Annotated in this window: 48 protein-coding genes and 3 pseudogenes; 28 read left to right on the plus strand and 23 right to left on the minus strand. The window is 72.6% G+C overall.

Annotation, left to right across the window (positions count from 1 at the left end; all coding sequences use genetic code 11):
• Positions 1 to 254: 254 nt before the first annotated feature.
• On the plus strand, positions 255 to 1,466 hold the full coding sequence (locus KBX39_RS00275; protein ID WP_104113564.1) for a hypothetical protein: 1,212 nt from the start codon (positions 255 to 257) through the stop codon (positions 1,464 to 1,466).
• A gap of 69 nt (positions 1,467 to 1,535) precedes the next feature.
• Here KBX39_RS00275 and KBX39_RS00280 read toward each other — a convergent pair whose 3' ends face one another.
• The gene (locus KBX39_RS00280) at positions 1,536 to 2,450 is read right to left on the minus strand and encodes a neutral zinc metallopeptidase (RefSeq protein ID WP_043331134.1); all 915 of its coding nucleotides are present in this window, start codon (positions 2,448 to 2,450) and stop codon (positions 1,536 to 1,538) included.
• A gap of 247 nt (positions 2,451 to 2,697) precedes the next feature.
• Here KBX39_RS00280 and KBX39_RS00285 point away from each other — a divergent pair, with 247 nt between their 5' ends.
• Entirely contained in the window at positions 2,698 to 4,305 is a 1,608-nt protein-coding gene (locus tag KBX39_RS00285; protein ID WP_064445312.1) for an ABC-F family ATP-binding cassette domain-containing protein, read from the plus strand.
• A gap of 46 nt (positions 4,306 to 4,351) precedes the next feature.
• Here the strand turns inward: KBX39_RS00285 and KBX39_RS00290 are convergent, their stop codons facing one another.
• Positions 4,352 to 4,963, minus strand: a complete 612-nt coding sequence (locus tag KBX39_RS00290; protein WP_210868640.1) for a cadmium resistance transporter — start codon at positions 4,961 to 4,963, stop codon at positions 4,352 to 4,354.
• A 293-nt stretch (positions 4,964 to 5,256) separates the two neighbouring features.
• Between KBX39_RS00290 and KBX39_RS00295 the strand changes: the two genes are divergently transcribed.
• From KBX39_RS00295 to KBX39_RS00305, 3 genes are all read left to right on the plus strand, one after another.
• Positions 5,257 to 5,484, plus strand: a complete 228-nt coding sequence (locus KBX39_RS00295; RefSeq protein WP_007072022.1) for a helix-turn-helix domain-containing protein — start codon at positions 5,257 to 5,259, stop codon at positions 5,482 to 5,484.
• 46 nt (positions 5,485 to 5,530) lie between these two features.
• A complete protein-coding gene (locus KBX39_RS00300) occupies positions 5,531 to 6,298 on the plus strand; it encodes an enoyl-CoA hydratase/isomerase family protein (RefSeq protein WP_043329652.1) in 768 nt (255 codons plus the stop codon).
• A 135-nt stretch (positions 6,299 to 6,433) separates the two neighbouring features.
• Positions 6,434 to 8,416, plus strand: coding sequence for an ABC transporter ATP-binding protein (locus KBX39_RS00305; RefSeq protein WP_064445314.1), 1,983 nt, complete (start codon positions 6,434 to 6,436; stop codon positions 8,414 to 8,416).
• 126 nt (positions 8,417 to 8,542) lie between these two features.
• Here the strand turns inward: KBX39_RS00305 and mug are convergent, their stop codons facing one another.
• From mug to KBX39_RS00330, 6 genes and pseudogenes are all read right to left on the minus strand, one after another.
• Positions 8,543 to 9,163 (minus strand): G/U mismatch-specific DNA glycosylase, encoded by a 621-nt coding sequence (gene mug / locus KBX39_RS00310; protein WP_064445315.1) that lies wholly within the window; start codon positions 9,161 to 9,163, stop codon positions 8,543 to 8,545.
• A gap of 43 nt (positions 9,164 to 9,206) precedes the next feature.
• Complete coding sequence (locus tag KBX39_RS00315; protein WP_069089101.1) at positions 9,207 to 9,968, minus strand: SDR family oxidoreductase; 762 nt, start codon at positions 9,966 to 9,968, stop codon at positions 9,207 to 9,209.
• A 32-nt stretch (positions 9,969 to 10,000) separates the two neighbouring features.
• Entirely contained in the window at positions 10,001 to 10,384 is a 384-nt protein-coding gene (locus KBX39_RS33040; RefSeq protein ID WP_247659740.1) for a hypothetical protein, read from the minus strand.
• Positions 10,382 to 11,173 (minus strand): annotated as a pseudogene (locus KBX39_RS00320) (DUF692 family multinuclear iron-containing protein); the annotation flags it as partial. The pseudogene KBX39_RS00320 and the gene KBX39_RS33040, both read right to left, overlap by 3 nt.
• A complete protein-coding gene (locus KBX39_RS00325) occupies positions 11,170 to 12,072 on the minus strand; it encodes a TIGR04222 domain-containing membrane protein (RefSeq protein ID WP_043329655.1) in 903 nt (300 codons plus the stop codon). The pseudogene KBX39_RS00320 and the gene KBX39_RS00325, both read right to left, overlap by 4 nt.
• A gap of 102 nt (positions 12,073 to 12,174) precedes the next feature.
• Positions 12,175 to 12,747, minus strand: coding sequence for a TetR/AcrR family transcriptional regulator (locus KBX39_RS00330; protein WP_030503274.1), 573 nt, complete (start codon positions 12,745 to 12,747; stop codon positions 12,175 to 12,177).
• A 104-nt stretch (positions 12,748 to 12,851) separates the two neighbouring features.
• Between KBX39_RS00330 and KBX39_RS00335 the strand changes: the two genes are divergently transcribed.
• The 3 genes from KBX39_RS00335 to KBX39_RS00345 all read left to right on the plus strand — a co-directional run bounded on the left by KBX39_RS00335 (position 12,852) and on the right by KBX39_RS00345 (position 15,522).
• Positions 12,852 to 13,697: a carbon-nitrogen hydrolase family protein gene (locus KBX39_RS00335; RefSeq protein ID WP_210868644.1), complete on the plus strand. Its 846-nt coding sequence runs from the start codon at positions 12,852 to 12,854 to the stop codon at positions 13,695 to 13,697.
• A gap of 56 nt (positions 13,698 to 13,753) precedes the next feature.
• Complete coding sequence (locus KBX39_RS00340; protein ID WP_210868645.1) at positions 13,754 to 14,398, plus strand: HAD family hydrolase; 645 nt, start codon at positions 13,754 to 13,756, stop codon at positions 14,396 to 14,398.
• A gap of 197 nt (positions 14,399 to 14,595) precedes the next feature.
• Positions 14,596 to 15,522 (plus strand): serine protein kinase RIO, encoded by a 927-nt coding sequence (locus KBX39_RS00345; protein WP_064445320.1) that lies wholly within the window; start codon positions 14,596 to 14,598, stop codon positions 15,520 to 15,522.
• Positions 15,523 to 15,573: 51 nt separating this feature from the next.
• Here KBX39_RS00345 and KBX39_RS00350 read toward each other — a convergent pair whose 3' ends face one another.
• Complete coding sequence (locus tag KBX39_RS00350; protein WP_030503278.1) at positions 15,574 to 15,822, minus strand: DUF2630 family protein; 249 nt, start codon at positions 15,820 to 15,822, stop codon at positions 15,574 to 15,576.
• Between the two features lie 311 nt (positions 15,823 to 16,133).
• Here KBX39_RS00350 and KBX39_RS00355 point away from each other — a divergent pair, with 311 nt between their 5' ends.
• The 8 genes from KBX39_RS00355 (at position 16,134) to KBX39_RS00390 (ending at position 24,408) form a co-directional block, all read left to right on the plus strand.
• Positions 16,134 to 17,471 (plus strand): cytochrome P450, encoded by a 1,338-nt coding sequence (locus tag KBX39_RS00355; protein ID WP_176722849.1) that lies wholly within the window; start codon positions 16,134 to 16,136, stop codon positions 17,469 to 17,471.
• Complete coding sequence (locus tag KBX39_RS00360) at positions 17,468 to 18,343, plus strand: terpene synthase family protein (protein WP_210868648.1); 876 nt, start codon at positions 17,468 to 17,470, stop codon at positions 18,341 to 18,343. Before KBX39_RS00355 ends, KBX39_RS00360 begins: the two co-directional genes overlap by 4 nt.
• Positions 18,340 to 19,887, plus strand: a complete 1,548-nt coding sequence (locus KBX39_RS00365; RefSeq protein WP_113972472.1) for a prenyltransferase/squalene oxidase repeat-containing protein — start codon at positions 18,340 to 18,342, stop codon at positions 19,885 to 19,887. Before KBX39_RS00360 ends, KBX39_RS00365 begins: the two co-directional genes overlap by 4 nt.
• 80 nt (positions 19,888 to 19,967) lie before the next feature.
• The gene (locus tag KBX39_RS00370) at positions 19,968 to 22,448 is read left to right on the plus strand and encodes a nitrate- and nitrite sensing domain-containing protein (protein ID WP_064445323.1); all 2,481 of its coding nucleotides are present in this window, start codon (positions 19,968 to 19,970) and stop codon (positions 22,446 to 22,448) included.
• A 65-nt stretch (positions 22,449 to 22,513) separates the two neighbouring features.
• Positions 22,514 to 22,939, plus strand: a complete 426-nt coding sequence (locus KBX39_RS00375) for a roadblock/LC7 domain-containing protein (protein ID WP_030503283.1) — start codon at positions 22,514 to 22,516, stop codon at positions 22,937 to 22,939.
• The gene (locus KBX39_RS00380; protein ID WP_030503284.1) at positions 22,936 to 23,325 is read left to right on the plus strand and encodes a DUF742 domain-containing protein; all 390 of its coding nucleotides are present in this window, start codon (positions 22,936 to 22,938) and stop codon (positions 23,323 to 23,325) included. The genes KBX39_RS00375 and KBX39_RS00380 overlap by 4 nt, the downstream gene beginning before the upstream one ends.
• Positions 23,306 to 23,914, plus strand: coding sequence for an ATP/GTP-binding protein (locus tag KBX39_RS00385; protein ID WP_043329666.1), 609 nt, complete (start codon positions 23,306 to 23,308; stop codon positions 23,912 to 23,914). Before KBX39_RS00380 ends, KBX39_RS00385 begins: the two co-directional genes overlap by 20 nt.
• Before the next feature lie 11 nt (positions 23,915 to 23,925).
• The gene (locus KBX39_RS00390; protein WP_064445324.1) at positions 23,926 to 24,408 is read left to right on the plus strand and encodes a GNAT family N-acetyltransferase; all 483 of its coding nucleotides are present in this window, start codon (positions 23,926 to 23,928) and stop codon (positions 24,406 to 24,408) included.
• A 9-nt stretch (positions 24,409 to 24,417) separates the two neighbouring features.
• Here the strand turns inward: KBX39_RS00390 and KBX39_RS00395 are convergent, their stop codons facing one another.
• Positions 24,418 to 25,266 (minus strand): LysR family transcriptional regulator, encoded by an 849-nt coding sequence (locus KBX39_RS00395; RefSeq protein ID WP_210868650.1) that lies wholly within the window; start codon positions 25,264 to 25,266, stop codon positions 24,418 to 24,420.
• A gap of 95 nt (positions 25,267 to 25,361) precedes the next feature.
• Here KBX39_RS00395 and KBX39_RS00400 point away from each other — a divergent pair, with 95 nt between their 5' ends.
• Positions 25,362 to 26,093 carry an SDR family oxidoreductase gene (locus KBX39_RS00400; protein WP_064445325.1) on the plus strand — a complete coding sequence of 244 codons (732 nt, stop codon included), beginning with the start codon at positions 25,362 to 25,364 and terminating at the stop codon, positions 26,091 to 26,093.
• Between the two features lie 146 nt (positions 26,094 to 26,239).
• Here KBX39_RS00400 and KBX39_RS00405 read toward each other — a convergent pair whose 3' ends face one another.
• Entirely contained in the window at positions 26,240 to 27,016 is a 777-nt protein-coding gene (locus KBX39_RS00405) for a hypothetical protein (protein WP_210868652.1), read from the minus strand.
• A 79-nt stretch (positions 27,017 to 27,095) separates the two neighbouring features.
• Positions 27,096 to 27,566: a YfbM family protein gene (locus KBX39_RS00410; RefSeq protein WP_205797677.1), complete on the minus strand. Its 471-nt coding sequence runs from the start codon at positions 27,564 to 27,566 to the stop codon at positions 27,096 to 27,098.
• Positions 27,567 to 27,650: 84 nt separating this feature from the next.
• Between KBX39_RS00410 and KBX39_RS00415 the strand changes: the two genes are divergently transcribed.
• Together KBX39_RS00415 and KBX39_RS00420 are read left to right on the plus strand one after the other, a co-directional pair.
• Positions 27,651 to 28,055 carry an SRPBCC family protein gene (locus KBX39_RS00415; protein ID WP_113972468.1) on the plus strand — a complete coding sequence of 135 codons (405 nt, stop codon included), beginning with the start codon at positions 27,651 to 27,653 and terminating at the stop codon, positions 28,053 to 28,055.
• Positions 28,056 to 28,111: 56 nt separating this feature from the next.
• Positions 28,112 to 28,342, plus strand: coding sequence for a hypothetical protein (locus tag KBX39_RS00420; protein ID WP_043329678.1), 231 nt, complete (start codon positions 28,112 to 28,114; stop codon positions 28,340 to 28,342).
• 109 nt (positions 28,343 to 28,451) lie between these two features.
• Here KBX39_RS00420 and KBX39_RS00425 read toward each other — a convergent pair whose 3' ends face one another.
• Positions 28,452 to 28,658 (minus strand): hypothetical protein, encoded by a 207-nt coding sequence (locus KBX39_RS00425; RefSeq protein ID WP_064445329.1) that lies wholly within the window; start codon positions 28,656 to 28,658, stop codon positions 28,452 to 28,454.
• 58 nt (positions 28,659 to 28,716) lie between these two features.
• Positions 28,717 to 29,685 carry a serine protease gene (locus tag KBX39_RS00430; protein WP_210868654.1) on the minus strand — a complete coding sequence of 323 codons (969 nt, stop codon included), beginning with the start codon at positions 29,683 to 29,685 and terminating at the stop codon, positions 28,717 to 28,719.
• A 237-nt stretch (positions 29,686 to 29,922) separates the two neighbouring features.
• Between KBX39_RS00430 and KBX39_RS34200 the strand changes: the two are divergent.
• A pseudogene (locus KBX39_RS34200) lies at positions 29,923 to 30,436 on the plus strand (GNAT family N-acetyltransferase).
• Positions 30,437 to 30,441: 5 nt separating this feature from the next.
• Here KBX39_RS34200 and KBX39_RS00440 read toward each other — a convergent pair.
• Together KBX39_RS00440 and KBX39_RS00445 are read right to left on the minus strand one after the other, a co-directional pair.
• On the minus strand, positions 30,442 to 30,627 hold the full coding sequence (locus tag KBX39_RS00440; RefSeq protein ID WP_064445331.1) for a DUF397 domain-containing protein: 186 nt from the start codon (positions 30,625 to 30,627) through the stop codon (positions 30,442 to 30,444).
• The gene (locus tag KBX39_RS00445) at positions 30,618 to 31,385 is read right to left on the minus strand and encodes a DUF5753 domain-containing protein (RefSeq protein ID WP_064445332.1); all 768 of its coding nucleotides are present in this window, start codon (positions 31,383 to 31,385) and stop codon (positions 30,618 to 30,620) included. Before KBX39_RS00445 ends, KBX39_RS00440 begins: the two co-directional genes overlap by 10 nt.
• 88 nt (positions 31,386 to 31,473) lie before the next feature.
• Here KBX39_RS00445 and KBX39_RS00450 point away from each other — a divergent pair, with 88 nt between their 5' ends.
• Positions 31,474 to 31,788: a hypothetical protein gene (locus KBX39_RS00450; RefSeq protein ID WP_210868656.1), complete on the plus strand. Its 315-nt coding sequence runs from the start codon at positions 31,474 to 31,476 to the stop codon at positions 31,786 to 31,788.
• A 65-nt stretch (positions 31,789 to 31,853) separates the two neighbouring features.
• On the opposite strand, the gene KBX39_RS00455 is transcribed toward KBX39_RS00450, so the two are convergent.
• On the minus strand, positions 31,854 to 34,709 hold the full coding sequence (locus KBX39_RS00455) for an aconitate hydratase (RefSeq protein WP_210868658.1): 2,856 nt from the start codon (positions 34,707 to 34,709) through the stop codon (positions 31,854 to 31,856).
• Between the two features lie 156 nt (positions 34,710 to 34,865).
• Here KBX39_RS00455 and KBX39_RS00460 point away from each other — a divergent pair, with 156 nt between their 5' ends.
• A complete protein-coding gene (locus KBX39_RS00460; RefSeq protein WP_069089107.1) occupies positions 34,866 to 35,222 on the plus strand; it encodes a glyoxalase in 357 nt (118 codons plus the stop codon).
• Between the two features lie 24 nt (positions 35,223 to 35,246).
• Entirely contained in the window at positions 35,247 to 35,900 is a 654-nt protein-coding gene (locus KBX39_RS00465; protein ID WP_043329697.1) for a DedA family protein, read from the plus strand.
• Between the two features lie 392 nt (positions 35,901 to 36,292).
• Here the strand turns inward: KBX39_RS00465 and KBX39_RS00470 are convergent, their stop codons facing one another.
• Both KBX39_RS00470 and KBX39_RS00475 read right to left on the minus strand, forming a co-directional pair.
• A complete protein-coding gene (locus tag KBX39_RS00470; protein ID WP_247659739.1) occupies positions 36,293 to 37,129 on the minus strand; it encodes a hypothetical protein in 837 nt (278 codons plus the stop codon).
• Positions 37,130 to 37,181: 52 nt separating this feature from the next.
• On the minus strand, positions 37,182 to 37,373 hold the full coding sequence (locus tag KBX39_RS00475) for a hypothetical protein (RefSeq protein ID WP_036343738.1): 192 nt from the start codon (positions 37,371 to 37,373) through the stop codon (positions 37,182 to 37,184).
• Between KBX39_RS00475 and KBX39_RS00480 the strand changes: the two genes are divergently transcribed.
• Together KBX39_RS00480 and KBX39_RS00485 are read left to right on the plus strand one after the other, a co-directional pair.
• A complete protein-coding gene (locus KBX39_RS00480) occupies positions 37,372 to 38,079 on the plus strand; it encodes a hypothetical protein (protein ID WP_064445335.1) in 708 nt (235 codons plus the stop codon). The genes KBX39_RS00475 and KBX39_RS00480 overlap by 2 nt on opposite strands.
• 41 nt (positions 38,080 to 38,120) lie before the next feature.
• Positions 38,121 to 38,510: a hypothetical protein gene (locus KBX39_RS00485; RefSeq protein ID WP_064445336.1), complete on the plus strand. Its 390-nt coding sequence runs from the start codon at positions 38,121 to 38,123 to the stop codon at positions 38,508 to 38,510.
• A gap of 52 nt (positions 38,511 to 38,562) precedes the next feature.
• Here KBX39_RS00485 and KBX39_RS00490 read toward each other — a convergent pair whose 3' ends face one another.
• Complete coding sequence (locus KBX39_RS00490) at positions 38,563 to 40,074, minus strand: APC family permease (RefSeq protein ID WP_043329703.1); 1,512 nt, start codon at positions 40,072 to 40,074, stop codon at positions 38,563 to 38,565.
• A 200-nt stretch (positions 40,075 to 40,274) separates the two neighbouring features.
• Between KBX39_RS00490 and KBX39_RS00495 the strand changes: the two genes are divergently transcribed.
• Positions 40,275 to 40,928, plus strand: coding sequence for a GPP34 family phosphoprotein (locus tag KBX39_RS00495; RefSeq protein WP_030503305.1), 654 nt, complete (start codon positions 40,275 to 40,277; stop codon positions 40,926 to 40,928).
• Positions 40,929 to 40,967: 39 nt separating this feature from the next.
• Here KBX39_RS00495 and KBX39_RS33955 read toward each other — a convergent pair whose 3' ends face one another.
• A complete protein-coding gene (locus tag KBX39_RS33955; RefSeq protein WP_210868662.1) occupies positions 40,968 to 41,567 on the minus strand; it encodes a GNAT family N-acetyltransferase in 600 nt (199 codons plus the stop codon).
• Positions 41,568 to 41,720: 153 nt separating this feature from the next.
• Between KBX39_RS33955 and KBX39_RS00505 the strand changes: the two genes are divergently transcribed.
• On the plus strand, positions 41,721 to 42,413 hold the full coding sequence (locus KBX39_RS00505) for a cellulose binding domain-containing protein (protein WP_210868664.1): 693 nt from the start codon (positions 41,721 to 41,723) through the stop codon (positions 42,411 to 42,413).
• Positions 42,414 to 42,556: 143 nt separating this feature from the next.
• The gene (gene pulA, locus KBX39_RS00510; RefSeq protein WP_210868666.1) at positions 42,557 to 48,055 is read left to right on the plus strand and encodes a pullulanase-type alpha-1,6-glucosidase; all 5,499 of its coding nucleotides are present in this window, start codon (positions 42,557 to 42,559) and stop codon (positions 48,053 to 48,055) included.
• A gap of 71 nt (positions 48,056 to 48,126) precedes the next feature.
• On the opposite strand, the gene KBX39_RS00515 is transcribed toward pulA, so the two are convergent.
• Together KBX39_RS00515 and KBX39_RS00520 are read right to left on the minus strand one after the other, a co-directional pair.
• Complete coding sequence (locus KBX39_RS00515) at positions 48,127 to 49,977, minus strand: hypothetical protein (RefSeq protein WP_043329711.1); 1,851 nt, start codon at positions 49,975 to 49,977, stop codon at positions 48,127 to 48,129.
• 291 nt (positions 49,978 to 50,268) lie between these two features.
• Positions 50,269 to 50,510: pseudogene (locus tag KBX39_RS00520) on the minus strand (hypothetical protein); the annotation flags it as partial.

Consider the following 50,510-nt stretch of genomic DNA (forward strand, 5'->3'; position numbering starts at 1 on the left):
CGCGCCTGCTCGACGTGCCGGAGCCCCGGCACGCGGTGCTGGTGGCCGCCGTCGCGGCCGCCCGGGCGGTCCACATCCTGGTCCGCTGAACAGGAAAGATCACCTCAATACGGCGCAATCCCGCTCCTCGATGGTGCATCGAATCGACTCGATGCCTATCGTCGGTGTCACGAAGCGGCGGGTCTCCGGGCGACCCGCAGGGGCAGCTTCGCCTCCGCCATCACGCGCCGACATCGTTGGGAGACAACAACTTCATGAGCGGATATCAGGACGGCCGGCTGCGAGCCCGGTGGCGCCGTGCGACGAGACTCCTCGTCGCGGCGGCGGCAATGAGCGCCGGAAGCCTCGTGCTCACCGCCACCCTCACCGCCGGTACGGCGAACGCGGGCCCGGCGCAGCGCGCCGCGCTCGCCGCGCCCACCGTCAGCAGCGTCACCGCGGGCGGCGCGCACACGTGCGCGATCAGCACCGACGGGGGACTGTGGTGCTGGGGCTCGAACTACGGCGGTCAGCTCGGCGACGGGACCACCACGAACCGCAGCGCCCCGACGCGGGTCGGCACCGCCACCTGGACGAACGTCGACGCCGGCACCGGGCACACCTGCGCGGTCCGCACGGACGGGACGCTGTGGTGCTGGGGCTCGAACTTCCGGGGCCAGCTCGGCGACGGGAGCACCACCAGCCGCAGCGCCCCGGTGCAGGTCGGCACCGCGACCACCTGGGCCCGGGTCGACGCCGGCCCCCAGCACACCTGCGCGATACGCACCGACGGCACGCTCTGGTGCTGGGGCTTCAACCGGACCACCCAGCTGGGCGTCGGCGCCTCGCCGTACGTCGCGAACACCCCGCTGCAGGTCGGCACGGCCACCGACTGGGTGAGCGTCTCGACCGGCTACGGGCACACCTGCGGTATCCGGACCGGCGGCACGCTCTGGTGCTGGGGGGCCAGCTCGGACGGCCAGCTCGGGCTCGGCAACCTGACGCCGCAGACCGCGCCCGCGCAGGTCGGCACCGCGACCGGGTGGACCGGCGTCGCGGCCGGGTACGCGCACACCTGCGGGGTCCGCGCCGGCGGGCTGTGGTGCTGGGGTGAGAACGGATACGGCCAGCTCGGCGTGAGCGGCTCGTACCGGACCGCGCCGGTGCAGATCGGCACCGCCACCACGTGGAACCGGATCGCCGCGAGCAGCGACACGTCCTGCGCGTCGCGTACCGACGGCAGCCTGTGGTGCTGGGGCAAGAACTCGGCCGGCCAGGTGGGCGACGGCAGCACCACCCACCGGTCCGCGCCCGCGCAGGTCGGCACCGCCACCAGCTGGACCGGCGGGCTCGCGGTCACCGACCACGGCTGCGCGATCCGTACCGACGCCGGCCTGTGGTGCTGGGGCGACAACAGCGGAGGCCAGCTCGGTGACGGGACGACCGTCAACCGGTCCACTCCGGCTCAGGTGACACTGCCGGCCTGACCGGTCCCGGAAACGACATCGGCCCGCACCGCCGTCCGTGGCGGTGCGGGCCGATGCGCCGAGCGGGGATCAGGCCCCGGCGCCGAAGGTGTCGCAGGACTTCGGGTCACCGGTGGTGAAGCCCTTGGTGAACCACTGCTTGCGCTGCTCCGAGCTGCCGTGGGTGAACTCGTCCGGGTTCACCGGCCGACCGGAACGCTCCTGGATCGCGTCGTCGCCGATCTTCTCGGCGGCGTCGATGGCCTGGGAGATGTCCTCCTCGGTGATGCTCTTGAAGATTTTCTGCCCGCGCTCGTCGGCGGTGCCGGTGGCGTTCTTCGCCCACGCGCCGGCGTAGCAGTCGGCCTGCAGCTCCAGCTTCACCGACAGCGCGTTCGCGCTCTGCGGGTCACGCTCCTGCTGGCGGCGCATCTGCGCCTCGGTGCCGAGCAGGTCCTGCACGTGGTGGCCGTACTCGTGGGCCAGCACGTACGGCTGGGCGAACTCGCCCTTGGCGCCGAGCTGGTCGGCCAGCAGCCGGTAGAACGTGAGGTCGATGTAGACCTGGTCGTCGGCCGGGCAGTAGAACGGGCCCACGCCGGAGTCGGCGGCGCCGCAGGCGGTGCTGACGTTCTGGCTGAAGAACACCGTCTTCGACGGCTTGTACTGCTCGCCGAACGCCTCCGGCATCGCGGTACGCCAGTACGCCTGGATCGAGTTGACGTAGAGAGTGTTGCGGCAGTCGAGCTGCTCCAGCGCGTCCTGCGCCGAGCACTTCTGCTCCAGCGAGGTGTTGTCGCCCTGCTCGGAGCCGCCGCCGTTGGTGGCGGCGTTGAGGCCGAAGCCGCCGCCCACCAGGGCGACGAGCACGGCAATGATGATGCCCACGATCCCGCCCCGGCCGCCGCCGATCGGGATCGGAATGCCCATCCCGCCGCCTCCGCCGGACCCTCGCCGGTCGTCCACCTGGCTGGTGTCGACCCGCGCGTTCTCGTTCAGCTCCATGTTGACCCCGATCACCGATGTGTCCGTTTGTGATGGTTGCGGTACCGGACCGGGTCCGGACGGCGGTTTCGGTACCCGATGATCTTGCACGGTAATCCGGCGGAGAGGGCCCGCGGGGACCGGTACACTTGCCCCCGTGCTGCGCTGCGAAGGCTGAACCGCCCCGCGCCGACGGGAAAACACCACCCGCCGGCGCTTTCGCGTGCCCTGAGTCAGCCCTTCCGGACCCGAGAGCGAGTACTCCGAGATGATCACTGCCACCGGCCTGGAACTGCGCGCCGGTTCCCGGATCCTGCTGTCCGACACCACCCTGCGGGTGCAGCCGGGGGACCGGATCGGCCTGGTCGGGCGCAACGGCGCCGGCAAGACCACCACGCTCAAGGTGCTCGCCGGCGAGGGACAGCCGTACGGCGGCCAGATCGACCGGCGCAGCGCCATCGGCTACCTGCCGCAGGACCCGCGCACCGGCGACCTGGACGTCACCGGACGGGACCGGGTGCTCTCCGCCCGCGGTCTGGACGTGCTCATGGCGCAGATGAAGGAACTGGAGAACAAGCTCGCCGAAGGCGCCGACGACGAGCGGCTGGTCCGCCGCTACGGCGCGCTGGAGGACCAGTTCGCCTCGCTCGGCGGCTACGCGGCCGAAGCCGAGGCCGCCCGCATCTGCGCCAACCTCGGCCTGCCCGACCGCGCCCTGGCGCAGACCATCGGCACGCTCTCCGGCGGTCAGCGCCGCCGCATCGAGCTGGCCCGGATCCTGTTCCGCGACGCCGGCGAGAACGGCGGCGGCATCCTGCTGCTCGACGAGCCCACGAACCACCTCGACGCCGACTCGATCACCTGGCTGCGCGGCTTCCTCGCCAACCACAAGGGCGGCCTGATCGTGATCTCCCACGACGCCTCGCTGCTGGAGGCGGTGGTCAACAAGGTCTGGTTCCTGGACGCCACCCGGTCCGTGGTCGACACGTACAACCTGGGCTGGAAGGCGTACCTGGAGGCGCGGGAGACCGACGAGCGGCGCCGCCGCCGGGAGCGCGCAAACGCCGAGAAGAAGGCCGGCGCGCTGATGGCGCAGGCGGACAAGATGCGGGCCAAGGCCACCAAGACCGTCGCCGCCCAGAACATGGCCCGGCGCGCCGAGCGCCTGCTCTCCGGCCTGGACGAGGTCCGCGTCGCGGACAAGGTCGCCAAGGTACGGTTCCCGAGCCCCGCCCCGTGCGGCAAGACGCCGCTGACCGCCACCGGCCTGTCCAAGTCGTACGGGTCGCTGGAGATCTTCACCGACGTCAACGTGGCGGTGGACCGAGGTTCCCGGGTGGCCATCCTCGGCCTCAACGGCGCCGGCAAGACCACGCTGCTGCGGATGCTCGGCGGGCTGCTGGAGCCGGACACCGGCGAGGTACGCCCCGGGCACGGGCTGCGGCTGGGCTACTACGCCCAGGAGCACGAGACGCTCGACGTGGACCGGACGATCCTGGAGCACATGCGCAGCGCCGCGTCCGACCAGACCGACACCGACCTGCGCAAGATCCTCGGCGCGTTCCTCTTCTCCGGCGAGGACGTGGACAAGCCGGCCGGCGTGCTCTCCGGCGGCGAGAAGACCCGGCTGGCGCTGGCCACGCTGGTCTGCTCCGGCGCCAACGTGCTGCTGCTGGACGAGCCGACGAACAACCTCGACCCGGTCAGCCGCGAGCAGGTGCTCGACGCGATCGCCCGCTACCCGGGCGCGATCGTGCTGGTCACGCACGACCCGGGCGCGGTCAGCGCGCTCAAGCCGGACCGCGCCATCCTGCTGCCCGACGGCGACGAGGACGCCTGGTCCGACGACCTGCTGGAGCTGGTCGAGCTGGCCTGACCCGCCCTCTTTTCCCCGTGGGCCGGGTCGGGGCGGGTCGGGTCGGTCAGGTCAGGAGATCGGCCAGGTGGGGGAGGGCGCCGGAGGTGAGCAGGATGGTCGCGCCGATGACTATGAAGATCACCGGCACCAGCCAGTGGCCGGCGCGGCCGACCAGGGCCACCACCCGGGGGTGCCCGCCGAGCGCGGCGGCGACCGCGCACCACACGGCCACCAGTAGCGCGAACACCAGCAGCCAGACCAGGCCGGTGGCCGGGTCGAGGGAGCGGAACACCGGCACGTAGACGGCGATGTTGTCGGCTCCGTTCGCCACGGTCACCCCGGCGACGCCGAGCAGGCTGCCGACCACCGCCGGCGGCTCGTCGTCGTCGCCACGGGACATCAGCGCGCGTACGCCGAGCGCGATCGGCAGCAGGCCGAGCAGGCCGGGCCACGGGTCCGGCACCACGAGCAGCCCGGCGGCGGCCACCACCGCGACCGCGACGAGCGCGCCGATGCCCGCGTACTGCCCGGCGACGATCTGCCAGGGCCGGGGGCGTCCGGTGTGCCGGAGGGCCACGAACAGCACCGTGAGCACGACGATGTCGTCGAGATTGGTGGCGGCGAAGACACCGGCGGCACCCGCCGCGGCCGTGATCACGTCAATCACCCCGGGCACGATACGGCCCGCCGCACCGGCCATCGCATGATCCACACCAGTTCGCCGAAGTGGAGGTGTCCGGAGCACGGTGATGCAGCCACTTCGGGGAGGTGGTGTCGATCATGGGGGAGGATGCGCTCGTCCGGCGGGGCGGTACGGATCAGCCGGTCGGAAGGATCACTCTATCGGGAAGCTGACATTGCGTAGCGTGTCGGTTGGCGAATAGTTGATATCTGGCGCATGATCGTCCGAGGCGGTCTAATAGGTGGGACCGTATCCGAACCGCACAGTCTGGGACGTGAGGGATCAGCATGGCAGCCACCGGCACAGCCACCAGCACTGAGAAGGGTCGCCGGATCGTCGGGGCCGAGCGTCAGACGCTCGCCAAAGACCTGGTAAAGCGGTACACCGGGGGTGAGAGCATCCGTGCTCTGGCGGCCTCTACCGGCCGTTCCTACGGGTTCATCCACCGTGTGCTCACCGAATCCGGCGTGCAGCTGCGGCAGCGCGGCGGCGCCCGGCGCCGGAAGAAGGCGTGACCCGCCGCCCAGCGTCGTCCATCAGCGCAGTGTTCCGGGGCGTCCGGTGACCGCCGAGACGACCGGAGTGCGCTTCGACTGCGACGGGCCGGTTGCGACGGTGACGTTGTGCCGGCCCGACGTGCTCAACGCCCAGACCCCGGCGATGTGGCGGGCGATGAGCGACTTCTCCCGCGACCTGCCCGGCGACGTCCGCGTCGTCGTCGTACGCGGCGAGGGGCGCGCCTTCTCCGCGGGCCTGGACCTGGCGGTCGCCGGTGCCACCGGGCCGGGCTCCTTCGCCGAGCTGGCCGCGCTCCCGGAGGCGGAGTGCGCCGACCGGATCGCCGAGTACCAGGGCGGCTTCACCTGGCTGCACCGGCCGGACGTGGTGTCGATCGCCGCGGTGCAGGGCCACGCCATCGGCGCCGGCTTCCAGCTCGCGCTCGCCTGCGACATGCGTGTGCTCGCCGCCGACGCCAGGCTCTCGATGGCCGAGGTGACACTCGGCCTGGTGCCCGATCTGGCCGGCACGCGCCGCCTGGTCGAGCTGGTCGGCTATTCGCGCGCCCTGGAGATCTGCGCCACCGGCCGCCGGATGGACGCCACCGAGGCGGACCGGATCGGCCTGGCCACGCTCGTGGTGCCGAACGACGAGCTGGACGCCGCGGTGCGTGACCTGTCGGCCGGGCTCCTCGCCAACAACCGGGACGCGATCGTCGAGATCAAGGCGCTCCTGGCGGGCGCGGCCGACCGTACGCACGCCGAGCAGCAGCGCGCCGAGCGGGAGGCGCAGACCCGGCGTATCCGGGATCTGGCCGGCCGGGGCGAGTAACCGGCCCGGAGCGCGATTTCGTAAGGACCGTTCGGGAAGATCTGGGTTACTCGCGAGGTTGTCACAGGCGTCTGGAGAATGGACTCCGACGATTCATGCTGCCTGACGACCTGGAGGTGACGAGTGTCCCACCCGATGGCCGGCGGCGGCATGGGCGGCTGGAGCATGCTCCGGTCGCTGCGCAACCGGGACGAGGTCTCCGCCCACGAGCTCAAGCGCGGCACGGCCCGGCGGATCGTCGCGTTCGCCCGGCCCTACCGGCGTGACATCGTCGTCTTCCTGATCACCGTGATCATCGCCGCGGTGATCGGCGTGGCCACGCCGCTGCTCGCCGGCGACGTCATCGACGCGATCGCCGGCGGCGGTCCGGACGCCCGCACGACTGTGGTCCGGCTCGCCCTGATCATCGCCGCGCTCGCCGTGGCCGATGCCCTGTTCTCCCTGGTCCAGCGGTGGTATTCGGCCCGCATCGGCGAGGGCATCATCCTCGACCTGCGCACCCGGGTCTACGACCACGTCCAGCGGATGCCGCTGCAGTTCTTCACCCGCACGCAGACCGGCGCGCTGGTGAGCCGGCTCAACAACGACGTGCTCGGCGCGCAGCGGGCGTTCACCTCGACGCTGTCCGGGGTGGTCAGCAACGTCATCCAGCTCGTGCTCACCGCCGGCGCGATGCTCGTGCTGTCCTGGCAGATCACCGTGCTGGCGCTGGTGCTGCTGCCGATCTTCATCATCCCGGCCCGCCGGGTGGGCCGGCGCCTGGCCGAGATCACCCGCGAGTCGTACAACCTCGACGCGAAGATGAACGCGACCATGACCGAGCGGTTCGGCGTGGCCGGAGCGCTGCTGGTCAAGCTGTTCGGTGCGCCGGAGGTCGAGGCCGACCGGTTCGCCCGCCGGGCCGAGCGGGTGCGCGACATCGGCATCCAGTCCGCGATGTACTCGCGGACGTTCTTCGTGGCGATGCTGCTCGTCGCGTCGCTGGCCCAGGCGCTCACCTACGGGGTGGGCGGCTGGCTGGCGGTCACCGGTGCGGTCAGCGCCGGCACCGTCGTCAAGCTGGCGCTGCTGCTGACCCGCCTCTACGGCCCGCTCACCGCACTCTCCAACGTCCGGGTCGACGTGATGAGCGCGCTCGTGTCGTTCGACCGCGTCTTCGAGGTGCTCGACCTGCGTCCGGGCATCGCGGAGAAGCCCGACGCGGTGCCGGTGCCGCGCGGCAGCGGCCGGGTCGAGTTCCGCGACGTGCGCTTCCGCTACCCGAGCGCCGCCGAGGTGTCGCTCGCGTCGCTGGAAGAGGTCTCGACCCTCGACCGTACGGTGAACGAGCCGGTGCTCAAGGGCGTCTCGTTCGCCGTCGAGCCCGGGCAGATGGTGGCCCTGGTCGGCCCCTCCGGCGCCGGCAAGTCGACGCTGTCCATGCTGATCTCCCGGATCTACGACGTCAGCGAGGGCCAGGTGCTGGTCGGCGGCGTCGACGTGCGGGACGCGACGCTCGCCTCGCTGCGCGACGAGATCGGCGTGGTCACCCAGGACTCGCACCTGTTCCACGAGACCATCCGCGAGAACCTGCGGTACGCCAAGCCCGACGCCACCGACGACGAGATCTGGGCCGCCCTGGCCGGCGCGCAGGTGGCCGACCTGGTCCGGGCGCTGCCGGACGGGCTCGACACGACGGTCGGCGAGCGCGGCTACCGTTTCTCCGGCGGCGAGAAGCAGCGCATCGCCATCGCCCGGTTGCTGCTCAAGGCCCCGTCGATAGTGATCCTGGACGAGGCCACCGCCCACCTGGACTCGGAGAGCGAGGCAGCGGTGCAGCGGGCGCTGTCGGTGGCGCTGACCGGCCGTACCGCGCTGGTGATCGCGCACCGGCTCTCGACGGTGCGCGACGCGGACCAGATCCTCGTGCTCGACGAGGGGCGGATCGTGGAGCGCGGCCGGCACGACGAGCTGGTGGCCGTCGGCGGCCTGTACGCCGAGCTGTACCGCACCCAGTTCGCGGTCACCGACTCGCCCGCGCCTCATGCCGAGGCGGAGCAGCCGGAGCCGGTGGTGACCACTGTGCCGATGGGCACCTACGTCGCCCACGAGGCCATGCCCCCGGCGGCAGCCAACTAGCGGCGCGCGAGGCCTCAATCCCGGCGCCGGCGGGCGTGGATCGGCACCGACCGGGTGGACGGGCACCCAGCGGCCGGGCCGTGGCGACCCGGACGGCCGCAGCCCTAGCTCGCGGCGACCGGGGCTCTAACCCGCGGCGACCGCGGCACGCAGCTCGGCGAACGCGGCGCCGAGCGTCTCCGGGGTGAAGTGGGCGTTCAGGCCGCTCGGGTTGGGCAGCACCCACAGCCGGGCCGGCCCGAGTGTCTCGGGCTGCGGCCCGAAGCCGGCCTTCGGCCGGGTGAACCCGATCCGGTACGCGGTCACGCCGACCACCGCCACCCAGCGCGGCCGGTACCGCTCGACCTTCGCGGTGAGCGTCGCCGCGCCGTCGACCAGTTCGGCGGCGGTCAGCTCGTCGGCGCGGGCACTGGCGCGGGCCACCATGTTGGTGATCCCGAGGCCGAGTGCGGGCAGCAGGTCCTGCTCGCTGGGGTGCAGCAGACGCGGGGTGAACCCGCCCCGGTGCAGGGCGGGCCAGAACCGGTTGCCCGGACGGGCGAAGTGCCAGCCGGTCGCCGCCGACCACAGACCGGGGTTGATGCCGACGAAGAGCACGTCCAGGCCGGGCGCGATGACGTCCGGCAGCAGCCGGTCGGCCGCCGCCGCGAGCTGCTCGCGGCTGGGGCGTGGGTGCCGCCGGGCGGGCGTGCCCGGCCCCGGGGCCGCCTCGGGCCGCCCACCGCCCGGGCGCCGTCGGTCGCTCACCGGCCCACCGCCCCGGGCGCCCGGCCCACCACAGCGGCCACTGTCACAGCCCGCGCAGCGCGCCGCCGTCGACCGGGACGGTCACCCCGGTGACGTACCCGGCGGCGGGGGAGAGCAGGAACGCCGCCACCCGGCCGAACTCCGCCGGGTCGCCGATTCGCCCGAGCGGGATCGCCGCCTCCGCCTGGGCGCGGGCGCGCTCGGGATCGCCGGAACCGGCCAGCAGCTCCCGGTTGCGGTCGGTCATGATCCGCCCGGGTAGCAGGCTGACCACACGGACGCCGCGCGGGCCGAACTCGTCGGCCATGTCCTTGGCCACGCCGGCCAGGCCCGGTCGCAGCCCGTTGGAGATGCCGAGGCCGGCCAGCGGTCCGCGTACCGAGGTGGACAGCACCAGCCCGATCGCGCCGCCGTCGGTGAGCGCGCCGGCCACCGTGCGGGCGAGCCGGACGCTGCCCAGGAAGACCGTCTCGAACGACTCGCGCCACTGCTCGTCGGTGACGGTGGCGGCGGTGCCGGGCGGCGGGCCGCCGACCGAGATCAGCGCGCCGTCGAGGCGGCCGAAGTGTTCGCGGGCGGCGGCGACGAGCCGCTCCGGGGTGGCGGAATCGGCGAGGTCGGCGGTCAGCCCGATCGCCCGCTGCGGGTCGCCGAGCGCCTCGATCGCGGCGGCCACCCGTTCCGGGGTACGCGCGGAGATGACCACCCGGGCGCCGTCGGCGACGAGTTGTTCGGCGGTGGCGAAGCCGAGGCCGCCGGAGGCGCCGGTCAGCACGTACACCCGGTCGGCGAGTCCGAGATCCATACGCCCGATCCTGCCGTACCCGGGGGCGCGTGTCAGCGCGGGGCGGGCCGCAGCAGGCGTACCCGGCCGGCGAACTGGGCCGCGACGGCGCCGCCGGCCCGGGCGACGGCCGGCATCCGGCGGGGCCGGGGCGGGCGGTGACCGTCGTAGCGGCTCGCGGCCTCGCGCGCGGCCAGCTCCTCCGCGCCCAGCGGCGGCAGCGTGCCCCGGTCGCGCAGCTCGCGGGCCAGGTCCCAGCCGTCGCGCAGGGAGCCGTTCGAGGGGCGTCCGTCCGCCCACGTGGTGAACGTCGCCGGCCAGTGCGCGCCGAGGCCGGCGGCGAGCAGCGGCCAGTGCCGGGCCACGTCCGCGGCCCGCTTGCGCAGCAGCGCCCGGCGGGCCGCCTCGACCGGGGCCGGTGCGAAGCCGGGCGGCAGCGGTCCACCGGCGACGAGCGCGGCGACCAGCTCGGCCTGCTGGGCCGCCAGGTCGCCGCTCACGTGACCGCCGGGTGGCCGGCGCCGCCGGCACAACTCGCGGACCAGGTCCAGCACGGCGGCGGGCACCGGGTCGGTGTGCGTGTCGTGGTAGAAGCCGCCGTGTTCGGCGCCGCCCGCGACGTGCGCGTAGGCGATGCGTTCCAGTGGCAGCCGGTCCAGCAGCGCGGTCGGCTCGCCGCCCCGGTTGCGGGCGTTGGCGTGCACGTTCGCCACGTCGAGCAGCAGCAGCGCGCCGGTGGCGTCGAGGATCTCGGTGAGGAAGTCCGCCTCGTCCAGCTCGTCGTCGGGCCAGTCGAAGAGCGCGGCGATCGGCTCCAGGGCCAGCGGCACCGGCAGCTCCGCCTGCGTCCGCCGCACGTTCGCCACCACCGCGGCGACCGCCTCGCGGCTGCGCGGCAGCGGCAGCAGGTGACCGGCCTCCAGACCGCCGGCCCGCACGAACGCGATGTGCTCACTCACCAGCGGCGCGTCCAGGGCCGCGGCCACCGCGGCCAGGTGCGCCACCCGGGCCGGATCGACCGGTTCCGCGCCGCCGAGGGACAGCCGCACCCCGTGGGGTACGACATCGACGCCGCGTCCGCGCAGCTCGGCGAGCCCGTCCGGGAGCGGCCCGGCCGGTGCGACCGCCTCCGCGACCACCTCGACGAAACGCAGCCCCGGCAGCCCGGCCACGAAACCGGCGATCTCGGGACGCCAGCCGATGCCGACGCCGGACGGGCCGCTCATCCGCCGCACCCGCCTCCGCCGCAGCCACCGCCTCCGCCGCAGGAGCTGCCACCGCCGCACGTGGAGGCGCCGCCTCCACAGGAGGTGCCGGAGCTCGCGCCGCCGACGTTGCCCATCGCCTGCCGCTGGATCTCGGCCTGCTCGGCGAAGCCCGGATCCATGGTCCAGAGCGTGGCGGTGCCGAACAGCGCCACGCCCAGCGCCACGTCCGTCGCGCCGTACGTGGCGTACGCGGGGGAGGCGGCCGGTCGCAGCCAGGCGTGCCGGCGGCGCATGTCGTTCAGCGCGGCGGTGGCCGCCCGGGTACGCCAGGGCACGCGGTTGAGCAGCAGGAACGCGAGGCCGAGCGGGAACAGGCTGAGCAGCAGCCAGCCGGTGGGCCGGTCGTTGAGCAGGCCGGAGATCGCACGCACGACGCCAATTGCCAGCAGGAAGCCGATCAGCAGCGCGCCGCGCCGCAGCGTCCGGCGCCGCTCCTGGTCCAGGGCCAGGCCCCGGCGTACCAGGCCGTCGCGCAGCTCGTCGAGCGCGCGCCGCACCCACTCGTCGGCGGCCAGGTCCCGGGTCCGCAGGCCGCGGCTCGCCGCGTGGTGGACCGCCTGGTCCAGCGGGGTGGCCCCGGCTGGCAGCGGACCGCCGGTGGTGAGCCGCCGGTCGGGTCGTACGCCGACCGCGCCCGCGTGGCGCAGCGCGCCGAGCGTGGCCCAGACGGCGAGCTGGTCGCCGCCGTTGAGGTAGGCGACCTGCTGCGGACCCAGCGCGCCGTGATCGGTCACCGGCGTGCCGGCCAGCATCCGACGCCGGTACACGATCGCGCCGATGACCAGGACGACGGCGAGCAGGAGGTACCAGCGCAGGAATACGGGGCCGGGGATGCCCCAGGTGTCGGAGGGGGTCATCGTCTGCTCCTGTCGCGAGGAGGGGTCGCGGCTCATTGTGGAGCAGGCGTGCCAGAGTCGATCTCTTGGAGCGGCGCAGTTACCGGACCGAGACCGGCGGGCTCAGTGCCGGCGCACTGCCTCCTCGACCAGGTCGAGCACCCGGGCCAGGTCGCCGGCCGGGCGGCCCATCGCCAGGTGCAGCACCAAGCCGTCGTAGGCCAGCTCCAGGAACTGGGCCAGCACGTCGATCGGGACGTCGTCGCGCAGCACGCCGGCCTCGCGCTGGCGTACCAGGCGCTCCCGGGTCGCCGCGGCGATGGCTTCGGAACGCTCCGCCCAGCGCTTGGCGAAGGCCGGGTCGGTACGCAGCCGGCGCGAGACCTCCAGCTGGCTGCCGAGCCAGCCGGTCGTGTCGGGCGAGACCGCCCGGGCCAGCAGGTCGCGCATGACCTGCACCAGGCCGTTACGGGCGACCGTCTCCACCATGGCGGCGGCGTCGTCCTCGGCGACGGCGAGGAACAGGGAGTCCTTGTCCCGGAAGTGGTGGAAGATCGCGCCCCGGGACAGGCCGGTGGCCTCCTCCAGCCGACGCACTGTGGCGCCCTCGTAGCCGTGCCGGGCGAAACACGCCCGCGCCGCCGCGAGGATCTCCTGCCGGCGCGCGTCGAGCTGGTCCTGACTTACTCTGGGCACGAACGGATCGTCGCAGGTGGAACCGCGTGATGCAAACCGTACGTACGGCTTGAGATGCGGATTCGGAAGATCATCCGGCCGCGTCCGATGGTTAGGATCGGCGTGTGACCGCCCTTCCCGCGCGCCCGCTCACCGTCGCCGCCGTCCAGGCCCAGCCCGTCCCCGGTGACGTCGCCGGCAACGCCCGCGCCGCCGCCCGCCTCGTCGCCCGGGCCGAGGGCGCCCGGGTCGTGGTGCTGCCCGAGCTGTTCCTGCCGGCGTACCACCCGCCGACGCTGGGCGCCGACCCGGAGGGCACCGACGTGGCCGCCGACGCCGACGGCCGGGTCGCCGACCCCCGGCTGGACCCGCTGCGGACCGCCGCCGCCGACGCGGGCGCGGCAGTGGTGATCGGCGCCGCCGTCCGCCACCCCGACCGGCGGCGCACCATCTCCTCGCTCGTGGTGGACCCGGCCGGCACGGTCACCGCCGCGTACGACAAGCAGCAGCTCTGGAGCGGCGAGCGCGAGCTGTTCGACGCCGGCCGCCGGGGCGCCACGCTCGAAGTCGACACGTGGCGGCTGGGCCTGGGCGTCTGCTACGACGGCTGCTTCCCGGAGCACGCGCGGGCGGCGGCCGGGGACGGCGCGCACGGGTACCTCTGCCCGAGCGGCTACCTGGCCGGCTCGGCGCACCGCCGCGACCTCTACTACGCCGCCCGGGCGCTGGACAACACGATGTACGTCGTGTTCGCCAACGTCGTCGGCGGCGCGGACCCCTGGCGGTTCAACGGCGGCGCGGCGGTGTACGACCCGGAGGGCCGGCCGCTGGCGCGGGGCGCCGACACCGGCGAGGACGTGCTGGTGGCGACGCTGGACCCGGACGCGCTGGCGGCCACCCGCGCGGCGCACACCATGCTGCTCGACCGGCCGGTGGACGCCGGCGCGGCCCGTACGGCGCTCGTCGCCTGACCGTGGCTGGGCCCGGGGCCCTGTCGGTGCTCCGAGCGTTCCCGTAGGGTGCCCAAGTGCCGTTGCTCCTGCTCGATCTGGACAACACCCGGCTGGACCGCGACGGGCCGTTCCGTGTCTGGGGAGAACGCTTCCTGGCGGGCATCGGCGCGCCGCCCGCCGACCTCGACTGGCTGGTGTCGGTGGACGCCGACGGGCTGACCAACCGGTGGGACGTCGCGGACGCGATCCGCGACCGGTACGCGCTGCGCATCCCCTCGATCGACCTGGTGGACGAGCTGCACGACGGCGTGGTGGCGCACATGCGGCTCGATCCGCTGGTGGCCTGCGCGCTGCGGATCGCCGCCGACGCCGGCTGGGTGCCGGTGGTGGTCACCAACGGAGCGTCCCGTCAGCAGGACGCCAAGATCCGCAAGACCGGCCTGGACCGCTACGTCGCCGACTGGGTGATCTCGGAGGAGGCCGGCGTCAGCAAGCCGAACCCGAGGATCTTCGCGCTCGCCGCCCAGCGGGCCCGGATGCCGCTGCGCGGCGCGTGGGTGGTCGGCGACAGCCCGGAGGCGGACATTGGCGGCGCGACCGCGGTGGGCCTGCCCAGTGTCTGGCTGCACCGGGGGCGCCGCTGGTCGGACCCCCGGTTCGCGCCGACCCGGATCGAGGACGGGCTGATCGCGGCCGTCGCCGCAGTGCTGGCCGGCTGACCGGCGGCGCGGGCCGGCAGGCAGCGCGGCGGCACCGCGCGGAAATCCGTTGACCCGCGCCGGGGCGCGTACGAGCATGGTGCCGCGCGAGTGCGCAGCCGGGGGTGCCCGGTCGAGGAGAGGAGGTCGGTCATGGCCGTTTTCGCAGGGTCGTACCACCTGCCTCCACCAGCCTCGATCGAAGGACAGATCCACCCGTGCGCGATCACGACTTCCCGGCGCCGCAGCGCCGTGGCCGCGGCAAGAGCCGCTTCGACGACGACGAAACCGACTTCCTGAAGCGGGGGCGGCCCACGCCGGCCCTCGCCGACCCGGACGCCGAGCCCGACGCGGAGGACAGCTGGTCCTCCTGGGACCGGGCCGTCCACGGCCCCGAGCCGTACCCGGACTGGCTGGTCACCGAACTGGCCGCCCGGGACACCGAGCTGGGGGTGCTCAAGACCGGCAAGGAGGCGGACGTCCACCTGGTCCGCCGCGCCGTGCCGGACACCGACCGTTCGTGCCTGCTGGCGGTCAAGCGGTACCGCGACGCCCAGCACCGGCTCTTCCACCGCGACGCCGGTTACCTGGAGGGCCGCCGGGTACGCCGGTCGCGGGAGATGCGGGCGATGACCGGCCGGACCGCGTTCGGCCGGCAGATGATCGCCGGGCAGTGGGCGGCGGCCGAGTTCGCCGCGCTGTCCCAGCTCTGGGAGATCGGCGCCGCCTCCGGGCGGATCGCGGTGCCCTATCCGGTGCAGTTGCTCGGCACCGAGCTGATGCTGGAGTTCGTCGGCGACGCCGAGGCGGGGGAGGCCGCGCCACGGCTGGCGCAGGTCCGGCCCGACGCGGCCGAGCTGCGTGACCTGTGGGATCAGCTGGTCGAGGCGCTCACCGTGCTGGCCCGGGCCGGGTACGCCCACGGCGACCTGTCTCCGTACAACCTGCTGGTGCACGCGGGCCGGCTGGTGATGATCGACCTGCCGCAGGTGGTCGACGTGGTGGCCAACCCGCAGGGCGGCGAGTTCCTGGGCCGGGACGTGCGGGTGGTGGCCGCCTGGTTCGCCGCCCGCGGGATGCCGGCCACCGTCACCGATCCGGAGGCGCTCACCGAGGCGCTGCTGCGGGAGGCGGGGATCCGCTGACGGGCGGGCGTCCCGGGTGGTCGAGCCGCCCGGGACGCCCACCCGTGCGGGTCATTGCAGGTAGCGCTCGACCTCCGGCACCGGGCGCTCGCCCTGGGCGTCCGGGTCGCCGTGCGCCTGGCGCGCGGCCCGGCGACGGCGCAGCAGGTCCCAGCACTGGTCCAGGGACTCCTCCAGGGCCCGCAGCCGCTCCCGGGCCTCGTCGTCGGTGCCGGACTCGTGCTGCTGCGCGTCGGCCCGCAGCCGGTGCTCCTCGTCGACGAGTTCCGAGATCCGGCTCAGGATGGTCTTGTCGTCCATGCCCGAAGCTTGGCACAGCGGACGGGTCCGCGCCCGCGTTCTGCCGGCGTCCGCGATAGGTGAGCGCTGCTCGCGCTCCGCAACCACCACTGTGTACGGGAGTGACGCACATCCCACGGGCTCCATTCTCGACAAAGAGATTGTTGTTACGTGAAATATCCTCCGACCTGCCTTTTGATCTGCGGCTCAGGATGGCATGCTCGCGAGCAACGTCACGGGTCGATACGAAGCCGCGACCCTGAGTCAACCGAGGGAGCGTTCAGGTGCCCGAACCAACGGACACACCGGGACCCACCGGCCGACCCCGAACCGTGCCGCTGCGGCAGATCCTGCCGGCGGTGCTCCGCGACCCCGCCCGGGCGCTCATCGACATCGGCAACCGTACCGAAGGTGAACTGGTCCGGCTGAACCTCGGCTCGTTCCGCCCCTACCTCGTCACCCACCCCAAGCACGTGCAGCACGTCCTGCGCGACCGGGCGGACAACTACGAACGAGCAGGCGACGGGCTGTTCTGGCGTCCGGTCAAGCGGCTGTTCGGCGAGGGCATCCTCGGCGAGGGGCAGATCTGGTCGGCCAGCCGGCGCATGCTCCAGCCGATGTTCACCGCCAAACGGGTCGAGGCGCTGGTCGACGGCATGGCCGACGCGATCCGCGACGCGGTCGACGAGCTGGACGAGCCGGCCCGCGCCGGCCGTCCGGTCGACATCGGCGTGGAGCAGGCGCGCATCGTCAGCCGGGCGATCATGAAGGTGCTCTTCGCCGACCGCATCTCGGTGCCGGACGCGATGCGCGTGATCGAGGCGCAGGACCGGATCGCCACCGCCGTCATCCCCCGCATCATCGTGCCGTTCGCGCCGCTGTCGCTGCCGATGCCGGGCGACCGCACGTTCGCCCGTGCCGTACGCATCGTGGACGACGTGCTGGTGCCGATCGTCCGCGAGACCCGCGAGTCCGCCGACCAGGGCGACGACGTCATCTCGACGCTCTGGCAGGCCCGCACCGACGACGGGCGGCAGCTCGACGAGCGGCAGGTCCGCAACGACACAGTGGCCATGTTCGCCGCCACCACCGAGACCACGATCAACGTGCTGACCTGGGCCTGGCCGCACCTGGACCAGCACCCAGAGGTGGCCGAGCGGCTCTACGCCGAGATCGACGAGGTGGTCGGGGGCGAGCCGGTACGCCGCGAGCACCTGAGCCGGCTCACGTACACCCGGATGGTGCTGGACGAGCTGCTGCGGCTCTACCCGATCGGGTGGATCATCCCGCGCCGCGCGGTCGCCGGGGACGTCATCGACGGCGTGCCGATCGAGCCCGGCGCGACGATGGCGGTCAGCCCGCTGATCACCCAGCGGATGCGGCAGTTCTGGGACCGCCCGGACGAGTTCGACCCGGAACGGTTCCGGCCCGAGCGGGTCCGGGCCCGGCACCGGTACGCCCACTTCCCGTTCGGCGGTGGGCCGCACCAGTGCCTCGGCATGTACCTGTTCTACCTGGAGGCGCAGCTCATCCTCGCCACCATGCTCAGCCGCTACCGGTTCCGGCTGCATCGCCCCGGCGTACCCGGGTTGCGGCTGGCCGCGGCGCTGCGGCCGCGCGAGCGGGTGGAGCTGACACTCGTCGCGGCCGGGCGGGCGGAGCGGGCATGACCGACGGGCCGACACCGGATTTACTCGCCGTCGCCGCGGAGCAGGGCCGGGTCTGCGCGCTCGCCGCGCAGGGCCAGCGCGGCCTGCGCAGGGCCGCCGCCGCGCACCCCGAGCTGTTCCCCGCGGACCCGTTCGACGCGACGCTGTTCAGCAGCATCGCCCAGGCGATGGCGTTCAGCGCCCCCTGGCACAGCGCCGCCGAGCTGGCCGTGACCAACCGCGCCGTGCTCTGGGGCTTCGCCGTGGACTGGCTGGTCGACCACCAGGCCACCAGCCGGGCCGAGGTCGACCGGATCACCGGCGTCTGCCTGGACGTGCTCGACGGCGCCGGCACCGACGACCCACTGGGCCGGTTCCTGGCCGAGCTGCGCGACGACGTGGCCGCCGCGCCCGGCTACCCGGTGCTGCGCGGCCACTGGCGTGCGGCGATGGAACGCACGCTCGACGCGATGGCCCGCGAGTGGGACTGGCGGCGCACCGGCCGCCCCACGCTCGCCGACTACCTCGCAAACGCCGACAACCTCGCCGCCACAGTGGTCAACGTGGCGCACTGGATCCACACCGGATCGGTGTCCACCGCCGAGGCGATGGACCACGCGGTCGCCGTCAGCGACGAGGTGCAGCGGGCCCTGCGGCTGGTGAACGACCTCGGCACCCACCGCCGCGACGCCGAGTCCGGCGACCTCAACGCGCTGCTGCTGGTGGACGACCCGGCCGAGGTCGAGCGGCGGTTCGCCGAGCAGGTCGACCACTGCCGCGTCCGGCTGGCGAAGCTGGCCGGTGAGGCGCCCCGGGAAGCCGACTTCCTGTCCCGGCAGCTCGGCTTCACCACCGGCTTCTACCGCAACACCGACTTCTGGGGCGTGCGGTGACGCTCACCGCCGGATCGGTGCCCGCCACCCGGTCCGGGACCGCGCACGACCTGGTCGCCGCGCTCACCGGCGAGCCGGCCGGGCAGACGTCGCCGTCGGTCTACGAGACCGCCCGGCTGGTCGCGCTCGCGCCCTGGCTGGACGGCCACGACCGGCGCCTGGCCTGGCTGCTGGCCCGGCAGCGGCCGGACGGCGGCTGGGGCGGTCCCGGCGGGTACGCGCTGGTGCCGACGCTGAGCGCGGTCGAGGCGCTGCTGACCGTGCTGCGTCGCGACGGCCCGGCCGCCGTGCCGGCCGCCGCGGCCCACCGGGGCCTGACGTTCCTGTCCGGCGCGCTGCGCGGCGACGCGCCGCCCGACCTGCCGGCCACCGACCTGATCGTGCCCGCGCTGCTCACCGCCGTGGACCGGCACCTCACCGGACCGGCCGGGCCGCCACCCGGGCTGGCCGAGTGGGCCGGCCGGCCCCGCCTGCCGCTGCCGGCCGGTCTCGACCCGGCCCGCCTGACCCGGGTACGCGCGCTGCTGGCCGCCGGGCGGCCCGTGCCGGAGAAGCTGGCGCACGCGCTGGAGGTCGCCGGTGAGCTGGCGTACCGGGCGGCCGGCGTGCGTCCCTCGGCCAGCGGCGCGGTGGGCGCCTCCCCGGCCGCCACTGCCGCCTGGCTGGGCCGTCCGGAGCCCGGAGCGGCGCTGGACTATCTGCGCGCGGTGGCCCGGCCCGGCCCGGTGCCCTGCGCCAGCCCGATCACCGTCTTCGAGCGCGCCTGGGTGCTCGGCATCCTGGTCCGGGCCGGTGTGCCGGTCGGCGCGCCCGAGCCGGTGCTCACCGAGCTGCGCGCCGCCGTCGGCCCGTCCGGCGCGGCCACCGCGCCCGGCCTGCCCGCCGACGCGGACACCACAGCTGTCGCGCTCTACGCGCTGGCCCGGCTGGGCCGCGCCCCCGGCGTCGGGCCGCTGGCCGGGTTCGACACCGGGCGGCACTTCTGCACCTGGCCGGGGGAGGACGGCGCGTCGCTGACCACTAACGCGCACGTGCTCGACGCGCTCGGCGAGCAGCCGAGCGGACCCGGCGTCACCGGCGCCCGCCGCCGGGTCACCGAGTGGCTGGTGGAGCGGCAGCAGCCGGACGGGCGCTGGGAGGACCGCTGGCACGCCTCGGCCTGCTACGCCACGTACGCGGTGCTGCTGGCGCTGGCCGACCACGCGCCCGACGGCACGGCGCGTGCCGCCGTCGAGCGGGGCGTCGCCTGGCTGCTGGACACGCAGCGCCCGGACGGCTCCTGGGGACTGTGGCATGGCACCGCCGAGGAGACCGCGTACGCGGTGCTCGCCCTGGCCGGCGCGGGCCGTTCCGGGGACGCGCGGATCGCCGCGGCGCTCGCCCGCGGACGCCGTCGACTGTCCGAGCTGGACGGATGCGACGACGAACCGGCACTATGGCACGACAAGGATCTCTACCGCCCGACGCAGATCGTGCGCGCGGCGGTGCTGGCGGCCTCCGGCCGCGCCGTCGAGGCCGGACCCACCATGATCAGGATCGCTTGAATGGAGTTCACGACGGCTGCTAGCGTGCGCCGGAGTCGATCGGATTTCGGACCGACCGTAGACCGGGCCAGGACGGTGTGATGGGTTCCCGCAGTACGAATCTCCGTACGAAGATCATCGCGCTGCTGGCGTCGCTGACCGCGCTCTGGGCGTTCGCCGCGTGGGTGACCGTGCGGGACGGGTTCAACCTGCTCGGCGTGCAGACGCTCAACGCGCGCGTCTTCGAGCCGAGCGACCCGCTGCTGCAGGAGCTGCAGGCCGAGCGGCGGCTGTCGCTGCGCTATCTGGGCGAGTCCGATCCGGGCCGGCTGCGGGAGCTGGACGCCCAGCGCGCCCGTACCGACGAGACCGCCACCGCGCTGTGGCGCTCGGTGCAGGACTGGCGTACCGAGATCCCGGCCAGCGAGGAGCTGATGCAGCGGCTCGGCGAGCTGAAGACCGAGCTGGACCAGATCGGCCAGGTACGCGCCGACGTCAGCCGCAAGACCATCGACCGCACCGCCACGCTCACCGCGTACGACGAGGCGGTCGACGCGATCTTCGCCGTCTTCGACGCGCTCGGCGGCCTCGACGACGACGAGATCGCCAAGGACACCGCCGCGCTCATCGACCTCAACCGGTCCCGGGAGCTGCTGTCCCAACAGGACGCGCTGATCACCGGCGCGATCGCGGCCAACCGGATCACCGTGGCCGAGCAGACCGCGTTCGCCCGCCTGGTCGGCGCGCAGTGGTTCCTCGCCGACCGCACCGCCCGGGAGCTCGCCCCGACCGACCGCGCACGCTTCGAGCGGATGGTCGAGGGCGACGCGTTCCAGCAGTTGCAGACCCTTCAGGACCGGGTCCTCGCGGCCAAGGGCGCCGACGTGCGCCCGCCGGTGACCGCAGCGGCGTGGCAGGCCGCCGCCGAGCAGGCGATGGCCGACCTGCGCGGGGTGATCCTGGCCGGCGGCGAGGACATCGTGTCCCGGGCCATGCCGGTAGCGATCGGCGTCATCGTGCGGCTGGTGCTCGCCGCCGGTCTCGGCCTGCTCGCCGTCATCGCCTCCGTGGTCGTCTCGATCACCACGGCCCGGTCGCTGGTGCGGCAGCTCGAACGGCTGCGCGAGGCGGCCTTCAACCTGGCGCACGAGCGGCTGCCGAGCGTGGTGGAGCGGCTGGGCCGCGGCGATGAGGTGGACGTCGCCCGCGAGGCGCCGCCGTTGCAGTTCGGCGACGACGAGATCGGCCAGGTGGGCAAGGCGTTCAACGTTGTGCAGGAGACCGCCGTCCGCACCGCCGTCGAGCAGGCCGAGCTGCGCCGCAGCGTACGCGACGTCTTCCTCAGCCTGGCCCGGCGCACCCAGGCGCTCGTGCACCGGCAGCTCACGCTGCTGGACGCGATGGAACGCCGGGAACACGACGCCGAGGAGCTGGAGGACCTGTTCCGGGTCGACCATCTGGCCACCCGGATGCGGCGCAACGCGGAGAACCTGATCGTGCTCTCCGGCTCCACGCCCGGCCGGGCCTGGCGACGCAACGTGCCGATGGTCGACGTGGTCCGCGGCGCGGTAGCCGAGGTCGAGGACTACACCCGGGTCACGGTGCGCCCGCTCGGCGAGGTGTCGCTGACCGGCCGCGCCGTCGGTGACGTCATCCACCTGCTGGCCGAGCTGATCGAGAACGGGCTCTCCTTCTCGCCGCCGCAGACCACTGTCGAGGTTCGCGGTCAGCTCGTGGCGAACGGCTTCGCCATCGAGATCGAGGACCGGGGCCTCGGCATGAGCCCCGACGAGCTGGCCGCCGCCAACGCGCGCATCGTCGACCGGTCCGAGCTGAACCTGGCCGACGCCGCCCGGCTGGGCCTGTTCGTGGTCAGCCGGCTCACCGAGCGGCACGGCGTCAAGGTGCAGCTCAAGGAATCCGCGTACGGCGGGACCACCGCCGTGGTGCTGATCCCGCGTGAACTGATCACCGCTGACGGCGCCGACGCGGCCGAGGCCCTTCCCGCACCCGGGACGGCCCTGCCCGTGGCGCCCGCGCCGGACCCGGTGCGGAGCACTCCGGCCGGCGACGGGCCGGCGATCCCGTCCGGCCCGGACGGCGCCGCCGAACCGGACCAGCCGGCCGAGCCCGCCCCGCAGGTGCCGGAGCCGGTGACGCGGGCGCCCCGGCTGACCCCGTCCGGGCTGCCGGCGCGTACCCGCAAGCGGCAGCCCGCGGTGGCCGGGCCCACCACGGAGCTGGCGGTGGTGGAGCGGCGGCCCGCCGCCACGACCGACGCGGCGGAGGCGTCGCCGGCGACGGAGCCGGAGACCGAGGCGGAGACGACGCCGGTCACCGACGCGGGACTGCCGGTCCGGGTACGCCAGGCCAGCCTCGCGCCGGAACTGCGGCACGACCAGACCGAGGCGGACGACGACGCCGCCGACGATGACACGGCGCGTGCACCGGAGCAGGTGCGCCGGATGATGAGCTCCTACCAGAGCGGCACCCGACGCGGCCGTACCGATGCCGCGCGCCTGCTCGGCGGGGCTCAGGGGGCCGGCGGTGCGCCGGCCGACGCGGACGAGCAGGTTACCTGACCGGGACGTCGACGCGACGGAAACCGGAAGCTGACGGCACACAGCCGGAAAGAAGAGGACGACGAGTGGCGCAGAAGACGGCTTCGAGCGCGGATCTGACGTGGCTGCTGGATGACCTGGTCGGCCGGGTCAAGCAGGCGGAGCACGCCGTGGCGCTCTCCACCGACGGACTGCTGATGGCCTCGTCCCGCGGATTGAGCCGGGACGACGGCGAGCACCTGGCCGCCATGGCGGCGGGCATCCAGAGCCTGGCCCGTGGCGCGGGCAAGCGGTTCGGCGGCGGGCAGGTGCAGCAGACCATCATCGAGATGCAGTCCTCCTTCCTGTTCGTCACAGCGGCCGGGCGTAACGCCTGCCTGGCGGTGCTGGCCTCGGAGGACGCGGACGTCGGCCTGATCGCGTACGAGATGGCCATGCTCGTCACCCGGGTCGGCCGGTTCGTCGCGTCACCGACCCGGGAACAGCCCCTCGGCGAGAACGCGGCACGATGACCGGCCGGGGGGAGTCCGCGGAGCAGGAGTGGGTGGACGACCACGCCGGCCCGGTGGTGCGCCCGTACGCGGTCACCGGCGGCCGGGCCCGCCCGGTGACCGGCACGTTCGACCTGATCTCGCTGGTCACCGCGACCCGCACGGATGTCGGGTCGGAGTCCGGGCTGGGCCCGGAGCACGTGGCGATAGTCGGCCTTTGCCAGCGGATTCTCTCCGTGGCCGAGATCGCCGCCCATCTCGACCTGCCGGTGGGCACGGTCCGGGTCCTCCTCGGAGACCTGGCCGCCCGCAGTCTGGTGCAGGTACGCGAGCCGCGCGCGACCACCGCCGGCCTTCCCGACGAGCACGTTTTCGAGGCGGTTATCAATGGACTACGGGCGCTCTGAGCGGCCGGCGGGCGCCGGGCCGCTGCCCACCGCGATCAAGATCCTGATCGCGGGCGGGTTCGGCGTCGGCAAGACCACCATGGTGGGCGCGGTCAGCGAGACCAAGCCGCTGCGCACCGAGGAGGTGCTGACCGAAACCGGGATCGGCATCGACGACCTGTCCGGCGTGGAGGAGAAGTCGACCACCACCGTGGCGATGGACTTCGGCCGGATCACCATCAGCGACGACCTGGTGCTCTACCTGTTCGGCACGCCCGGGCAGGACCGGTTCTGGTTCGTCTGGGACGAGCTGGCGCTCGGCGCGCTCGGGGCGGTGGTGCTCGCCGACACGCGCCGCCTGGCGGACTGCTTCCCGTCGATCGACTACTTCGAGGGGCGCGGCACGCCGTTCGTGGTGGCGGTGAACTGCTTCGAGGGGGCCAAGAAGTTCCGGCTCGACGAGGTGCAGGCGGCGCTCGACCTGGACCCGGGCGTACCTGTGGTGCTGTGCGACGCGCGCAAGCGTGAGTCGGCCAAGGAGGTGCTGATCACGCTGCTGGAACACGCCATGAAGCTGCGCGAGGCGCGCCGCCGCGCCGCCGGCGACTGAGGCTGCGTCGCATGACCGAGCTGAGTGTCCGGGCGATGTCACCGGAGGAGTTCGACAGCTGGCAGGACGAGCTGGCCGCCGGGTACGCGCGCGAGCACGTCACGGCCGGCAACTGGACGCCCGAGGAGGCGCTCGACCGGGCCCGGGAGGCCACCGCCGGCTTCCTGCCGCAGGGCATGGCCACGCCCGGCATGCTGTTCCTGGTCGGCGAGCTTGCCGACGGCTCACCGGTCGGCTGGCTGTGGATCGGCCTGACCCACCCGCGCGGTCTCGCCGACTGCGCGTTCCTCTACGACATCGAGGTGGCCGCCGGGCACCGGGGCCGGGGGCTCGGGCGGGCGCTGCTCGCGGCGGGGGAGCGGGCGGCCCGGGAGCACGGCGCCCAGGCGCTGGAGCTGAACGTCTTCGGCACCAACGAGACGGCGCGCAAGCTGTACGAGACGTCGGGATACCGGGTGGTCACCCAGCAGATGCGCAAGGACCTGCCCGCCTAGGCACGGGCGTCAGAGGCGGGTGGCGGTCCGGATCAGGCCGGCCAGCGCCCGGGACCGGCTGTGCGGTGGCCACGCGATGACTGTGGTCACCGCCGGCGCGTCCGGCACCGGCACGGTGGCCAGGTCGGCGAGCAGCAGCGACCGGGCCGACTCCGGCAGCACCACCACGGTCCGGCCGAGCGCGATGAGCTGGAACAACTGGGCGTGGTCCCGGACCTCGGGGCCGGGCCCGTCCGGATACGACCCGTCGGCCCGGGGCCAGCGCGGCAAGGGCAGGCCCGGCAGCGCCTCCACCTCGGCCATCAGCAGGTGCGGTCGCCTTGCCAACGGATGCCCGGCCGGCAGGATCGCCACCTGCGGCTCGGTGATCAGCTCTTCGGTGTCCAGCCCGGTCGTCGAGTCGTACGGCAGGTGCAGCAGCGCCACGTCGGCCCGCCCGTCGCGCAGCAGCCGTTCCTGCTCGCCGATGCCGCACAGCAGAACCTCGACCGGGACCGCGTCCGGCTCGGCGGCGTACGCGCCGAGCAGTTTCGGCAGCAGCTCGCTCGACGCCCCGGTCTTGGTCGCCAGCACCAGCCCGGGGCCACCGGTAGCGGCCTGCCCGGCGCGTCGGGTGCGGCGGTCGGCGGCGGCCACGGCGTCGAGTGCGGCCCGGCCCTCCCGCAGCAGCACCGACCCGGCCGCGGTGAGCGCGACGCTGCGGCTGTCCCGCTCCAGCAGAGTCACGCCGAGACGGCGTTCGAGCTGCCGGATCGCTCGCGACAGCGGCGGCTGGGCGATGCCCAGGCGGCGCGCGGCGCGGCCGAAGTGCAGCTCCTCGGCGACCGCCACGAAGTAGCGAAGCTCCCGCGTCTCCATCCCGCCACCGTACCGCCGCATCGATACCTTCCGGGTATCGCGCGCCACCGAAGCGGTGTTGGAGGCCCGCACGGCCCGCGGACAGGATCGAGGGCATGAGCGAACGGACGATCGCGCTGGTGACCGGCGCGAACAAGGGAATCGGGTACGAGATCGCGGCCGGCCTGGGCGCGCTCGGCTGGCGGGTGGGCGTCGGCGCCCGGGACGAGCGGCGGCTCGCCGAGGCGGTGGCGAAGCTGCGCGCGGGCGGCGTGGACGCGTTCGGCGTACCGCTGGACGTCACCGACGACGCGAGCGTGACCGCCGCCGCCCGGCTGCTGGAGACGGAGGCCGGCGGTCTGGACGTGCTCGTCAACAACGCGGGCGTGACAGGTGGCGTGCCGCAGCACCCGGGCGACGTCGACCTCGCGACCATCCGGACCGCCGTCGAGGTGAACGTGATCGGGGTGGTCCGGGTGACCGAGGCGATGCTGCCGCTGCTGCGCCGCTCGGCGTCGCCCCGGATCGTCAACATGTCCAGCGGTGTCGGCTCGCTGACCCGGCAGAGCGCCTCCACCGGAGAGGACCAGACCGGGCCGCTGTCGGTGGCTTACTCACCGTCGAAGAGCATGCTCAACGCGGTGACCATCCAGTACGCGCGGGCGCTGGCGGACACCGGCATCCTGATCAACGCCGCCTGCCCGGGCTTCACCGCCACCGACCTCAACAGCTTCCGCGGTGTGCGGACCCCGCAGCAGGGAGCGGCGATCGCGATCCGGCTCGCGACGCTGCCCGACGACGGGCCGACCGGCGGCTACTTCGAGGACGCGGGCACGATCCCGTGGTGACTCCGGTCAGCTTCTAGACGTGACTGAGCGTGACGCTCACGGCGGGGTATACCGCTCTCAGGTGACGTCATCTTCCCCGGACGACACGCCCGGACATGCGGTGGTCCATCAGAGCGCGGTGCGGACCGGCTGTCGAGGGTGGCCCGTCAGAACCACATGACCGGGTTGCCGGTCGCCACCGACGCCGCGCACAGCCGGCGCAGCGGCTCCACGATGTAGGCGAAGTCGCTGCCCGACCGGCTCCGGGACCGCACCGCGAGCCGCTCGGGCGGCGGCTCGCCGTGCTCGCCCACGGGTCGCATCGCCAGCACCGTCCGTGTCCCGCCGGCGGTGAGCTCCACCCGGTCGCCGGGCAGCGGCCGCTGGCCGAACCGGACGGCCCGGAACAGCGTCACCGGCGGGTCGGCGGTGTCGACGACGAAGAAGCCGTCCGGATCTACCCCGGCCCGGAAGTCCGGGCCGAGCATGAACACCCCGTGGTAGCTCTCGACGTACTGCATCAGCACCCGGCCGGTCGCCTCGTCGATCAGTTCGACCCCGTCGGTGATCCGATCGGTGCGCGCGAACGCGTCCAGCTCGGCGAGCGCCACCGCCGCCCGGTCGGCCGGCAGCGAGCCGCCGTTGAGGTTCGGCAGCGCGGTGGCGAGCGTCGGGAAGCGCTCCGGGCCGGCGGCGCGTAGCGCCTGCTGGAACAGGCGTACGCCGGCCCAGTTGGAAACGTGCTCGCTCGCCTGCTCCATGGCCTTGTGCGGGCACGCCTCCGCCAGCCAGGCGTCGAACGTGCGGTGCGCGGCCTCGTTGCCCTCCCACTGCCGCAACAGCGCGAGACAGCCGTCCTCGTCGATGCCGACCGGTTCGACCGGGCACGGCGTGGTGAGGCCGTCCTGCCAGCACCGGCAGTACACGAACGCGTCGAGTCCCACGCCGGCACGCTACCGGCGCCCGATCGTCGGCGCGTACCCGTTTCCGCCGGCCCGCTTCCGTAGGCACGCTTCCGGCGGGTCACGTGATGGCGAGCAGCATGCCGTCCCCCTGTTCGGCCGCGGCGCGGTAGAAGTCACGCAGCGCGGTGAAGTTCGGCAGCAGGTAGGCGTCGAACTCGTCGGCGCCGTCGTCCCAGATGTGCGGGTAGATCTCGGCCTCCGACAAGGCTGCCGGGTCGAAGCGGGCCCGCAGCGTCGCCTCGTCGATCGCGTCGAGCCCGCCGGCCACAGCGCGGACGGCGTCGGGCATCAGCAGCCGGGCCGGGCCCATCCCCAGGTCCGGCCCGATCGGGTCACCACCCAGGACGGCCGGCCCGGCGTCGCCCCGGATCTCGTACGTGTCGCCGGTCAGTAGGTAGTGCAGCCCGTGCCACGCCTTGTCGAGGTCGAGCTCGTCCGGGCCACCCTGGAACAGGGTGTCGACCTTCTCCGGGTCGGCGAGGACCGCCGCCAGCTCCTCGGCGGACAGCCGGCGTGCGTTGAAGATCATGCCCACGGGGTGCCTCTCAGGGGTGCCGGTCGGAATCGGCGGCAGCGTAGCGTGCGCTTGCGACAGGCATGGCACCATCGGCGCATGGCCACTGACACCCGCCACCTCGCCGTCCACATCGACCGTCCGGTCGCGGAGGTCTACGCCTTCGCCGCCGACCCGGCGAACCTGCCCCGCTGGGCGCCGGGCCTCGGCGGTTCGGTGAACCTCGTCGACGGCCAGTGGTTCGTGGACACACCCGAAGGGCGGGCGCGGCTCACGTTCGCCCCGGCCAACGAGTACGGCGTGCTCGACCACGAGGTGCGGACGCCGTCGGGCGAGACGGTGTACGTGCCGTTGCGCGCCATCGCCGACGGCAACGCCACCGAGGTGGTGTTCAGCCTGCGCCGGATGCCCGGCATGAGCGACACGGACTTCGACCGGGACACCGCGCTGGTCGAGGCGGATCTGGCCCGGCTCAAAGCCGTGCTGGAGAGCGCCGCCGGCTGAGAGGCGCGCGTGGTCAGTCGGCAGTCCGGCCCCGACAGTGGCAAGGAGGGTGCGTCATGCCCCTGCTGCGGATCCACCTCGACAGCGACCCGACCACCGCCCGCCGCGTCCTGCAGACGCATCGCGAGGGCGGCGTGCATCACGAGTCGCGGGAAGCGGCCCGGGAGCAGGTGTGGCGCCAGGGCCGCACCCCGGCCGGTGACCCGGTCTTCGTCGGCATCACCAACGGACGCCGCAACGTGCAACTGCTCTACGACGTCGAGGTCTACTCCGATACCGTCCCGTGAACGCACGCGGCACTCACGCCCCTGAAATGGGAATTGCGCGCCGGGCTCGGCCGGTGATCGTGAGCGGGACGAAATTCGACGCACCTGGGCGCCGAATGCAATTCTTGATTCAGTCGCCGATCGCGTCCCGCATTCGTTCCCTCGTCCAGTATTCGGACGGGTCGGTGGCACCCGGGCTCGGATTGTGGGTCGCGACCACCGGGCCGGGCGGCGCCGGCCGCCCCGCGCCGCCGTCGCGCGCCGCGACGACCACGACGGCCACAGCCACGGCGAGCGCCGCGACGGCGGCCGCGCCGAGCAGTACACGATGTGACATGTCGCCTCCTCCGGACCGGTCGACCGGTGCGCCGGCGGCACACCAGGCGGACCGTCGTTCACCAGGTGTCGTTCGCGTACGTGTTGTAGAGCGTCCCCACCACCGCGGCGGAGAAGTACGGCGAGCCGTTCGTGTTCGTGCCGCTCGAGTAGCTCATCACCCCGTGCACGTCACCGCGCCTGGTGGTGTTGTCATAGCTGTAGTACCACGGGCCGCCGCTCGAACCGCCCCCGAAGCCGCAGTTCATCTCGATCCGGTTGCTGCCCGCGTCCCTCGACGTGCCCGAGCAGACCCACTGGATCTCGCCGCTGTCCTTGTTGCTCGGGTAGCCGAAGACGTCGTAGTGGTACGCGCGCCCACCGCCGGTGAGCAGGCCGTTCGCGCCGACCGCGTCCACGATCGACCGGCTGCCGTAGACGAGCGCGACCGCCACGTCGTACTGCCGCTCGCGGGTGCTGATCCAGCCGCTGGGCACCGCGAGCGTGGACCAGTCCCAGGTGCCGTACGGCTGCGCGCCGTTGCGGTAGGACGGCACGAACATCCAGTTCGCGGTGTGCCAGTCCCGGCCCGGCCCGTCGTGCACGCAGTGCGCGGCGGTGAAGACCATGTTGCGCGCCGGGCTGTTCACCACGCTCGCCGAGCAGTAATGGCCCAGGCCGTCGGTCGAGTTGGTGTAGAAGATCTTCCCCACCGTGATCGACTCGTTGAGCTGGGCGCCGAAGCCGCTGCCGTCCTTCGGCGCCACCGCCTCCGCGAAGCGCCGTACCCGCTCCGCCGTGGGGCTCTGGGTGACCGGGCCGGCGGCCTTCTCCACCTCGTCGGCGGGAGTGGCCGCCGCCATCCGCTCGGCCGTCCAGTATGCCCTGGCCTGCCCGGCCGACGACCCCACCTTGCGCTCGATCGAGGTCACCGCGGCCGGAGCAGCGGTGCCGGAGGTGGTGTCGGTGGCGGCCTGAGCCGGAGTGCCGGCGAGGATCGTCGGCAGGATCAGGGCCGGCAGGGCCAGAAGTCTGATCGTCGTCTTCATGAAATCCTTCCCAGTTTTCGATTCCCGGATCGAAACTGGAGCGCCCCGTTGTTCATCGCGATGTCGGCAACGTATCGACGGGATTCGGAGCGTGTCAATGAATCATGGACGTCGATTGTTTGCGGTGTCGGATGTGCGATCGGGGAGGGCGGGGACATCATCGAATTGCAATTCCGGGTCCGTGAGCGGCGCTCGACCTCGGTAGCCTCGAAGCCGTGACGAACCGACCGGGCCACGATGACTGCTGATCCGCCGCCTGCCGCCGAACGACTGATCTTTGCCGAGATGACCGTCGACGACCTCGACGACATGGCCGCCATGCTCGGCGACCCGCTCGTGATGCGCTACTACCCGCGGCCGAAGACCCGGGCGGAGGCACTGGACTGGATCCGCTGGAACGAGGGCCTCTACCGCAGCCACGGCTTCGGACTGTGGGTGCTCAGGTCACGGGCGACAGGCGAGTTCGTCGGCGACTGCGGTCTCACTCCGCAGCCGGTGGACGGGGTGATGGAGGTCGAAGTCGGTTACCACCTGCGGACCGGAACGCAGGGTTACGGGTACGCCACGGAGGCGGCGGCTGCGTGTCGCGACCACGCGCGCGACCGGCGGCGTCGACCGCCTCGTCGCGATCATCCACCCGGACAACACGCCCTCGCAGCGGGTCGCGGAGCGGATCGGGCTGAGCTTCGAGCGTGCGACGACGTCCGGATCGGGGGATCCGGTGCACGTGTACGCCGCGCGGCTGGCCTGACCGGCTCAGCGGCGGGTCGACGTCAGGAACCGGGTCCACGCGGCCGGGGTGAAGGTGAGCACCGGCCCGGCCGGGTCCTTCGAGTCGCGGACGCCGACCACACCGGGCAGGTTGCCGGCGACCTCGACGCAGTCGCCGCCGTTGCCGCCGCTGCGGGTGCTCTTGCGCCACCGGGCGCCGCTCAGGTCCATGCCTTCGCCACTTCCCTCAGCAGTTCCAGGGTCCGCGCGCGGGGCAGCGCCTCGCCCCGGATGCGTTCCCACCGACGCTCCAGGGTAGCAATCTCCGAGGGCTGCTCGATGATCTGCGCGCGGGCCTGGCTGTCCACATGCGCCACCCGGCTGCCGTCGCGCAGCTCCGCGATGACGAACGGCCCGTCCAGCCCGGGATAGGTCGGCGTGTCGGCCGGCACCACGTGGAGCTGCACGTTCGGCAGCTCGGCGCAGGCCAGCAGGTGGGCCACCTGCGCGGTCATCAGCGCCCGGTCACCGGCGGCGGCGCGGCGCAGCACCTGCTCGTCGAGCACCACGACGTACAGCGGCCCGCGCGGCCGGGTGAGGATGCCCTGCCGGTCCAGCCGGGCGGTGACCAGGTCGGTGATCTCGTCGGCGGTCAGCGGCTGGCCGATGAACGTGGCCCGGGCGTACGCCTCGGTCTGCAGCAGCCCCGGCACCCACGCCAGTTGGAAGGCTCGCAGCGCGACCGCCTCGCGTTCGATGTCCACCCATGGGCGGAACCAGACGGGCTCGCGGCGGCGGACCGCGTCCGGCCAGAGCGCCTCGATCGGCTGGCCCAGCAGGTTCGCCACAGTCGCGCGGTGCCGGCTCTGCGGGATGTGCCCGGGGTTCGCCCACCGGGCCACCGTCTTCGGGTGCAGGCCGAGCCGCTCCGCCAGGCTCTCGGCGGTGTGGCCGGCGCCGGCCAGCGCGGTGACGAAGGCATGGTTCATGCCCGTTCCTCCCCGGAGCAAAAGAACCGTCCGGAGGAGATTACACAACGCTGTGTGATTGTTCGGGCACCCTCGGCACGGTGAAGGCATGACCGAACCGACACCCACATCGGCGTACCCCCGGGTGGTGCTGCCGCTCACCGGCCACCGCGCGTGCGGTCCGGCCTGGCGCTGCGACCGCTGCGGCGAGCCCTGGCCGTGCCCGACCCTGCAGGCCGCGCCCACCGACGCGGCCCGCCGCGCCACGATGATCCCCGAATTCTCCCGGCTCACCCGGCAGGCGATCCGCGACCTGCGCGGCCACCCCGACGGCCCGGACCCGATCGCGATCGTGCGGCGCTTCCTGTGGTTCCTGCCGCTCACCGACGCCGAGGCACGCGCCGTCGCGCTCCGCCTGCGCTGAGATGTAAGGAAGGGCCCCTTCTTAACAGACGTCTGTTAAGAAGGGGCCCTTCCTTACATCCAAGGTCAGCTGGCGATCATGCGGCGCAGCACGTACTGCAGGATGCCGCCGTGCCGGTAGTAGTCCGCCTCACCCGGGGTGTCGATGCGGACCACGGCGTCGAACTCCACGCCGGTGTCGGTGGTGACCTTGACCGTACGCGGGGTGTCGCCGTCGTTCAGCGCGGTCACGCCGCTGATCGAGAACGTCTCCGTGCCGGTCAGGCCCAGCGACTCGGCGGTCTCCCCGCCCGGGAACTGCAGCGGCAGCACGCCCATGCCGATCAGGTTCGAGCGGTGGATCCGCTCGTACGACTCGGCGATGACCGCCTTCACGCCCAGCAGCATCGTGCCCTTGGCGGCCCAGTCACGCGACGAGCCGGAGCCGTACTCCTTGCCGGCCAGGATGACCAGCGGGACGCCCGCCTCCTGGTACGCCATCGAGGCGTCGTAGATCGAGGTCTGCTCACCGGTCAGGTGGTTGACGGTGAAGCCGCCCTCGACACCCGGGACGAGCTGGTTGCGCAGCCGGATGTTGGCGAACGTGCCCCGGATCATCACCTCGTGGTTGCCCCGGCGGGAGCCGTACGAGTTGAACTCGTGCCGGGCCACGCCGTGCTCGGCCAGGTACTTGCCGGCGGGGGAGTCCGCCTTGATCGAGCCGGCCGGGGAGATGTGGTCGGTGGTCACCGAGTCGCCCAGCTTCGCCAGCACGCGCGCGTCGGCGATGTCCTGCACCGGGGCCGGCTCCTGCTGCATGCCCTCGAAGTACGGGGGCTTGCGCACGTACGTCGACTCGCCGTCCCAGGAGAACGTGTCACCGGTCGGGGTCGGCAGCGACTGCCAGCGCTCGTCACCGGCGAACACGTCGGCGTACGCGGCGCTGAAGCCGGTCGCGCCGATCGCGGAGGCGATGACGTCTTGGATCTCGGCGCTGTTCGGCCAGATCTCCCGCAGGTACACCGGGTTGCCCTGGGCGTCCTCGCCGATCGGCTCGTTGGCCAGGTCGATGTCCATGGTGCCGGCGAGCGCGTACGCGACCACCAGCGGCGGGGACGCCAGGTAGTTCATCTTGACGTCCGGGTTGATCCGGCCCTCGAAGTTGCGGTTGCCGGACAGCACCGACACGACCGCGAGGTCGCCCTCGTTGACGGCGGCGGAGACCTCCTCCGGCAGCGGGCCGGAGTTGCCGATGCAGGTGGTGCAGCCGTAGCCGACCAGGTTGAAGCCGAGCTTCTCCAGGTACGGGGTGAGGCCGGCGCGGTCGTAGTAGTCCATGACGACCTTCGATCCCGGCGCGAGGGTGGTCTTCACCCACGGCTTGCGGGCCAGGCCCTTCTCCACCGCGTTGCGGGCCAGCAGCGCGGCGCCGATCATGACCTGCGGGTTTGAGGTGTTGGTGCAGGAGGTGATCGCGGCGATCACCACGGCGCCGTGGTCCAGCTCGTACTCGACGCCGTCGGCGCCGGTCACGCGTACCGGATTGCTGGCCCGGCCGCCCGCGCCCACCGCGGCGGTCTCCAGGTCGCGCGGCGCGTCCGCCGGGTCGTTCACGCCGTTGGCGGGGGAGTCGCTGGCCGGGAAGGACTCGGCGGACGCCTCGTCGGCCGGGCCGTCGGTGCCGAACGGCTTCTCCTGCTGCGGCACGCCCGGCTTGCGGCCCGGGTCGCCGCCGGTCTCGTCGGCGGCCACGTAGTCGCTGAGCGCGGCGCGGAACAGCGTCTTGGCGCTGCCCAGCGGCACCCGGTCCTGCGGGCGCTTCGGTCCGGCCAGCGACGGCTCGATGGTGCTCAGGTCCAGCTCGAGGCGCTCGGAGTACTCCGGCTCGCGCTCCGGGTCGTGCCAGAGGCCCTGCTCCTTGGCGTACGCCTCGACCAGCGCCACCTGCTGTGCGTCGCGGCCGGTCAGCTCCAGGTAGCGGACGGTCTCGGCGTCGATCGGGAAGATCGCCACGGTGGAGCCGTACTCCGGCGACATGTTGCCGATGGTGGCGCGGTTGGCCAGCGGCACGGCGCTCACGCCGGGGCCGTAGAACTCGACGAACTTGCCGACCACGCCGTGCTTGCGCAGCATCTCGGTGATGGTCAGCACCAGGTCGGTGGCGGTGGTGCCGGCCGGCATCTCGCCGGAGAGCTTGAAGCCGACGACGCGGGGGATCAGCATGCTGACCGGCTGGCCGAGCATCGCGGCCTCGGCCTCGATGCCGCCGACGCCCCAGCCCAGCACGCCCAGGCCGTTGACCATGGTGGTGTGCGAGTCGGTGCCGACGACCGTGTCCGGGTACGCCTGGCCGTTGCGCTCCATGATCGTACGAGCCAGGTACTCGATGTTGACCTGGTGCACGATGCCGGTGCCCGGCGGGACGACCTTGAACTCGTTGAACGCGGTCTGACCCCAGCGCAGGAACTGGTAGCGCTCCTTGTTGCGCTCGTACTCCAGCTCGACGTTGCGCTCGAAGGCGTCCTCGCGGCCGAACAGGTCGGCGATGACCGAGTGGTCGATGACCAGCTCGGCCGGAGCGAGGGGGTTGACCTTCGTGGCGTCGCCGCCGAGGTCGCGTACCGCCTCGCGCATGGTGGCCAGGTCGACCACGCAGGGCACGCCGGTGAAGTCCTGCATCAGCACCCGCGCCGGGGTGAACTGGATCTCCACGCTCGGGTCGGCGGTGGCGTCCCACGCGCCGAGCTGCTGGATGTGGTCGGCGGTGATGTTCGCGCCGTCCTCGGTCCGCAGCAGGTTCTCCAGCAGGATCTTCAAGCTGTAGGGCAGTCGCTCGTGGCCCTCCACCTTGTCGATCTTGAAAATCTCGTAGCTCGCGTCTCCGACGCGTAGCTGGGTCTTCGCACCGAAGGTGTCGAGGCTCGCCACGTCGTACTCCTTCACACCAGCGACCGTGAGTAGTCCTGAGCAGTTTGTCGCACCGACCGGAGCGCCGCCGTGCTTAGGCAACACTTACCTGCGTCGGTCTCTACAAAACCGTACGTCCGTCTTGCTATTCACGCAACCTCGTGCCACGCTGCGGGACGAGGAGGTGCCACCATGATCCATCACGTCCTGCTCGCCTGCCCCCGCGGCTCCGAGGATCTCTCCCGCTCCTTCTACGTCGGCCTGCTCGGCCTCACCGAGAAGCCCAAACCCCCGGCCCTCGCCGCCCGCGGTGGTTGCTGGTTCACCGGTTACGACGCCGAGCTGCACCTGGGCGTCGAGGACGACTTCCGTCCCGCCCGCAAGGCTCACCCGGCCCTGATGCGGCCCGACCTGGACGAGCTGGCCGCCCGCCTGGTCGCCGCCGGCCACGCCGTGACCTGGGGCGACGAGGAGATTCCCGGCATGCGGCGGTTCCACACGCACGACCCGCACGGCAACCGGCTGGAGTTCTTGGCCCCCGCCGGGTGACCGGGCGCGGGTAGGGTCGGCGGGGTGGTCGACGTACAGCACTGGCTCGCCGCCCTCCCACCGGGCCTGATCTGCCTGCTCGTGGGCGTGGTGATCGGCGTCGAGAGCATGGGCATCCCGCTGCCCGGCGAGATCGTGCTGGTCAGCGCCGCCCTGCTCGCCGCCACCGGCGCCGTCGGGCCCGAGTGGGTGGCCGCCGCCGCAGCCACCGGCGCGATCCTCGGCGACTCCGTCGGGTACGCCGTCGGCCGCCGCGGTGGCCGTCCCCTCTTGGAGCGGCTCGGTCGGCGCTTCCCGAAACACCTCGGCCCCGCGCACCTGGCCCGCGCCGAGTTGAGCTTCGCCCGGCACGGTGTCTGGGCGGTGTTCTTCGGGCGGTTCGTCGCGCTGCTGCGCATCCTCGCCGGGCCGCTCGCCGGAGCGCTGCGCGTGCCGTACCGCCGGTTCCTGATCGCCAACGCCGCGGGCGGGCTGGTCTGGGCGTTCGGCACCACCTACCTGTTGTTCTATCTGGGGCAGGCCGCCGAGCACTGGCTCAAGGACATCTCCTGGGCCGGGCTGGTGCTGGCCGTGCTGGCCGGCGTGGTGAGCACCGCGTGGCTGCGCCGCCGAGCCAAGCGCCTGCAGCCCCTGGACAGCCCCGACACCCCCGACCCGGTCCCCGCAGCCGACCGCTGACCCACCCCGCCCGCACTCCGGTCCCCGCCCTGGGCCATGGCCCCTGCTCCGGTCCCCGGCCCTGCTCCCGTCTCCGCCTCGCCTAGCTGCCTCCCCCGGGCGCCGCCGCCGAGGTGATCAAGGAGTTTGTGTACGGATTCGGCCCGCCAGAGGACCAAAACTCCTTGATCGTCCGGCGTGGGCGCTGGCTGGTGGGCTGTAGGCCGGGAAAGCGAGAACGGGCGGGGCGAGCGGGAACGGGTGCTCAAGCGCGGGTGCGGGATTCCGGTGCGCCGCCCGCCCCGTTGATCATGAGGTTGGCGGCAGTTTGTGTCTGTTTTGTCCCGGCCAACCTCATGATCAACGAGACGGGGTGAGGGCGTGGGGAGATCTGGTGGTGCGATGGCCGGTGGTCAGGGGGCGGTCAGCAGGTCGAGCAGGGTGTCGCGGGCGGTGCGTACGGCGGCCCGGGACTCCTCGGTGTGGTCCAGCGCGTCGAATCCGTGCTGACCGTTCGGCACGTCCACCACGTGCAGCGGGATGCCGCGCCGCCGGGCGACCACCGTGAACGCCTCGATGGTGGGTGCGACCTCGGGCCGTTCCCGGCCCGCCCTGGTCAGCACCAGCGTCGGCCGAGCCGGCTCGACCGGCCGCGCGGCGTCGATGCCCGTGTCGCCGGAGTCCACGCTGCCCGGCGTCGTGGTGTCGTCCGGCCGCGCCGGGGTGGCGGTGGCGTCGCAGGTGGGGGCGGGCAGGTCGAGCGCGTCGATCGGGCGGAAGCGCGGATCCACCGGGGGCCACCCGGGCAGCGGGGCCAGCAGCGGATAGGTCGCGGCCAGGCCGCGCAGCCAGCGGGGCGGGTCGCGGAGCCAGTCGCCGAGCAGCAGGCCGGCGCCGGAGAAGAACCAGAGGCCGAGCCGGTCGGCGTCGACGCGAGAATCGGCGCGGAGCAGTTCGGCGGCGGCGGCGACCCGCGCGGCGACGGCGTACAGGTCGTCGGGGCCGGCCACGGTGAGCTGGGGAATCGCGGCCAGCACGCCCCGCTCGGCGAGCAGCGCGCCGTAACCGCGGTAGAGCGGCCAGTCGCGCGCGTCCGGCGCGTCGGGCGGGCCCGGCACGCCGTGCACGATCACGACTGCGGGGTGCCGGCCGTCGCCGGTGGGGACGTGCAGGTCGACGTCGCCGTGCCGCTCCACCGCGGCGGGCCGGGGGTCGAGGACGAACGGGCTTTCCCAGAAACTGGTTCCCATCACGCCGATGCTAGGAGAACCCGCCCGGTCGCGCCGCCCCGTGACTGTCCGCTCAGGAGGACGACGACGCCTTCGCGTGCCGTTCGCGCAGCCGGTCCCGGATCTCCTCCGGGGTGTACGCGCGGCGCCGCCGTTCCGCGCGCGCCACGACCACTCCGGTCGCCGCGACGCCGGCGAGACCCGCGAGTCCGAGTACCTTCCACCACCGCATCCGTTGCCGCATCCGCTTAGGGTAGTCCTCCATGAGCATCAGCCTGGACGAGGCCGTGGAGCTGACCCGCACCGGCGATCTGTGGGTGTTCCGCGGACGCAGCGTGCCGGACCGCGCCATTCAGCTCACCACCAACAGCCCGGTCAACCATGTGGGCATGGCGGTGGTGCTCGACGACATGCCGCCGCTGATGTGGCACGCCGAGCTGGGCCGTTCGCTGCCGGACATGTGGACCGGCACGCACCAGCGTGGCGTGCAGCTGCACGACCTGCGCGACGCGGTCTGCGTCTGGGCCAACCGGTACGGCCAACGGGGCTGGCTGCGTCAGCTCGAACCGCCGGCCGACCCGGCGATGGAGGAGGCGGTGCTGCGTACCGTGGCCCGTCTCGACGGCACGCCGTTCCCGTCCACCGCGCAACTCGCCTGGCGGTGGGCCCGGGGCCGGGTGCCGCACCCGCGCCGCCTGAGCCTCGACGGCATCAAGGGCCGGATCGGCGGCCGGGGCCGGACCAGGAGCGGAGACGAAAGCACGGACGGCGGGCAGAGCAGCGACAACGCGTTGGAGACGGCGTACTGCGCCGAGGTGGTGGCGGTGACGTACGAGGCGATGGGTCTGCTGCCCGCCGGGCGGCGGCCCAACTGGTACGACCCGGGACGGTTCTGGAGCGGCGACGACCTGGCCCTCAGCGGCGGCGCGCGCCTCGGAGCCGAGATCGAGGTGCGGATCCCGCCGCGCTGAGGAAGGTTTGCCGCCGCGCCGGGCCGGTAATGAGGAGCGTCGTGACGGCTTCCACCGACCTCGACACGCTCACCGACTTCTTCGACCGGTACGGCGTGGCGCTGACCACCGCCGACGTGCCGGCCATCGCCGGCTGCTACGCCCTGCCCGGGCTGGTGGTCGCCGACACCTACAGCTTCTCGTTCACCTCGCCGGCGGCGGTGGCGCTCAGCTTCGTCGGCGCCGCCCCCGACTACCAGGAGCGGGAACTGGTGGCCGCGAACGCGCAGATCGAGGACGTGCAACAGGTCTCGGCGCTGCTCACCGAGGTGGCGGTGCGCTGGGAGTTCCTGGACAGCCAGGGCGGCGCGGTGCCCGGCGAGCGTTACCGCTACCTGCTGCGTACCACCGAGGACGGTCCGGTCATCTGCACTGTCATCCGTACCGCCTGATCGTGGTGGTGGGGGGGGCCGCCCCCCCGGCCCGCCGCCGCACCGACGGACGTCAGCGGTGGTGGGCGCCGGCCCAGCGGTCGGCCTCGGGGGCCGGGTGCAGGCCGGGCTCGTGCAGGCCCTCCTCGGTGACCTGGCCGATCCGGCGGTACGTCTCGGGCCGGCTGGTGCGCAGCACCGCGCCCCAGATCAGGCCGAGCACGCCCGCCGCCACCGGAATCGCCGGCAGCAGCCACTTCAGGTAGCTCGCGGTGTCGGGCGCGAGCAGCGCGTCGAAGTTGAACAGCAGCACCAGCAGCACGGCGGTGAGCAGGATCGTGCCGAGCCCCGGGGCGATCGCCCGCTGCCACGCGCTCTCCGGGCCGGGACGGCCCCGGAAGAAGCCCACGACGGAGGCCGAGGTGAGCGTCATCAGCAGCACGACGCCGACCGCCGCCGCGCCGGACAGCCAGGTGAACAGGTCGATGACCGGGTCACGGCCGGTCATCGCGAACGCCAGGAACACCACCACGGCGAGGATGCTCTGCACCAGCGAGCCCGCCACCGGGGCGCCGCTGCGGCTGGAGGTCGCGCCGAGGAAGCCCGGCAGGACCCGCTCGCGGCCCAGCGCGAACAGGTACCGCGCCACGCCGTTGTGGAACGACAGCAGGGCGGCGAGCACGCTGGTGATGAACAGGACGTTGGCGATGTCCGCGACGACCGCGCCGGTGTACTGGTCGAGCGCGCCGAAGATGACGCCGGGCCCCGCCTCGGCGCTGGCCGCCGGCGCGTTCTCCGGGCCGGTCAGCACGGTCAGCGCCCACGCGGAGAAGGCGTAGAACAGGCCGGTGAACGCGACGGCGATGTAGGTGGCCCGGGCCACCGTGCGCCGCGGGTCCTTGACCTCCTCGCTGTAGATGGCGCCGCTCTCGAAGCCGGTGAAGGAGGCGATGGTGAACGCGAGCACCGCGCCGAAGCCGGCGCCGAACAGGTGGCCGGGGCTGATGCCGGCGGTGGTGACGGCGCCGCCGGCAGGGTTCGCGAAGGCGACCAGGTCGAAGATCAGCACGGCGATGCACTCGAGGATGAGCAGCACCGCCAGCACGGTGGCGTTCAGGTCGATGCGCAGGACGCCGAGCGCGCCGATGAAGACCCAGGCCAGCAGCGCCCAGACCCACCAGTCGAGGCTGATGCCGGTCTTGGCGTCCATGAAGTCGCCGAGGATCGCGCCGAGCAGGCCGTAGAGACCGATCTGAATGGCGTTGTACGCGGCCAGCGCGACGGCCGAGCCGGCCACCCCGCCGGCTCGACCGAGGCCGTTGGCGATGTACGCGTAGAACGCGCCCGCGTTGGCGACGTACCGGCTCATCGCGGCGTAGCCGGTGGCGAAAACGGCGAGCACTGCCGCGAGCAGCACGTATCCGAGCGCGGCGCCGATGTTGCCGCTGACCGCGTACATGGTGGTGACGCCACCGCCGAGAACGGTCAGCGGGGCCGACGCGGCGACGGTGAAGAAGACGAGGTGAGCGGTGCCGAGACGACCGCGGCGCAGCCCACCGTCAGAGAAAAACGGATCGGAGGACAAGGCTTCTCCAGGGGAGGGGAGTGAGGGGGTTCAGCTGTCTACTTCGGAACAACCTGAAGCAGGGTATTGGTGATCACTGATCGTCACAACCCCGTCTCGATATCGATTTGGGGGGCTCCTGATCGACCGGAATTGAGCTGTGCGTGGTCATGCCGTACCGTCCCGTGTCGACGTTCACGGCCACCGTTCGAGGATGGACCATGACCTACCCCGGGGCGCAGGCCACCTACCGGCTTGCGGATGCGCTGTTCCTTATCGGACACGACGAGTTCACCGGCAAGCCGCATGTCGCCGTCGACCGGCTTGAGTGCGGGCTGGCCGGCGCCGCGCTCGCCGAATTGATGTTCGAGGGCCGGATCGCCCTCGACGGCGGCGGAATCGCCGCTGTCGATCCGCGACTGTGGCAGGAGCCGCTCACCGATCTGCTCATTACCGAGATTCTGCGTCGGGAGGGCGCGCACCCGGCCCGGCTGTGGATCCGTTATCTGCGGACCCAGCTCAACATCAACGAGCGTGTCGGCACCCGGCTGGTCACCGCCGGCGTGCTCCGCCGGGAGCAGGGCAAGCTGATCGGCCGGACGGTGCGCTGGCCGGCCAACGACCCGAACCAGGCGGCCTCGCCGCGGGTACGGCTGACCGCCATGCTGATGCACTCGTCCCCGGCCGAACTGGACCCGGGCACGCTGCTGCTGGCCAGCCTCGCCGAGGCGGTCGGGCTGGCCGCGAACATCTTCGACCCGCAGGTCGGCGTCCGGATGCGGGACTGCCGGCGGTTCCTGCCGGGGCAGCTCGACGGACTGCTCGCCGCCGTCGTGGGCGCGCTCGACGTCAGCACCACGACGGTACGGCGATGACGTCCCGCCCCGGGTGAGGCCGGGGCGGGACGATCCCGGTCAGGCCGGGTCGCGCCACATCGGGTAGAGGCTGGGCCCGTCCGGCAGGTCGAGCGTGACCGGGCGGCGCCGGAACCCGAGGCGCTCGTAGAGCGCGGCGTTGCGCGGCGAGCTGGCTTCCAGGTACGCGGCGGAGCCGGCCTGATCCAGCTCGGCCAGCTTGTTACGCAGCAGCGCCGACCCGACGCCCTTGCCGTGATGGTCCGGGTGTACCGCGATGAAGGGCAGGTACCAGTGCGGCTCGCTCGGGTGCCGGGCGCCCATCATCTCGTCGAGCATGCCGAACCGCTTCATGGCGTCGGCGCCGATCGCGGCCTCCATCTCGGCGAACTCGTCGCCCTCCTCGGCCTCGTGGCCGTCGCCGGTGGGCAGCCAGAGCGTGGCGCCCAGGCCGTCGCCCGCGAGGTGGACCTCGCCGGTGCGCAGCGCCAGCGCGACGAACGGCCCGAAGAAGGCGGGATGGACCCGCGCGCGGTGGTCGTCGGCCGGGAAGACCCAGCCGCTCACCGGATCCTGCATGAACGCCTCGGCGAGAATCGCGGTCACGACGGCGGCGTCCGCCGTGGACGCCCGCCGGATGTTGCCCTGCCACTCAGTCACTGGCCATCCGTCCTACCGGCTCGACGAGCCATTGTGGTCATTGATCGGCGTGCAAGGTATCAGGAGTCCGCGCCGTGCGGCAGGCCCGATTCCGGCCGCTCGCCGCGGCCCGGTCCCGGTGGCTACGCTGGCCCGGACCCCGACAGGAGGACCATGTCCCACACGCGTCGCTCCGGCCCGCAGCCCGGGGCCGCCATGACCTCGTCCCCCTGGATCCTCGTCGCCGCCGGCGTGGTCGTGATGGTGGTCCTGTTGGCGGTGGCGCTCGGTTCGGTGCGGGGACGGAGCACGTTCCCGGCGGCCGATCCGCCCGATCCGCTGATGCCGCTGCCGCACGTGCCGCCGACCCCCACGGCGGTCAGCGCCAGCGGTCCGTCGCCGGTCTCCGCCACCGCTCCGGTGTTGCCGGGCCTGTCGCCCCGCTCCACGGAGCTGCCCGCCCGGCCGACGCCGGCCGCGTCGACGCCCAGCCCCCGGGGCGTCGTCCGGCCGGTGCCGCCCCCGTCGTCTCCGCCGCCGGTGGCGCCGCCGTCCGCGGTGACCGGCAGGTACAGCGTGCAGAGCGCCTTCGACGGCGGCTTCATCGGCGAGGTGCTGCTCGTCAACACCGCGCGTTCGCACCGGGGCTGGACGGTGCGCGCGGTCTTCCCCGGCGGAAGGCTGGTCACCGCCTGGGTCGAGGGCGCCGAGCAGGGCGTGTTCCGTTTCGACGACGGCGTCTTCACCTACCGCAGCGGATTCGACCTGGCCCCCGGGCAGTCCCTGGCGGTGCGGTTCCACATCGAGCGGGCGGGCACCCGGCCGGCGAGCTGCACCGTCGACGGCACGCCCTGCGTCGCCCGGTAGAACCCGCGCCCCGGGATCGGGGCGACACGCGTGCACTCTCTTGCAAGGTAACTGCTTTGTTGCAGCATGGTTTGCAAGGTATTGCAGAATGTTTCGGCAAGGGCTAGCGTGCGGGCGAATCAGCGACCAGAGAAAGGCCGTCGATGAAACCGCCGCCGATATCCCCCAAGGCGCTGCTCGCCCTGGTCACCTCCCTCGTGCTCGCCGTCGTCGGCGTTCCGGTGGCCCTCCATCAGCTCGGCGACGACGCTCCCGAGCGCGCCGCCACCCCCGACGTCCTCGCCGCCGGCAACGCTCCCCAGTGGAACCACGAGCCCTCGCCCGACGCGCTGCTCGCGGCGAGCCGCAACACCGCCAAGGCCGAGCAGTTCTACTTCGTCCTGCCGGACCGCTTCGCCAACGGCGACAAGCGCAACGACAACGGCGGCCTCACCGGCGGCCGGCTCACCACCGGCCACGACCCGACCGACAAGGGCTTCTACCACGGCGGCGACCTCAAGGGCCTGATCGACCGGATCGACTACATCCAAGGGCTCGGCACCACCGCCATCTGGCTCGCCCCGATCTTCAAGAACCGGCCCGTGCAGGGCACCGGCGCCGACGTCTCGGCCGGCTACCACGGCTACTGGATCACCGACTTCACCCAGGTCGACCCGCACTTCGGCACGAACGCGGAGCTGAAGAAGCTGGTCGACCTCGCCCACCGGCGGGGCATCAAGGTCTACCTCGACATCATCGTGAACCACACCGCCGACGTCATCCGGTACGCCGAGGACAAGTACAGCTACGTGGACAAGAAGACCGCCCCCTACCGCGACGCGCAGGGACGACCCTTCGAGGACCGGAACTACGCCGACGGCACCCGGAAGTTCCCCGCCGTCAACGAGAAGTCGTTCCCGTACACCCCGGTGTTCGCCACCCCCGCCGACGCGAAGGTCAAGGTACCGGCGTGGCTGAACGACCCGACCATGTACCACAACCGCGGTGACTCCACCTTCGCCGGGGAGAACAGCGAGTACGGCGACTTCTCCCGCCTGGACGACCTGTGGACCGAGCGGCCCGAAGTGGTGCGCGGCATGACCGACATCTACGCCGAGTGGATCGGCAAGGCCGGCGTGGACGGGTTCCGCCTCGACACCGTCAAGCACTCGAACCTCGAGTTCTGGCCGCAGTTCGCCCGCGGTATCGACGCCGCCGCGGCGAAGGCCGGCAAGAAGGACTTCTTCATGTTCGGCGAGGTCTACAGCGCCGAACAGGAGATCCAGTCCACCTACGTGCGGCGCGGCGGCCTCCCCGCCACGCTCGACTTCTCCTTCCAGGAGGCGGCACGTGGCTACGCCGCCGCCGACGGCTCGGCCAAGGCCCTCGCCGACGTGTACGCCAAGGACGACCTCTACACCGCGCGGGACACGAACGCCAACCGGCTCACCACGTTCCTCGGCAACCACGACATGGGCCGGATCGGCTCGTTCGTCGCCGCCGGCGGCGGGGACGACGCCGCCCAGCTGACGCGCAGCCGGCTCGCCCACCAGCTCATGTTCCTCACCCGTGGCCAGCCGGTCGTCTACTCCGGCGACGAGCAGGGCTTCACCGGCCCGGGCGGGGACAAGGACGCCCGGCAGGACATGTTCGCCTCCCGGACCGCCGACTACCTCGACGACGACCTGATCGGCACCACCCGCACCCACGCCGTCGACCAGTACGACACCCGCCACCCGCTCTACCGGACCATCGCCGAGCTGGGCGGCCTGCGGGCCGCGCACCCGGCGCTGCGCGACGGCGTCCAGGTCACCCGGCACGCCGCCGACGGTCCCGGCGTCTTCGCGTTCTCCCGCGTCCTGCCCGCCGACCGGATCGAGTACGTGGCGGCGGTGAACAACGCCGCCACCCCGCAGACTGTCACGGTGGACACCTGGTCGGCCGGCGCCCGCTTCACCGGCGTGTACGGCGGCGCCGCAGACGTGACGGCCGCCGCCGACGGCAAGCTGCGCCTCACCGTGCCGGCGATGTCGGCGGTGGTGCTCAAGGCCGACCGGGCGATCCCGCACCCCGGGGCCGCTCCGAAGATCACGATCACCGAGCCGGGTGACGAGCCCGCCCCCGGCAAGGCCACCGTCACCGCCCAGGTCACCGGCGACCCGCTCGCCACCGTCACGTTCGCCGCCCGCGTCGACGGCGGGAAGTGGACGCTGCTGGGCAGCGCGCACCGCGCCCCGTACACCGTGCACCACGACCTCACCGGCCTGCCCGGCGGCACCACTGTCGAGTACAAGGCAGTGGTCCGCGACGGCAAGGGCCGCACCGCCACCGCCCGCGCCACCGGCACCGTCGGCACCCCGGACCGGGGCGAGTCGCGGGACTGGGCGATCGTGCACTACAAGCGACCGGCCGGCGGGTACGACGACTGGCGGCTCTACGCCTGGGGTGACATCGACCCGGCGTACGTCACCGAGTGGCCCGCCGGGCAGCCGTTCGCCGGCGAGGACTCGTACGGCCGGTTCGCCTGGGTGAAGCTCAAGCCGGGCGCGAAGTCGGTCGGCTTCGTCGTGGTCGACTCCGGCGGCAACAAGGACGTCGCGGCCGACCGCTTCATCGACGTGACCCGGACCGGGGAGGTCTGGGTCAAGCAGGGCGACGCCGAGGTGTACCCGACGCGGCAGGCCGCCACCGGCGAGCCCGACCCGCCGGTGGCGCCGGACACGGCGCTGATCCACTGGCGCAAGGCCGACGGCAACTACGACGGCTGGGGCCTGCACCTGTGGGACGGCGCCGCCAGCCCGACCGACTGGGCCACGCCGCTCAAGCCGGAGAAGATCGACGCCTACGGCGCGGTGTTCCGCGTGCCGCTGAGCGCCGGCGCGACCGGGCTGAGCTACATCGTGCACTCCGGCGACCAGAAGGACCACCCCGAGGACCAGCGGCTCGACTTCGCCACCGCCGGGCGCGAGGTGTGGCTGCTCGCCGGCGTCAAGGGCCGGCTGCTGCCGACCACCACGTCCGGCGCCGCGACCGACATCGACATCACCAGGCAGAAGGCGAACTGGATCGACAGGTCCACAGTCGCCTGGGCCACCGGCCCGACCGACGGCAGGCGGTACGCGCTCGCGGTCGCCCCGGCCGGTGGGATCGGCGTCGCCGACGGCGAGCTGACCGGCACGTACACCGAGTTGCCGCTGCGGGCGCAGCGCAACGGGCTGACCGAGGCGCAACGACAGGCGTACCCCCATCTCTGGGACCGTCGCGCCTTCACGCTCGCGCGCGGCGACCTGGCCAAGGTGCCGGCGGCGCTGCGCGGGCAGCTCGTGGTGACCGAGCGGGACGCCGAGGGCGCCCTGCTCGCCGCCACCGGCGTGCAGATCCCCGGCGTGCTCGACGACGTCTACGCGGCCGCGACCGGCGCGAAACTCGGCCCGACGTTCGCCGGGCGGGTACCCACGCTGGCCGTGTGGGCGCCCACCGCGCAGAAGGTGGCGCTGGAGCTGTTCGACTCGCCCACGGCCGAGCCGACCACTGTGGCGATGCGACGCGACGACCGCACCGGTGTCTGGTCGGTGCGCGGGACGAAGGCGTGGACCGGCCGCTACTACCGCTACCAGGTGCAGGCGTGGCAGCCGGCGACACAGAAGGTGGTCACCGCGTCGGTGACCGACCCGTACTCGGTGGCGCTCGCGCCGAACTCCACGCACAGCCAGATCGTCGACCTGACCGACCCGGCGCTCGCGCCGGCCGGCTGGGCGAACCTGCGCAAGCCGGCCGCCCCGCCGGCGTCGAAGGCCCAGATCACCGAGCTGTCGGTGCGGGACTTCTCCATCGCCGACAACACGGTTCCGGCCGAGCGGCGCGGCACCTACCTGGCGTTCACCGACCCGCAGACGGCGGGCATGAAGCACCTGCGGGCGCTCGGCGACGCCGGGGTCAACTACCTGCACCTGCTGCCCGCGTTCGACTTCGCCACCATCCCGGAGAAGCGGGCCGACCAGGCCCAGCCGGCCTGCGACCTGGCCGCGCTGCCGCCGGACTCCGACCAGCAGCAGAAGTGCGTCGCGGCGGTCGCCGACACCGACGGCTACAACTGGGGGTACGACCCGCTGCACTACACGGTGCCGGAGGGCGGGTACGCCACCGACCCGAACGGCGCCAAGCGCACCACCGAGTTCCGGCAGATGGTCGCCGGGGTGAACAAGGCCGGCCTGCGGGTGGTCATGGACGTGGTCTACAACCACACCTCGGCCGCCGGCGCCGACCCGAAGTCGGTGCTCGACCAGGTGGTGCCGGGCTACTACCACCGGCTCCTCGACGACGGGTCGGTGGCCAACTCGACCTGCTGCGCCAACACCGCCCCGGAGCACGCCATGATGGGCAAGCTCGTGGTGGAGTCGATCGTCACCTGGGCCAAGGCGTACAAGGTCGACGGCTTCCGGTTCGACCTGATGGGCCACCACCCGAAGGCGAACATCCTGGCCGTACGGGCCGCGCTGGACAAGCTCACGCTCGCCCGCGACGGCGTCGACGGCCGGAAGATCCTGCTCTACGGCGAGGGCTGGAACTTCGGCGAGGTCGCCGACGACGCCCGGTTCACCCAGGCCACCCAGATCAACATGGCCGGCACCGGCATCGGCACGTTCAACGACCGGCTCCGCGACGCGGTGCGCGGCGGCGGCCCGTTCGACGCGAACCCGCGCGCGCAGGGCTTCGCCTCCGGCCTCTACACCGACCCGAACGGCGACGAGGTCAACGGCACGGCGGCCGAGCAGCGGGCCCGGCTGCTGCACCAGCACGACCTGATCAAGGTGGGCCTGACCGGTAACCTGCGCGACTACCGGTTCACCGACTCCTCCGGGAAGCGGGTCACCGGCGCGCAGGTCGACTACAAGGGCGCGCCGGCCGGATACACGGCCGCGCCGGGCGAGTCGGTCACCTACGTCGACGCGCACGACAACGAGATCCTGTACGACGCGCTGGCGTACAAGCTGCCGCAGGGGACCTCGGCGCAGGACCGGGCCCGGATGCAGGTGCTCGCGCTGGCGACCACAGCGCTCGGGCAGGGCGCCGGGTTCGTCACCACCGGCTCGGAGCGGCTGCGCTCGAAGTCGCTGGACCGCAACTCGTACAACTCGGGGGACTGGTTCAACCAGATCCGCTGGGACTGCGCCCAGGGCAACGGGTTCGGCGCGGGCCTGCCGCCGGAGGCCGACAACCGCGACAAGTGGTCGTACGCGAAGCCGCTGCTGGCCGACCCGTTGCTGGTGCCGGACTGCGCGGCGGTCGAACTGGCCGACGCCCGGTACGCGGAGCTGCTGCGGGTCCGCCGATCCTCGCCGGTGTTCGGGCTCAGCAGCGCCGAGCAGGTGCAGAAGCGGGTGGCGTTCCCGCTGTCCGGACCGAAGGAGACGCCGGGCGTGCTCACCATGACCCTCGACGCGCGCGGGCTGGACGGGACGTGGAAGTCGGTGACCGTCGTCTTCAACGCCACGCCGGAGACGGCGAAGCAGACGGTCACCGGGCTGCGCGGGGCGAACGTGGCGCTGCATCCGGTGCTGCGGAACTCGGCCGACGCGGCGCTGCGTACCGCCTCGTTCGACCGGGCCGCCGGCACGTTCACCGTGCCCGCGCGCAGCGTGGCGGTGTTCGTCCAGAGCTGACCGGCACGGCCGATCGGCCCCCTGCCACGTCACGTGGCAGGGGGCCGGTCGCGTACCCCTGGACCGTCAGGTCAGTTGAAGCAGTCCTCGACGGTGTTGGCGCAGTTGGTGGGGTCGTTGTTGCTGATGAGGGACTTGTCGTCGAGCTTGACGCGTCCTTCGTTGTTGAGGACGCCGCCGGCGACGCGGTGGAGCTTGCTGGAGTCGGTGGCGGTGTTCTTGGTGACGTGGGTCTTGGTGAGGGTGATCTTGGCCTTGTTGTTGAAGATGCCGCCGCCGTTGAGGGCGGTGTTGGCCTTGATCTCGGTGTCGCGGATGGTGAGGGTGGCGTTGTCGTCCTTGTCGTGCTCGCGGGTGAGGAAGCCGTCCTCGATCTTGATGAGCCACTCACCGTTGTAGATGCCGCCGCCGAAGCGGTTGGCGGTGTTGTCGACGATCTTGCTGTCGGCGATCGTGGCGCTGGCGTGCTCCTTGTCGTTCGGGTAGCCCCAGTGCTTGCCGCCGGTGACCACCACGCCGCCGCCGTTGCCGTCGGCGTGGTTCTTGGCCACGTGCACCTTGTCCAGGTCCAGGTCCGTGTTCTCGGCGTAGACGCCGCCACCGTTCTCGCAGGCGGTGTTGCCCGTGATCGCGGTGAAGGAGACCGTGACGGTGCCGCCGCTGCTGAACAGACCGCCGCCGTTCTTGCCGGCGCGGTTGTCCGACAGGCTGGACTTGATGCCGTCCTTGCCGTGGTCGGAACCGAAGATCTCGACGATCCCGGCCTCGTGGTGCTTCTCCTTCTTGTCGTAGCCCTTCGGCGCGGCCGAGGCCGCCGGGCCGTGCTCGCCGGAGAAGCCGCCGCCGTTGGCGATGCCGCCGCCGTTGCCGCCGGCGGTGTTGTCGTCGACGTGGGTTTCCTCGACCTTGAGGATGCCCTCGTTGAAGATGCCGCCGCCGTCGCCCTGGGCGTGGTTGTTGACGACCTTGCTCTCCTTGAGCCAGGTGCGGCCGTAGTTGGCGACGGCGCCGCCGTCGCCCTCGGCGTTGTTGTCGACGAGCTTCACATTGTCCAGGTAGGCGCTGCCGCCGCGCTCGACCAGCAGCGCGCCGCCGTCACCCTCGACCCGCTTGTCGTCGTCCTTGCCGCCGTTCATGCCGTCGGCGACGGGCGTGACAGCGGCGGCCGTGGTCGCCGCGGCCGGAGCCGCGACAGCCGGAGCGGCCGGGGCCGCCACCGCCGGGGCGGCCGCCGGAGCAGCGGCCGGCGGCTGGCCGCCGCCACCCGGGTACTTGAACTCGTTGGCGTTGCCGCCCTTGATTGTGAGGTCCTTGAGGGTGAGGTCGCCGCCGTCGCGGACGCGGAAGATGCGGAAGGTGTCTTCGGCGTCGCGCTTGATGGTGGAGCCGTTGCCCTTGATGGTGACGTCCTGCTTGATCTCGGGCAGGGCGGAGCCGAACTTGCGGTCCTTGACGCCGAGTTCGTAGGTGCAGTTCTCGGCGAGCTTGAGGGTGCCGCCGTGGTCGCGGTTGGCGAGTTCGAGGGCGTCGATCAGGGCGTCGTCGTCGCAGGCGACCTCGCGGGTCTTGCCGTGGTCGTCCTTGCCGTCCTTGCCCCAGTCGCCCTTGTCCGGGCCCCACTCGCCGCGGTCACGGCCTTCCTGGCCACGGTCCTTGCCGTCCTTGCCGTCCTTGTCGTACCCGTCCCGGCCGTACTCGCCCTTGTCGCCGTGGTCGTCGTCGCTGAGCTGCTGCGTGGTCGACCACTTGACGTCGGCGAGCCGGTGCGGGCCGGTGGCCCCGGTGGTCGCGTAGGCCACGCCGGCGAGGCTGACCGCTCCGGTCAGGCCCACGACGCCCGTGGCGAGCCACATCCGGCGACGCCGGAGCGGGGAGATGGTCTTGCTGGTGGCGTCATTGTTATTGCGAAGGTAGTTGGACATCGGAGCTCTCTGCCCTCTCCTTGTACCTGACAAGGTCGCTTCGCCCTGGCGAGGCGGCCTTCGCTACAAATCGGTTGTAGCTGCTGAGAACGACCGTATGAGAACCTTCTTCGCCTCGTAGTCATATACGAAAAAAACCCGCATAAGGGTGCGGGTGGGATGGGCGGGCGCAGTGCGGTCCGGACGCCCCGGTGGGGGACACCACGGCCAGCCGGGCCGCTCCGAGGTCGGGTGCCCTCCTCCCGCCGTCGCGGCGGAAGGAGGGCACCCCGGGTTATGTGGTGGAGCGAATCAGTTGAAGCAGTCCTCGACGGTGTTGGCGCAGTTGGTGGGGTCGTTGTTGCTGATGAGGGACTTGTCGTCGAGCTTGACGCGTCCTTCGTTGTTGAGGACGCCGCCGGCGACCCGGTGGAGCTTGCTGGAGTCGGTGGCGGTGTTCTTGGTGACGTGGGTCTTGGTGAGGGTGATCTTGGCCTTGTTGTTGAAGATGCCGCCGCCGTTGAGGGCGGTGTTGGCCTTGATCTCGGTGTCGC

The sequence above is a fragment of the Micromonospora sp. D75 genome (assembly GCF_018070405.1).
GTDB classification, from domain to species: domain Bacteria; phylum Actinomycetota; class Actinomycetes; order Mycobacteriales; family Micromonosporaceae; genus Micromonospora; species Micromonospora chalcea.

Excerpts from the sequence above, each read along its gene's own strand:
- KBX39_RS00275 (WP_104113564.1), top strand. The coding sequence starts at position 255 with ATGAGCGGATATCAGGACGGCCGGCTGCGAGCCCGGTGGCGCCGTGCG.
- KBX39_RS00280 (WP_043331134.1), bottom strand. The coding sequence starts at position 2,450 with ATGGAGCTGAACGAGAACGCGCGGGTCGACACCAGCCAGGTGGACGAC.
- KBX39_RS00285 (WP_064445312.1), top strand. The coding sequence starts at position 2,698 with ATGATCACTGCCACCGGCCTGGAACTGCGCGCCGGTTCCCGGATCCTG.
- KBX39_RS00295 (WP_007072022.1), top strand. The coding sequence starts at position 5,257 with ATGGCAGCCACCGGCACAGCCACCAGCACTGAGAAGGGTCGCCGGATC.
- KBX39_RS00305 (WP_064445314.1), top strand. The coding sequence starts at position 6,434 with ATGGCCGGCGGCGGCATGGGCGGCTGGAGCATGCTCCGGTCGCTGCGC.
- KBX39_RS00315 (WP_069089101.1), bottom strand. The coding sequence starts at position 9,968 with ATGGATCTCGGACTCGCCGACCGGGTGTACGTGCTGACCGGCGCCTCC.
- KBX39_RS00325 (WP_043329655.1), bottom strand. The coding sequence starts at position 12,072 with ATGACCCCCTCCGACACCTGGGGCATCCCCGGCCCCGTATTCCTGCGC.
- KBX39_RS00350 (WP_030503278.1), bottom strand. The coding sequence starts at position 15,822 with ATGGACGACAAGACCATCCTGAGCCGGATCTCGGAACTCGTCGACGAG.
- KBX39_RS00360 (WP_210868648.1), top strand. The coding sequence starts at position 17,468 with ATGACCGACGGGCCGACACCGGATTTACTCGCCGTCGCCGCGGAGCAG.
- KBX39_RS00370 (WP_064445323.1), top strand. The coding sequence starts at position 19,968 with ATGGGTTCCCGCAGTACGAATCTCCGTACGAAGATCATCGCGCTGCTG.
- KBX39_RS00380 (WP_030503284.1), top strand. The coding sequence starts at position 22,936 with ATGACCGGCCGGGGGGAGTCCGCGGAGCAGGAGTGGGTGGACGACCAC.
- KBX39_RS00385 (WP_043329666.1), top strand. The coding sequence starts at position 23,306 with ATGGACTACGGGCGCTCTGAGCGGCCGGCGGGCGCCGGGCCGCTGCCC.
- KBX39_RS00390 (WP_064445324.1), top strand. The coding sequence starts at position 23,926 with ATGACCGAGCTGAGTGTCCGGGCGATGTCACCGGAGGAGTTCGACAGC.
- KBX39_RS00395 (WP_210868650.1), bottom strand. The coding sequence starts at position 25,266 with ATGGAGACGCGGGAGCTTCGCTACTTCGTGGCGGTCGCCGAGGAGCTG.
- KBX39_RS00400 (WP_064445325.1), top strand. The coding sequence starts at position 25,362 with ATGAGCGAACGGACGATCGCGCTGGTGACCGGCGCGAACAAGGGAATC.
- KBX39_RS00410 (WP_205797677.1), bottom strand. The coding sequence starts at position 27,566 with ATGATCTTCAACGCACGCCGGCTGTCCGCCGAGGAGCTGGCGGCGGTC.
- KBX39_RS00415 (WP_113972468.1), top strand. The coding sequence starts at position 27,651 with ATGGCCACTGACACCCGCCACCTCGCCGTCCACATCGACCGTCCGGTC.
- KBX39_RS00420 (WP_043329678.1), top strand. The coding sequence starts at position 28,112 with ATGCCCCTGCTGCGGATCCACCTCGACAGCGACCCGACCACCGCCCGC.
- KBX39_RS00425 (WP_064445329.1), bottom strand. The coding sequence starts at position 28,658 with ATGTCACATCGTGTACTGCTCGGCGCGGCCGCCGTCGCGGCGCTCGCC.
- KBX39_RS00430 (WP_210868654.1), bottom strand. The coding sequence starts at position 29,685 with ATGAAGACGACGATCAGACTTCTGGCCCTGCCGGCCCTGATCCTGCCG.
- KBX39_RS00440 (WP_064445331.1), bottom strand. The coding sequence starts at position 30,627 with ATGGACCTGAGCGGCGCCCGGTGGCGCAAGAGCACCCGCAGCGGCGGC.
- KBX39_RS00445 (WP_064445332.1), bottom strand. The coding sequence starts at position 31,385 with ATGAACCATGCCTTCGTCACCGCGCTGGCCGGCGCCGGCCACACCGCC.
- KBX39_RS00450 (WP_210868656.1), top strand. The coding sequence starts at position 31,474 with ATGACCGAACCGACACCCACATCGGCGTACCCCCGGGTGGTGCTGCCG.
- KBX39_RS00460 (WP_069089107.1), top strand. The coding sequence starts at position 34,866 with ATGATCCATCACGTCCTGCTCGCCTGCCCCCGCGGCTCCGAGGATCTC.
- KBX39_RS00470 (WP_247659739.1), bottom strand. The coding sequence starts at position 37,129 with ATGGGAACCAGTTTCTGGGAAAGCCCGTTCGTCCTCGACCCCCGGCCC.
- KBX39_RS00480 (WP_064445335.1), top strand. The coding sequence starts at position 37,372 with ATGAGCATCAGCCTGGACGAGGCCGTGGAGCTGACCCGCACCGGCGAT.
- KBX39_RS00475 (WP_036343738.1), bottom strand. The coding sequence starts at position 37,373 with ATGGAGGACTACCCTAAGCGGATGCGGCAACGGATGCGGTGGTGGAAG.
- KBX39_RS00495 (WP_030503305.1), top strand. The coding sequence starts at position 40,275 with ATGACCTACCCCGGGGCGCAGGCCACCTACCGGCTTGCGGATGCGCTG.
- KBX39_RS00505 (WP_210868664.1), top strand. The coding sequence starts at position 41,721 with ATGTCCCACACGCGTCGCTCCGGCCCGCAGCCCGGGGCCGCCATGACC.
- pulA (WP_210868666.1), top strand. The coding sequence starts at position 42,557 with ATGAAACCGCCGCCGATATCCCCCAAGGCGCTGCTCGCCCTGGTCACC.
- KBX39_RS00515 (WP_043329711.1), bottom strand. The coding sequence starts at position 49,977 with ATGTCCAACTACCTTCGCAATAACAATGACGCCACCAGCAAGACCATC.